General features: G+C 68.3%; 67 protein-coding genes, 1 tRNA gene and 2 pseudogenes (2 of these 70 running past the window's edge). 42 read left to right on the top strand and 28 right to left on the bottom strand.

All coding sequences use genetic code 11. The features are described from left to right. The 11 genes from RYH79_RS10145 to RYH79_RS10195 all read left to right on the top strand — a co-directional run. Nucleotides 1–125, top strand: the 3' portion of a protein-coding gene (locus RYH79_RS10145; RefSeq protein ID WP_370898731.1) for a hypothetical protein. Its footprint begins 13 nt before the window's first position; only the last 125 of its 138 coding nucleotides appear in the window; the start codon falls outside the window, past its left edge; the stop codon is at nt 123–125. A gap of 170 nt (nt 126–295) precedes the next feature. Further along, nucleotides 296–1,606, top strand: a complete 1,311-nt coding sequence (locus tag RYH79_RS10150) for a DUF6895 family protein (RefSeq protein ID WP_370898733.1) — start codon at nt 296–298, stop codon at nt 1,604–1,606. Beyond that, entirely contained in the window at nt 1,603–2,607 is a 1,005-nt protein-coding gene (locus tag RYH79_RS10155; RefSeq protein WP_370898735.1) for an ABC transporter ATP-binding protein, read from the top strand. Before RYH79_RS10150 ends, RYH79_RS10155 begins: the two co-directional genes overlap by 4 nt. Further along, nucleotides 2,604–3,377, top strand: a complete 774-nt coding sequence (locus RYH79_RS10160) for an ABC transporter permease (RefSeq protein WP_370898737.1) — start codon at nt 2,604–2,606, stop codon at nt 3,375–3,377. The genes RYH79_RS10155 and RYH79_RS10160 overlap by 4 nt, the downstream gene beginning before the upstream one ends. A 301-nt stretch (nt 3,378–3,678) precedes the next feature. Beyond that, nucleotides 3,679–4,473 carry a DUF7388 family protein gene (locus RYH79_RS10165; RefSeq protein ID WP_370898738.1) on the top strand — a complete coding sequence of 265 codons (795 nt, stop codon included), beginning with the start codon at nt 3,679–3,681 and terminating at the stop codon, nt 4,471–4,473. A 162-nt stretch (nt 4,474–4,635) separates the two neighbouring features. After that, entirely contained in the window at nt 4,636–4,809 is a 174-nt protein-coding gene (gene rpl18a, locus RYH79_RS10170; RefSeq protein WP_370898740.1) for a 50S ribosomal protein L18Ae, read from the top strand. Then, nucleotides 4,806–5,282 carry a prefoldin subunit alpha gene (gene pfdA, locus RYH79_RS10175; protein WP_370898742.1) on the top strand — a complete coding sequence of 159 codons (477 nt, stop codon included), beginning with the start codon at nt 4,806–4,808 and terminating at the stop codon, nt 5,280–5,282. The genes rpl18a and pfdA overlap by 4 nt, the downstream gene beginning before the upstream one ends. A gap of 3 nt (nt 5,283–5,285) precedes the next feature. After that, nucleotides 5,286–6,368 (top strand): signal recognition particle-docking protein FtsY, encoded by a 1,083-nt coding sequence (ftsY, locus tag RYH79_RS10180; RefSeq protein WP_370898744.1) that lies wholly within the window; start codon nt 5,286–5,288, stop codon nt 6,366–6,368. Nucleotides 6,369–6,519: 151 nt separating this feature from the next. Continuing rightward, on the top strand, nt 6,520–7,473 hold the full coding sequence (locus RYH79_RS10185) for a nucleoside recognition protein (protein ID WP_370900854.1): 954 nt from the start codon (nt 6,520–6,522) through the stop codon (nt 7,471–7,473). Between the two features lie 238 nt (nt 7,474–7,711). Continuing rightward, the gene (locus tag RYH79_RS10190) at nt 7,712–7,975 is read left to right on the top strand and encodes an AbrB/MazE/SpoVT family DNA-binding domain-containing protein (protein WP_370898746.1); all 264 of its coding nucleotides are present in this window, start codon (nt 7,712–7,714) and stop codon (nt 7,973–7,975) included. Then, nucleotides 7,975–8,406: a type II toxin-antitoxin system VapC family toxin gene (locus RYH79_RS10195; RefSeq protein ID WP_370898748.1), complete on the top strand. Its 432-nt coding sequence runs from the start codon at nt 7,975–7,977 to the stop codon at nt 8,404–8,406. Before RYH79_RS10190 ends, RYH79_RS10195 begins: the two co-directional genes overlap by 1 nt. Before the next feature lie 108 nt (nt 8,407–8,514). Here RYH79_RS10195 and RYH79_RS10200 read toward each other — a convergent pair whose 3' ends face one another. Beyond that, nucleotides 8,515–9,603: a DUF7972 family membrane protein gene (locus RYH79_RS10200; RefSeq protein WP_489753351.1), complete on the bottom strand. Its 1,089-nt coding sequence runs from the start codon at nt 9,601–9,603 to the stop codon at nt 8,515–8,517. Between the two features lie 364 nt (nt 9,604–9,967). Here RYH79_RS10200 and RYH79_RS10210 point away from each other — a divergent pair. From RYH79_RS10210 to RYH79_RS10235, 6 genes and pseudogenes are all read left to right on the top strand, one after another. Next, nucleotides 9,968–10,770, top strand: a pseudogene (locus tag RYH79_RS10210) (alpha/beta fold hydrolase). Between the two features lie 59 nt (nt 10,771–10,829). Further along, on the top strand, nt 10,830–12,227 hold the full coding sequence (locus RYH79_RS10215; RefSeq protein WP_370898752.1) for a signal recognition particle protein Srp54: 1,398 nt from the start codon (nt 10,830–10,832) through the stop codon (nt 12,225–12,227). A gap of 48 nt (nt 12,228–12,275) precedes the next feature. Next, nucleotides 12,276–12,662 (top strand): annotated as a pseudogene (locus RYH79_RS10220) (zinc ribbon domain-containing protein); the annotation flags it as partial. Nucleotides 12,663–12,857: 195 nt separating this feature from the next. Further along, entirely contained in the window at nt 12,858–13,958 is a 1,101-nt protein-coding gene (locus RYH79_RS10225) for a hypothetical protein (protein WP_370898754.1), read from the top strand. Nucleotides 13,959–13,968: 10 nt separating this feature from the next. Next, nucleotides 13,969–14,157 (top strand): hypothetical protein, encoded by a 189-nt coding sequence (locus tag RYH79_RS10230; RefSeq protein ID WP_370898756.1) that lies wholly within the window; start codon nt 13,969–13,971, stop codon nt 14,155–14,157. Beyond that, nucleotides 14,154–14,852 (top strand): hypothetical protein, encoded by a 699-nt coding sequence (locus RYH79_RS10235; RefSeq protein ID WP_370898758.1) that lies wholly within the window; start codon nt 14,154–14,156, stop codon nt 14,850–14,852. The genes RYH79_RS10230 and RYH79_RS10235 overlap by 4 nt, the downstream gene beginning before the upstream one ends. A 251-nt stretch (nt 14,853–15,103) precedes the next feature. Here the strand turns inward: RYH79_RS10235 and RYH79_RS10240 are convergent, their stop codons facing one another. The 6 genes from RYH79_RS10240 to RYH79_RS10265 all read right to left on the bottom strand — a co-directional run bounded on the left by RYH79_RS10240 (nt 15,104) and on the right by RYH79_RS10265 (nt 20,394). Next, complete coding sequence (locus tag RYH79_RS10240) at nt 15,104–16,342, bottom strand: mandelate racemase/muconate lactonizing enzyme family protein (RefSeq protein WP_370898760.1); 1,239 nt, start codon at nt 16,340–16,342, stop codon at nt 15,104–15,106. Nucleotides 16,343–16,390: 48 nt separating this feature from the next. Further along, entirely contained in the window at nt 16,391–16,738 is a 348-nt protein-coding gene (locus tag RYH79_RS10245) for a DUF5658 family protein (RefSeq protein WP_370898762.1), read from the bottom strand. A gap of 47 nt (nt 16,739–16,785) precedes the next feature. Further along, nucleotides 16,786–18,069, bottom strand: coding sequence for an HAD hydrolase family protein (locus RYH79_RS10250; RefSeq protein WP_370898764.1), 1,284 nt, complete (start codon nt 18,067–18,069; stop codon nt 16,786–16,788). A gap of 43 nt (nt 18,070–18,112) precedes the next feature. Continuing rightward, nucleotides 18,113–18,466, bottom strand: a complete 354-nt coding sequence (locus RYH79_RS10255) for a hypothetical protein (protein WP_370898766.1) — start codon at nt 18,464–18,466, stop codon at nt 18,113–18,115. A gap of 43 nt (nt 18,467–18,509) precedes the next feature. Further along, nucleotides 18,510–19,232: a helix-turn-helix domain-containing protein gene (locus tag RYH79_RS10260; RefSeq protein WP_370898768.1), complete on the bottom strand. Its 723-nt coding sequence runs from the start codon at nt 19,230–19,232 to the stop codon at nt 18,510–18,512. An 88-nt stretch (nt 19,233–19,320) separates the two neighbouring features. Next, nucleotides 19,321–20,394: a tubulin/FtsZ family protein gene (locus RYH79_RS10265; protein WP_370898770.1), complete on the bottom strand. Its 1,074-nt coding sequence runs from the start codon at nt 20,392–20,394 to the stop codon at nt 19,321–19,323. 93 nt (nt 20,395–20,487) lie between these two features. Here RYH79_RS10265 and RYH79_RS10270 point away from each other — a divergent pair, with 93 nt between their 5' ends. The 4 genes from RYH79_RS10270 to RYH79_RS10285 are packed head-to-tail and all read left to right on the top strand — an operon-like array spanning nt 20,488 to nt 24,786. After that, nucleotides 20,488–20,706, top strand: coding sequence for a DUF7310 family coiled-coil domain-containing protein (locus tag RYH79_RS10270; RefSeq protein ID WP_489753352.1), 219 nt, complete (start codon nt 20,488–20,490; stop codon nt 20,704–20,706). Further along, a complete protein-coding gene (locus tag RYH79_RS10275; protein WP_370898774.1) occupies nt 20,703–21,281 on the top strand; it encodes a DUF7311 family protein in 579 nt (192 codons plus the stop codon). Before RYH79_RS10270 ends, RYH79_RS10275 begins: the two co-directional genes overlap by 4 nt. Continuing rightward, nucleotides 21,179–23,038 carry an ATPase, T2SS/T4P/T4SS family gene (locus RYH79_RS10280; protein WP_370898776.1) on the top strand — a complete coding sequence of 620 codons (1,860 nt, stop codon included), beginning with the start codon at nt 21,179–21,181 and terminating at the stop codon, nt 23,036–23,038. The genes RYH79_RS10275 and RYH79_RS10280 overlap by 103 nt, the downstream gene beginning before the upstream one ends. Continuing rightward, nucleotides 23,035–24,786 carry a type II secretion system protein gene (locus RYH79_RS10285; RefSeq protein ID WP_370898778.1) on the top strand — a complete coding sequence of 584 codons (1,752 nt, stop codon included), beginning with the start codon at nt 23,035–23,037 and terminating at the stop codon, nt 24,784–24,786. Before RYH79_RS10280 ends, RYH79_RS10285 begins: the two co-directional genes overlap by 4 nt. Here the strand turns inward: RYH79_RS10285 and guaB are convergent. Then, a complete protein-coding gene (gene guaB / locus RYH79_RS10290) occupies nt 24,783–26,267 on the bottom strand; it encodes an IMP dehydrogenase (protein ID WP_370898780.1) in 1,485 nt (494 codons plus the stop codon). The two genes, RYH79_RS10285 and guaB, sit on opposite strands and share 4 nt — an antisense overlap. Before the next feature lie 460 nt (nt 26,268–26,727). Between guaB and RYH79_RS10295 the strand changes: the two genes are divergently transcribed. The 4 genes from RYH79_RS10295 to RYH79_RS10310 all read left to right on the top strand — a co-directional run bounded on the left by RYH79_RS10295 (nt 26,728) and on the right by RYH79_RS10310 (nt 29,045). Continuing rightward, nucleotides 26,728–27,915, top strand: a complete 1,188-nt coding sequence (locus tag RYH79_RS10295) for a DUF5794 domain-containing protein (protein WP_370898782.1) — start codon at nt 26,728–26,730, stop codon at nt 27,913–27,915. Between the two features lie 55 nt (nt 27,916–27,970). After that, a complete protein-coding gene (locus RYH79_RS10300; RefSeq protein ID WP_370898784.1) occupies nt 27,971–28,192 on the top strand; it encodes a DUF5795 family protein in 222 nt (73 codons plus the stop codon). A 49-nt stretch (nt 28,193–28,241) separates the two neighbouring features. Then, a tRNA-Trp gene (locus tag RYH79_RS10305) sits at nt 28,242–28,415 on the top strand. 363 nt (nt 28,416–28,778) lie between these two features. Further along, nucleotides 28,779–29,045: a hypothetical protein gene (locus RYH79_RS10310; protein ID WP_370898786.1), complete on the top strand. Its 267-nt coding sequence runs from the start codon at nt 28,779–28,781 to the stop codon at nt 29,043–29,045. 61 nt (nt 29,046–29,106) lie between these two features. Here the strand turns inward: RYH79_RS10310 and RYH79_RS10315 are convergent, their stop codons facing one another. Continuing rightward, complete coding sequence (locus tag RYH79_RS10315) at nt 29,107–29,940, bottom strand: hypothetical protein (RefSeq protein ID WP_370898788.1); 834 nt, start codon at nt 29,938–29,940, stop codon at nt 29,107–29,109. A gap of 96 nt (nt 29,941–30,036) precedes the next feature. Continuing rightward, nucleotides 30,037–31,290 (bottom strand): aryl-sulfate sulfotransferase, encoded by a 1,254-nt coding sequence (locus RYH79_RS10320; protein ID WP_370898790.1) that lies wholly within the window; start codon nt 31,288–31,290, stop codon nt 30,037–30,039. 83 nt (nt 31,291–31,373) lie between these two features. Between RYH79_RS10320 and RYH79_RS10325 the strand changes: the two genes are divergently transcribed. After that, nucleotides 31,374–31,886 (top strand): metal-dependent hydrolase, encoded by a 513-nt coding sequence (locus RYH79_RS10325; protein WP_370898792.1) that lies wholly within the window; start codon nt 31,374–31,376, stop codon nt 31,884–31,886. A 207-nt stretch (nt 31,887–32,093) separates the two neighbouring features. On the opposite strand, the gene RYH79_RS10330 is transcribed toward RYH79_RS10325, so the two are convergent. The 5 genes from RYH79_RS10330 to RYH79_RS10350 form a co-directional block, all read right to left on the bottom strand. After that, entirely contained in the window at nt 32,094–32,906 is an 813-nt protein-coding gene (locus RYH79_RS10330) for a sugar phosphate isomerase/epimerase family protein (protein WP_370898794.1), read from the bottom strand. Between the two features lie 25 nt (nt 32,907–32,931). Then, complete coding sequence (locus tag RYH79_RS10335; protein WP_370898796.1) at nt 32,932–33,588, bottom strand: SHOCT domain-containing protein; 657 nt, start codon at nt 33,586–33,588, stop codon at nt 32,932–32,934. A 136-nt stretch (nt 33,589–33,724) separates the two neighbouring features. Next, nucleotides 33,725–33,898 (bottom strand): 30S ribosomal protein S27e, encoded by a 174-nt coding sequence (locus RYH79_RS10340; RefSeq protein ID WP_370898798.1) that lies wholly within the window; start codon nt 33,896–33,898, stop codon nt 33,725–33,727. Nucleotides 33,899–33,900: 2 nt separating this feature from the next. Beyond that, nucleotides 33,901–34,182, bottom strand: a complete 282-nt coding sequence (locus tag RYH79_RS10345) for a 50S ribosomal protein L44e (RefSeq protein WP_370898800.1) — start codon at nt 34,180–34,182, stop codon at nt 33,901–33,903. Between the two features lie 150 nt (nt 34,183–34,332). Beyond that, nucleotides 34,333–35,328 carry a radical SAM protein gene (locus tag RYH79_RS10350; RefSeq protein ID WP_370898802.1) on the bottom strand — a complete coding sequence of 332 codons (996 nt, stop codon included), beginning with the start codon at nt 35,326–35,328 and terminating at the stop codon, nt 34,333–34,335. Between the two features lie 261 nt (nt 35,329–35,589). Between RYH79_RS10350 and RYH79_RS10355 the strand changes: the two genes are divergently transcribed. The 5 genes from RYH79_RS10355 to RYH79_RS10375 all read left to right on the top strand — a co-directional run bounded on the left by RYH79_RS10355 (nt 35,590) and on the right by RYH79_RS10375 (nt 39,231). Then, nucleotides 35,590–36,228, top strand: coding sequence for a hypothetical protein (locus RYH79_RS10355; protein ID WP_370898804.1), 639 nt, complete (start codon nt 35,590–35,592; stop codon nt 36,226–36,228). A 75-nt stretch (nt 36,229–36,303) separates the two neighbouring features. Next, complete coding sequence (locus RYH79_RS10360) at nt 36,304–36,492, top strand: hypothetical protein (protein WP_370898806.1); 189 nt, start codon at nt 36,304–36,306, stop codon at nt 36,490–36,492. A 191-nt stretch (nt 36,493–36,683) separates the two neighbouring features. Continuing rightward, the gene (locus tag RYH79_RS10365; RefSeq protein WP_370900858.1) at nt 36,684–37,451 is read left to right on the top strand and encodes an SDR family NAD(P)-dependent oxidoreductase; all 768 of its coding nucleotides are present in this window, start codon (nt 36,684–36,686) and stop codon (nt 37,449–37,451) included. 83 nt (nt 37,452–37,534) lie between these two features. Beyond that, the gene (prf1, locus tag RYH79_RS10370) at nt 37,535–38,791 is read left to right on the top strand and encodes a peptide chain release factor aRF-1 (RefSeq protein WP_370898808.1); all 1,257 of its coding nucleotides are present in this window, start codon (nt 37,535–37,537) and stop codon (nt 38,789–38,791) included. Between the two features lie 176 nt (nt 38,792–38,967). Continuing rightward, nucleotides 38,968–39,231 carry a hypothetical protein gene (locus tag RYH79_RS10375; protein WP_370898810.1) on the top strand — a complete coding sequence of 88 codons (264 nt, stop codon included), beginning with the start codon at nt 38,968–38,970 and terminating at the stop codon, nt 39,229–39,231. A gap of 275 nt (nt 39,232–39,506) precedes the next feature. Here RYH79_RS10375 and RYH79_RS10380 read toward each other — a convergent pair whose 3' ends face one another. Both RYH79_RS10380 and RYH79_RS10385 read right to left on the bottom strand, forming a co-directional pair. Continuing rightward, nucleotides 39,507–39,899 (bottom strand): DUF6276 family protein, encoded by a 393-nt coding sequence (locus RYH79_RS10380; protein WP_370898812.1) that lies wholly within the window; start codon nt 39,897–39,899, stop codon nt 39,507–39,509. Nucleotides 39,900–40,081: 182 nt separating this feature from the next. Then, nucleotides 40,082–40,789 (bottom strand): V-type ATP synthase subunit D, encoded by a 708-nt coding sequence (locus tag RYH79_RS10385; protein ID WP_370898814.1) that lies wholly within the window; start codon nt 40,787–40,789, stop codon nt 40,082–40,084. A gap of 103 nt (nt 40,790–40,892) precedes the next feature. Between RYH79_RS10385 and RYH79_RS10390 the strand changes: the two genes are divergently transcribed. Continuing rightward, complete coding sequence (locus RYH79_RS10390; RefSeq protein ID WP_370898816.1) at nt 40,893–41,279, top strand: LIM domain-containing protein; 387 nt, start codon at nt 40,893–40,895, stop codon at nt 41,277–41,279. 80 nt (nt 41,280–41,359) lie between these two features. Then, the gene (locus RYH79_RS10395; protein WP_370898818.1) at nt 41,360–42,178 is read left to right on the top strand and encodes an MBL fold metallo-hydrolase; all 819 of its coding nucleotides are present in this window, start codon (nt 41,360–41,362) and stop codon (nt 42,176–42,178) included. A 12-nt stretch (nt 42,179–42,190) separates the two neighbouring features. Here RYH79_RS10395 and RYH79_RS10400 read toward each other — a convergent pair whose 3' ends face one another. From RYH79_RS10400 to deoC, 6 genes are all read right to left on the bottom strand, one after another. Beyond that, the gene (locus tag RYH79_RS10400) at nt 42,191–42,406 is read right to left on the bottom strand and encodes a hypothetical protein (protein WP_370898820.1); all 216 of its coding nucleotides are present in this window, start codon (nt 42,404–42,406) and stop codon (nt 42,191–42,193) included. Beyond that, nucleotides 42,403–42,654 (bottom strand): hypothetical protein, encoded by a 252-nt coding sequence (locus RYH79_RS10405; RefSeq protein ID WP_370898822.1) that lies wholly within the window; start codon nt 42,652–42,654, stop codon nt 42,403–42,405. Before RYH79_RS10405 ends, RYH79_RS10400 begins: the two co-directional genes overlap by 4 nt. After that, a complete protein-coding gene (locus tag RYH79_RS10410; RefSeq protein ID WP_370898824.1) occupies nt 42,651–42,977 on the bottom strand; it encodes a ribbon-helix-helix domain-containing protein in 327 nt (108 codons plus the stop codon). Before RYH79_RS10410 ends, RYH79_RS10405 begins: the two co-directional genes overlap by 4 nt. Before the next feature lie 76 nt (nt 42,978–43,053). Next, entirely contained in the window at nt 43,054–45,210 is a 2,157-nt protein-coding gene (gene ligA / locus RYH79_RS10415; RefSeq protein WP_370898826.1) for an NAD-dependent DNA ligase LigA, read from the bottom strand. A gap of 87 nt (nt 45,211–45,297) precedes the next feature. Continuing rightward, nucleotides 45,298–45,600 carry a hypothetical protein gene (locus RYH79_RS10420; RefSeq protein ID WP_370898828.1) on the bottom strand — a complete coding sequence of 101 codons (303 nt, stop codon included), beginning with the start codon at nt 45,598–45,600 and terminating at the stop codon, nt 45,298–45,300. A 244-nt stretch (nt 45,601–45,844) separates the two neighbouring features. Further along, entirely contained in the window at nt 45,845–46,504 is a 660-nt protein-coding gene (gene deoC, locus RYH79_RS10425) for a deoxyribose-phosphate aldolase (RefSeq protein WP_370898829.1), read from the bottom strand. A gap of 185 nt (nt 46,505–46,689) precedes the next feature. Here deoC and RYH79_RS10430 point away from each other — a divergent pair, with 185 nt between their 5' ends. Further along, entirely contained in the window at nt 46,690–47,247 is a 558-nt protein-coding gene (locus tag RYH79_RS10430; RefSeq protein ID WP_370900860.1) for a DUF1684 domain-containing protein, read from the top strand. On the opposite strand, the gene RYH79_RS10435 is transcribed toward RYH79_RS10430, so the two are convergent. Beyond that, nucleotides 47,248–47,541 (bottom strand): DNA-directed RNA polymerase subunit L, encoded by a 294-nt coding sequence (locus tag RYH79_RS10435; protein ID WP_370898830.1) that lies wholly within the window; start codon nt 47,539–47,541, stop codon nt 47,248–47,250. Between the two features lie 269 nt (nt 47,542–47,810). Next, nucleotides 47,811–48,626: an HAD-IIA family hydrolase gene (locus RYH79_RS10440; RefSeq protein WP_370898832.1), complete on the bottom strand. Its 816-nt coding sequence runs from the start codon at nt 48,624–48,626 to the stop codon at nt 47,811–47,813. A 95-nt stretch (nt 48,627–48,721) separates the two neighbouring features. Here RYH79_RS10440 and RYH79_RS10445 point away from each other — a divergent pair, with 95 nt between their 5' ends. Then, the gene (locus tag RYH79_RS10445; protein WP_370898834.1) at nt 48,722–49,474 is read left to right on the top strand and encodes a GTP cyclohydrolase III; all 753 of its coding nucleotides are present in this window, start codon (nt 48,722–48,724) and stop codon (nt 49,472–49,474) included. On the opposite strand, the gene RYH79_RS10450 is transcribed toward RYH79_RS10445, so the two are convergent. Continuing rightward, nucleotides 49,471–49,866 carry a hypothetical protein gene (locus tag RYH79_RS10450; protein WP_370898836.1) on the bottom strand — a complete coding sequence of 132 codons (396 nt, stop codon included), beginning with the start codon at nt 49,864–49,866 and terminating at the stop codon, nt 49,471–49,473. The two genes, RYH79_RS10445 and RYH79_RS10450, sit on opposite strands and share 4 nt — an antisense overlap. Nucleotides 49,867–50,143: 277 nt before the next feature. Continuing rightward, nucleotides 50,144–50,497: a response regulator gene (locus RYH79_RS10455; RefSeq protein ID WP_370898838.1), complete on the bottom strand. Its 354-nt coding sequence runs from the start codon at nt 50,495–50,497 to the stop codon at nt 50,144–50,146. An 88-nt stretch (nt 50,498–50,585) separates the two neighbouring features. On the opposite strand from RYH79_RS10455, the gene RYH79_RS10460 reads away from it, so the two are divergent. The 6 genes from RYH79_RS10460 (at nt 50,586) to RYH79_RS10485 (ending at nt 54,443) form a co-directional block, all read left to right on the top strand. Then, nucleotides 50,586–51,434 carry a hypothetical protein gene (locus RYH79_RS10460; RefSeq protein ID WP_370898840.1) on the top strand — a complete coding sequence of 283 codons (849 nt, stop codon included), beginning with the start codon at nt 50,586–50,588 and terminating at the stop codon, nt 51,432–51,434. Nucleotides 51,435–51,439: 5 nt separating this feature from the next. Then, entirely contained in the window at nt 51,440–51,685 is a 246-nt protein-coding gene (locus RYH79_RS10465) for a hypothetical protein (protein ID WP_370898841.1), read from the top strand. Nucleotides 51,686–51,724: 39 nt separating this feature from the next. Next, on the top strand, nt 51,725–52,246 hold the full coding sequence (locus RYH79_RS10470) for an NUDIX domain-containing protein (protein ID WP_370898843.1): 522 nt from the start codon (nt 51,725–51,727) through the stop codon (nt 52,244–52,246). Nucleotides 52,247–52,379: 133 nt separating this feature from the next. Beyond that, nucleotides 52,380–53,213: a hypothetical protein gene (locus RYH79_RS10475; RefSeq protein WP_370898846.1), complete on the top strand. Its 834-nt coding sequence runs from the start codon at nt 52,380–52,382 to the stop codon at nt 53,211–53,213. Nucleotides 53,214–53,476: 263 nt separating this feature from the next. Next, nucleotides 53,477–54,028: a hypothetical protein gene (locus RYH79_RS10480; RefSeq protein ID WP_370898848.1), complete on the top strand. Its 552-nt coding sequence runs from the start codon at nt 53,477–53,479 to the stop codon at nt 54,026–54,028. Nucleotides 54,029–54,095: 67 nt separating this feature from the next. Beyond that, a complete protein-coding gene (locus RYH79_RS10485) occupies nt 54,096–54,443 on the top strand; it encodes a hypothetical protein (RefSeq protein WP_370898850.1) in 348 nt (115 codons plus the stop codon). Nucleotides 54,444–54,456: 13 nt separating this feature from the next. Here the strand turns inward: RYH79_RS10485 and RYH79_RS10490 are convergent, their stop codons facing one another. Then, the gene (locus tag RYH79_RS10490; protein ID WP_370898852.1) at nt 54,457–54,633 is read right to left on the bottom strand and encodes a hypothetical protein; all 177 of its coding nucleotides are present in this window, start codon (nt 54,631–54,633) and stop codon (nt 54,457–54,459) included. 99 nt (nt 54,634–54,732) lie between these two features. Between RYH79_RS10490 and RYH79_RS10495 the strand changes: the two genes are divergently transcribed. Continuing rightward, on the top strand, nt 54,733–55,157 hold the beginning of the coding sequence (locus tag RYH79_RS10495; RefSeq protein WP_370898854.1) for a hypothetical protein. 787 nt of this gene lie beyond the right edge of the window; 425 of the gene's 1,212 nt are visible here — the first part of the coding sequence; it begins with the start codon at nt 54,733–54,735; its stop codon lies beyond the right edge, outside the window.

Raw genomic sequence — 55,157 nt, forward strand, 5'->3', positions numbered from 1 at the left:
CGCTCCACGACATCGAGACCCCGAGCGAAGTCGAGATGGCAGACCTGACCGAGATGGTGGGTCTGGAGATCAACGCCGAGTGGACGGCGGTCACCGAGCACTACGTCTACACCGGCAGCGACTGATCGGTGTCGGTTCCACTCGTCGACCACCGCCGTCACGGGACGGCGGCACCCAATTTTGTTTGCGTCGCCTAACTGTATCAGTTGTGCCATCCAAAGATTTATATCGAGACTTGATAATTGTGTAGTGTGACACGTCAGACAGCCCGGAGGCGGTCGACCGAGGGGTAAGAATGGCCGACAGGAGACACCAACTCACGGAGCAGGCGGCGCGGCTGACGACGGCAAACGACGAGTGGCTCGCGGACCACACCCCGGCGTTCGACCCGTTGGGCTGGACGGACACGGACGCCATCGAGTACCGTCGGAAGGCGTTCTCCGAGCTGGCGCTGTACGTGTACGTCGCCGACTGTCTCTCGCCGGCGGCGCCCGAGCCGTTGACCGCGGTCGTCGACGAGACGCTGCAACGGGAGGCGTACGTCGACCTGTTGCGGCGCGACCCGACGAAGCTGCTCCGGTACGCCCCGGCGCTGACGGTCGGGCTGGCGCGCGACACGGTCGGCGAGTCCGTCCGCGAGGCGGTGACGACGGCGGTGACACACCCGGCGGTGACCGGGACGGAGTGGCTGGCGAACCGGAGACTCGACGTCGCGCGGCTGGCGGCGTTGGCCGGCCGGGAGCCACAGGTCGACCCGGCGGCCGTGCTCGCCCGGTCGGCGGTCGCCGGCGACCCGGTGCCGATCCGTGGGTCCCGGATGGATGCGTACGCGCTCACACACGCGATTCTGTTCGCCACCGACTTCGGGACGGAGCGCCAGCCCCTCGGCAATCTGGCAGCCCACGACTTCCAGACTGCACTGGACGGCTACCTCCTGCGGTTCGTCGCGGACGGCCACACGGATGTGGCCGCGGAACTCGTCTTGTGTGGCGTCGTCACCGGCCAGGTGTCGCCGGCGCTCGTCGAGTGGACGCTGAACTGGCTCCACGAGGAGACGACGGAGTTGGGCCACACCCCCGGCCCCGAGGTCGTGACGGCGCCGCCGACGCTCACCGGCCCGACCCCGGACGACGACGACCCGGAGTCGTTCGACCCGGAGTCCGTCGGGCTCCCGTCGACGTGGCTTGAGGACTACCACACGGCGCTCGTCGGGGGAATGTTGGGGCGTGTCGTCAGCCACCACGGCGACCGACTGGACTGGGAGGGTGCAGCCACGGCCGACCCGGAGGCGTTGTCGGCACTCGGGGCGGCGCTGGAGGCGTTCGCGGACTACGAACTCCAGGACGGCGCCGAGCGGCTCGTCGAACTGTCCGACCACACGCTCCCGACATCGCTGACCCCGGTCGTCGAGCGGGTGGAGGCGTTCCTCCGGGAGCAACGGGACGACGACGGGCAGTTCGGCTACTGGACGGACGAGCGGCACATGTTCGAGCTGGCCGGCCACGACGCGGCGGCGTTCGAGGCCGGGCCGCTCGCGCGGACGACCGCCGCCTGCGAGGACGGTCTCGTGGCGGTCACGGAGATCACGGAGACACACGACACATGAACGAGACGACACCACGACCGGCCGTCGACGCCGACGAGCCGGCGGTCCGGGTGCGAGACGTATCGAAGACGTACGGCGGCGAGGACGGCGTCACGGCGGTCGACGGCGTCTCGCTGACCGTCGAACGAGGGAGCGTCGTCGGGCTCCTCGGCCCGAACGGCGCCGGCAAGACGACGCTGATGAAGTCGATCCTCGGCGTCGTCGTCCCGGACGAGGGGACGGTGGAGCTGTTCGGCCAGGACGGCGCGTCGCTCGGACGGGACCGCTACCGCTACGTCAGCGCGATGCTGGAGGGCGCGCGCAATATCTACTGGCGGATGAGTCTGCGGGAGAACGTCCGCTACTTCACCGGACTCCAGGGGATCGCTCCCGGCTCCGTCCGCGAGGCGAACACGGAGCTGATCTCCCGGCTGGGGATGTCCGAGAAGTTAGACGAGCCGGTCAAGGAGTTCTCTCGCGGCCAGAAACAACGCGCCTCGCTGGCGTGTGTGCTCGCACAGCGCACGCCGATCACGTTCCTAGACGAGCCGACACTCGGGCTGGACGTACAGGCCGGGCGAGCGCTCCAACGGGAACTGCGAGACCTCGCGTCCGACGAGGACCGGACGGTGTTGCTGTCCAGCCACGACATGGACGTGGTCGAAGAGCTGTGTGACCGGGTGATCGTGTTGGACGACGGCTCCGTGATCGCGGCCGACACCGTCGCGGCGCTGACGGACGTGTTCGACAGCCAGACGTACGAACTCGCGTTGTCGGGACTGCCCGAGCGGGACGACCGGCGCGCGCTGGCAGATCGGTTCGAGTCCGTCTCCTGGGACGGCGAGGACGCCAGAGCCACCGTCACCGTCGCCTCCGGCGAGCGGCTGTACGATCTGATGGACGCGCTGCGCGAGGCGGACGTGGTCGTCGAGTCGATGAACACCGCGGAACGCGACTTGGAGGCGGCGTTCGTCCAAGTGACGAGCGACACCGACCAGAAGGAGGTGACGGAGGCAGTATGAACGGCTCAGAGTACGTCGCGTTCCTGCGGGTGACAGCCGAAAAACGGGTCGCACTGCTGCGTCGGTACTTCCTCAACTCCGTGATGCAGGTGGTGACGTTCCTCCTGATGTTCGCGTTGTTGTTCTTCGGCGGACAGCAGTTCGCGCCGACCGTCGTGGAAGACTCGCTCGGCGGGCTGATCGTCGGGTTCTTCGTCTGGACGATGGCGGCACAGGCGTACAACCGGGTGTCGAAGCAGGTGGAGACGGAGGCGAAGTGGGGCACGCTCGAACAGCTGTACATGTCGCCGTTCGGGATCGAACGAGTCGTGTTCGCCAACAGTCTGTTCTTCATCACCGGCAGTCTCGGCTTCGGGATGATCGTCTTGGGGCTGATGGTGGCAATCAGCGACACGGCGCTGTCGATCCCGTTGGGGGTGGTGCCGCTGGGGCTGGCGACCATCTTCCCGGTGATCGGGCTGGGGCTCGCGCTCGGCGGGCTGTCGCTGATCTACAAGAAGATCGGCGCGATCACGGGGCTAATGCAGTTGTTCCTCGTCGGGTTCATCTCGTTGCCGTTGGACGCCAACCCCGTGGTCGCGGCGCTGCCGCTGACCGTCGGCACCCGGATGCTGGAGACGACGATGCGGGCCGGCACGGTGACGGCGGTGTCGCCGACGATGGCGGGGTTGTTGGCCGCCAAGCTCGTCGTCTACGTCGCGCTCGGGTTCGGCGGTCTCCACTATCTCCAGAAGGTCGCGCGCCAGCGGGGCGTGCTCGGGCAGTACTGACCCGAGCCGTCCGGCGAGCCTCGCCACGGGAGACAGGCTTATGTTCGCCACACCCACATGGGGTGGCATGGCCGCACAGGCGATGGATCGCGTTCCGCGACCACGGTAGTTCTCTCGCGGACGCGACACGGCGTGGCGTCGACACCCGCCAGCGACGGCGTTCGGCGGTGAGTGAGACGAGAGGAGTGTTCTGGCCGACGAGACGGGCACAGTGCCAGCGACGGCGACGAACACGGACGTGCAGACAGTTGCGGACACGGACGCGAACACGGACACAGACGCGACGGGGTCAGACGCAGATATGAGTACGACACGTACGCGCGAGGGTGACGGCATCGAGACGACGGGACTGGACGGCGTCGTGTTCAAGCCGACGGAGACGACAGCGGCTGCGATCCGGCGGCTCCCGTTCGAGTTGGTGTGTGTCGACTACGAGGGGCGGTCGGCGCTGCCGTCGGCGGAGACGCTCTCGTCGCTGGCGGCCGACCGGACGCTGCGGGTGACGACCCCGGTGCGGGCCGACGGGTTCGACCCGTTGGGTGACGACGAACTGTCGACGCGGCTGCCGGAGGGGGCCGGTCGGGTGCTCGTCGCCGGTCACGGGGCGTACCTGACGGAAACGGAGCAGTCGCGGGCCGTCGCGCCGCGACTCGGCGCGGCCGTCGAACGGACGAACGACCCGTGGGTCGGCACGGAGAGTGTCGAGCGGGTGGCGCTGGCGGCCGGGGGCGTCCAGTACGAACTGCTGTCCCGCGGGACGGTCGACGCGATCGAGGGGCTGCGGGCCGCCGGCTACGACGGCGACGTGGCGGTGTACGCGCCGACGGTGCCGACGGCAGACGAGGACGCGATCCTGGACGCCGTCGGCGCGTACGCGGCACGGCGGGCACCGGTGCGGCGGGCGCTGCCGGACGACGCCGCCACGGACGCGACCGCGACCGGGCGAGCCAGGGAGGTGTTGGAGGCGGCCGTCAGAGACTACGCGCTCGTCGGCTCGCACGCGACGATCCGCGAACGGGTGGACGAGTTGAAGACGGCCGGCGCGGATCTCGTGGTCGGCTACCCGGCGGCGGGCGTGGAGACGTTCACCCGCTGAACGACGCTCGTGGGGCGGCAGCCTCCGGGAGTCACGCGAGCGACCGCAGGGAGCGAGTGTGACTACGTCACGTCCGTGAGGACGGACGAGCAAAGCGAGTGCGGACGAACGGGTGTGACGGGAGTCGGAAGGTACTTCCCCGTGCCCCGGCCACTCGGAGACATGACCGAGTTCACTGTGAGCGGTCGGTTCGAGACCCGCGAGGGGGCACAGTCGTTCACCCGGAGCGTGGACGCGCCCAACGAGAACGTCGCCCGCGAGCGGACGTTCTCGAAGTTCGGCGCCGAACACCGACTCGACCGCAATCAGGTCGAGATCGAGGAGGTGTCGGCATGAGCCTCGGTGGTGGCGGTGGTGGCGGCGGCCAGCAGCAACTCCAGCAGATCAGCCAGGAGCTGGAGGCCATCGAGGCAGAGATCGACGAGTTGGACGAAGAGATCGGTGACCTCCGTCAGGAACAGTCGGAGATCGACGAGGCGGTGTCGGCCATCGAGACGCTGGAGTCCGGCGCGACGGTCCAGGTCCCGCTGGGCGGCGGCGCCTACCTCCGCGCGGAGGTCCAGGACATCGACGAAGTGATCGTCTCGCTCGGCGGCGGCTACGCGGCCGAGCAGGAGCAGGACGACGCCGTCGACGCGTTAGAGCGAAAGCGCGACACCATCGACGACCAGATCGACGAGCTCCGGTCGGAGAAGGCGGAGTTGGAGTCGGAGTCCGACCAGCTGGAGCAGCGCGCCCAGCAGATGCAACAACAGATGCAGCAACAGCAGATGCAGCAGATGCAGCAGATGGAAGACGACGGCGAGTAACCCATGTTCGACGGGCTCAAGGACAAGCTCTCCTCGTTCCGTGAGGACGCGACCGAGGAGGTCGAGGAGAAGGCCGCCGAGGTGGAGGCGGAGGCGGAAGCCGAAGCCGAGGCGGAAGCCGAGACCACGGAGGAGCCGACGACAGAGGAGTCCGCCGAGCCCGACGACGGCGACGACAGCGACGACGACGGACCGGGGCGACTGAAGCGTGCCGCCGCGTTCGCCACCGGGCGGGTTATTATCGAGGAGGGTGACTTAGAGGACCAGCTGTGGGACCTGGAGATGGCCCTGTTGGACTCCGACGTGGAGATGAGTGTCGCCGAGGAAATGTTGGAGTCGATCAGAGAGAGTCTGATCGGCGAGACCCGCGCACAGGTGGAGACGACCGAGGAGCTCGTGACGGAGGCGCTCCACGACGCCCTGTTGGACGTGATTGCGGTCGGACAGTTCGACTTCGAGCGCCGGGTTCGAGAGGCGGACAAGCCGGTCACCATCGTGTTCACCGGCATCAACGGGGTCGGGAAGACGACGACCATCGCCAAGCTGTCGCGGTACTTCGAGGAACGCGGGCTGTCGACGGTGATGGCCAACGGTGACACCTACCGTGCCGGCGCCAACGAGCAGATCACGGAACACGCGGAGACGCTGGGGACGGAGATCATCACCCACGAGCAGGGCGGTGACCCGGCGGCCGTGATCTACGACGCCGTGGAGTACGCCGAGGCGAACGACGTGGACGTAGTCTTGGGCGACACCGCCGGGCGGCTCCACACCTCCGAGGACCTGATGGAGCAGTTGTCGAAGATCGACCGGGTCGTCGGCCCGGACATGACGTTGTTCGTCGACGAGGCGGTCGCCGGCCAGGACGCCGTCGAGCGTGCTCGAGAGTTCGACGACGCGGCGGCGATCGACGGCGCGGTTCTGACGAAGGCGGACGCCGACTCCTCGGGCGGCGCCGCCATCTCCGTCGCGTACGTCACCGGGAAGCCGATCCTGTTCCTCGGTGTCGGTCAGGGGTACGACGATCTAGAGCGGTTCGAACCGGAGGAGCTCGTCGACGCGCTGCTGGGAGACGGAGAGGACTGACACACACGAGCGCCGAGGCGGAACCGACACCGACACCTTCTCGCGGGCCCGACGGCCGGGCGTGACAGTCGTCGCACAGACGCCGGTCGACGCGCTCGTGGCCGCGGCAATCGCCGCCGTCCGGACCCTCGCGGCCGTCGACTACGCGACCGTGCTGCCGCGGGCTGGCGAACGGGTCGTCCGGATCTCCGTCCTGATCTCCGTCGGGGTGTTCCTGGCCAACCTCGCCGTCTCCTTCGGCGCGGTCGAACGGATCGCCGGCGTGTCGCGGTTCCTCACCGGTCCCGCGAACCTCCCGGACGAGGTAGGGACGGCGATCCTGACCACGGCGGCGTCGACGACGGCCGGCTACGGTATGCTGGCGGACTTCCGGGAGTCCGGCCGGCTGTCCGACCGCGCGACGCTCGTGGCCGTGACGATCAACACGTTCTTCGGGTTCACACAGCACATTTTCACCTTCTACGCACCGGTGATTGTCCCGATCCTCGGTCGGGAGACCGGACTCCTGTACGTCGGCACCCGCGGCGCGATCGCGCTGGGGATCACCCTCACGGGCGTCGTCGCCGGCGCGGTGCTCCTGACCGACCGGGACGTAGACGAGACGGTGACGGTAGAGACGGACGCGACCGAGACCGCGGCAGACGGGGGCAGCGAGGGGGGACCGCGGGCGGCCGTCGCGGAGGCGTGGTCGTCGACGGCCGGGAAGCTCCGCAGCATCGTCCCACGGCTAGCGGCCGTCTACCTCCTCGTGTCCGTGCTCGCGGCCGCGGAGGCGTTCCGGTCGCTGTCGGCCGCCGCCGGGCCGTTGGCGGAGGTCGCCGGACTCCCGGCCGCGGCCGTCCCCGTGATCGTCGTGTTCGCGTTCGACACCACCGCCGGCGCCGCGACGGTCGCCCCGCTGATCGGCGGGACGCTGACGGTCGACCAGGCCGTCGTGACGATGTTGCTCGGCGGGATCGTCACGTTCGCCGTGTCGACGTTCAAGCGGTCGATCCCGTTCCAGTACGGGATCTGGGGGGCGTCGTTCGGCTCGAAGGTGATCGTCGTGAACACCGTGCTGAAGGTGGTGTTCATCTCCGGGGCTGTGGTCTGGTTCTTGATCTGATTCGGCTGTCGGAGTCGTTCCGGTCGTCGTCGGGACGACACGCAGTCCGGAAGCCCGTCCGAACAGCACTGCACCACAGCCACACCTCCCCCAGCCTCCTCGTTCGCTTCGCTCACGAAGGCCTCGCGCGTTTCGCGCATCCCGACAGCCCTGTCGTCTCGCAGGATCGACCCTGACGACTCACTCTGTCGGCACATGTGCCACAACATGTATGGCGTGGTCGGGACAACGGGCGGGTGTGACAACCGACGTATCCGTCGAGGAGACGAAGGTAAACGACAGTGGAATGGTGACGCTTCCCGCCGACGTTCGCCGTCGTCTCGACATCGGAGCCGGGGACAAACTACGGTGGACAGTGGACGACGAGGGAACGTTGGAGGTCGAAGTCGTCCACGAGCGGTACGGTGCGTTCGAGGACGCACAAACTGCGTCACTCGGTGACGACTCACTAGATTCGTACGACCGTGCCGGCTACGAACCCCCCTCTGGGGAGGAGGAGTGATGCCGGCCGCGCTCGTCGACAGTAACGTCCTGATCGACTTCAGGAACGAGGATAGCCGTCGACACGACTCGGCGCGTCGGACCGTCGCTGGGATCGACTCCGGAGACCTCCCAACGGGACGAGTTGTCGACTACGTCGTCTTAGAGACACTGAATCTCCTCCATACGCGACATCGACCCGACCTCGCCGTCAACACGAGGAGACAGCTGTCCGAGTCTGCGGGGTTCGAGATCGTCCACACGACACAGAGCGACTTCACCAGGGCTGTGGACATCCACGAGAAGTACGAACAGCTGTCGTTCGGCGACGCCGCCATCGCGGCTCACGGGCAACGGAGCGGTTCCGAGTACCTGTACTCGTTCGACGACGACTTCGATCAGATCGACTGGGTGACGAGGCTGTCGTCCGCGCGCGACCCGTTCGAAACGTAGTCTCCACCCGGGGACTGTCCCACTCGTCGCTCCGACGCGGTGGTACCGACGACCGGGCCGTCGTGGGGATCAGGGAGTCCGAGACCTCCGACCGCCCGAACTGCGTTTTCACTCACTGTCGTCGTCGCCGGCGTTCGCTCCACTCTTCGCCTCGGGTTCCCCCCAGTCGAGGTCACGAGACTGGTCGGTCTCCCGGAGGACGAACGGCCCGATAGAGAGCGTGCGCTTCGTCACGGTGACGATACGGAGGATGTACGACAGGAGGAACGCGAACGGGAGCAGGGAGACGGCCACACCCGCACTCACCACCACGACGGGCGTACGCACGCCGAACACGGTGCCCGGGAACAGAGTCGGATCGAGGTAGACGATGCCCGCGACCGCCGTGAGGAGCGCCGGGATGGACGCGTACAGCATCGTCCGGGAGAGGTCGATGAGCGTCCACTGGAAGTACAGCGTCTTGAAGTGCTCGCGCGCCGGGCCGAACAGTTCGAGCGCGTGGACGAGCTCGTCGAGCGCGTGGTGTGCCTCCTCGGTGAGCACGTCCTCGTTTTCCGCGCGGATGCGGCGTGCCACGTACAGCTTCCACGAGTAGTTGTAGTTCAGTGCGGAGAACACCACGTCGAACTCGCCGAACTGGGAGCCCTCGAGGCTGCCCTGGACGGCGTCCGCGTTCCGTTTCACGTTCTCCGTGAACGCGGCCACCTGGTCGTTCAACTCGTCGTCGTCGACGTCCGCGATGGCGTCCTGGAGGGCAGTAGAGTGGCGCTCCGTGAGTTTCACGAGCGACCGGAGGAACGCCGACGGCTGTGCGGGACTCACGCTCTCCTCGATGGCGCTCTCGACGTCTCTCCGGAACGCCATCGCCCCTTCCATCCGCTCGCGCTGGTCCCCGACCGGCCCCTGTTCCTGGGAGAGCACGAGCTGACTGAGCGTGAGTACGAGCGTGACAGCCGTGATGATGGACGTGAGCAGCCCCTGGAACAACGTCTCGACGGGGTCCTGCTGGCCGAACAACGGTGGTGTCCCGACCGGGCGGAGCTGTCCGACGACGACGAGCGCGAGGAACACACTGCCCGCGATGCCGGCGGCGACTAGCCACCGGTTCGCGTTCGACAGGAGCCAGAACTTCCGGCTGCTCTCCGGCACGCGCTCCCGCATCGTGTCGCTCGGGCGACTTCCCTCACTGTCGGTCACACAAGCCGTATTCCACTCAAAATTGAAAACAGTTGATGATACTATAGAAGAGCCGTCACGCCGTGGTCGTCTGCTGGAGCCGTCTCGCCCCCCGTCGGAACCACACGGGGGCAGGGGCGAGCCGCGGTGGACGGTGGACGACGAGGGAACGCTGGAGGTGGAGGTCGTCCGCGAGCGGGACGGTGTCCGGGTGCGCCCGGGGCGCCTCACTCGGTGACGATTCAACGATTTCGTCGGAGTCTGTGCCGTGAGACGGACGCTCCCGAAGTCGATCGAGTCGGTCGACGTGACAGACGAAATCGAACGGATCACGGTCTCCGGCCGGTCGTTCCCAGTCGTCGACCACGGGTCGGGGGCGGTGGTGGTGTTGCTCCACGGGTTCCCGGACACCCGCAGACTGTGGCGGTACCAGGTGCCGGCACTCGCGGACGCCGGATTCCGCGTGCTCGCGCCGGACCTGCGCGGGTTCGGTGACGCTCCGAACCCGAAGCCGTCGCGGTGTACGAACTCCAGACGGTCGTCGAGGAGGACGTGGTCGGACTGCTGGACGCGGTCGACGTCGAGACGGCTCACGTCGTCGGTCACGACTGGGGCGCACAGGTCGGGTGGACCGCGGCGGCGACACCGCCGGAGCGTGTCTCGTCGTTGACGGCACTCACGGCCGGGGTGTTGGGCAACTCCGGGTTCGCGTCGGCGACACAGCGCCGGGCGCCGTGGCACCTCGACTACTTCCAGTTCGAGGCCGCAGAACACGAGCTCCGGGCGGACGACTGGGCGTTGTTCCGCGACTGGTGTGCGGGCGGTGACGACGTGGACCGGTACGTCGACCGGCTCTCGGAGCCGGGGGCACTGACGGCCGCACTCGGCTGGTACCGGGCGAACGCGAAGCCCGTGCCGCCGGCAGACGCGCCGCCGGCCCCACCGGACGTGACCTGCCCGGTGATGGGCGTGTTGGCGGAAGACGACGCGTACCTCCTCGAACCGCAGCTCCGCAACTCGACGGAGACGATCGATCTCACGGAGGGGTCGTGGCGCTACGAGACGGTCGCCGACGCGAGCCACTGGCTCACCGTCGACGAGCCACGGGCGACGACACGGCTGTTGGTCGACTTCTTGACCGACCGGCACGACGGCGACTCACCCGGGAGAGCGTCGCCGACTTGGTGAGACGGCAGAGACACACGACGAACAAGGTTTTAGCGCCCCCCACACCTACTCCCGAGCAAATGGTACTCGACAATCTCGGCAGTTCCCTCCGGGACAGCCTCGACGACCTCCGGGGCCAGTCCCGAATCGACGAGGCGGACGTGGAGAACGTCGTCCGGGAGATCCAACGGTCGCTGCTGTCGGCGGACGTGGAGACCGGACTCGTCATGCAGCTGTCGGACGACATCGAACAGCGCGCGTTAGACGAGGAGCCGCCCGGCGGCACGACCGCCCGCGATCACGTCCTCCGGATCGTCTACGAGGAGTTGGTCGACCTGGTCGGCGACTCGACCGAGCTCCCGCTGGAAGAACAGACGATCATGCTCGCCGGGCTCCAGGGCTCCGGGAAGACGACCACCTCGGCGAAGATGGCGTGGTGGTTCTCGAAGAAGGGGCTCCGGCCCGCCGTGATCCAGACGGACACGTTCCGACCGGGCGCGTTCGACCAAGCCCGCGAGATGGCCGAGCGCGCGGAAGTGGAGTTCTACGGCGATCCGGACTGTGACGATCCGGTCCAGATCGCCCGCGAGGGACTGGAGGAGACGGCCGACGCCGACGTCCACATCGTGGACACGGCCGGGCGGCACGCGCTCGAAGACGACCTGATCGCCGAGATCGAGGAGATCGACGACGTCGTCGAGCCGGACCGCTCGTTGCTCGTGTTGGACGCCGCCATCGGTCAGGGGGCGAAGGATCAGGCCCGCGAGTTCGAGCGCGCCATCGGTATCGACGGCGTCGCCATCACGAAGCTGGACGGCACCGCGAAGGGTGGCGGGGCGCTGACGGCCGTCAACGAGACGGACTCGTCGATCGCGTTCCTGGGCTCGGGCGAGACCGTCCAGGACATCGAGCGGTTCGAAGCCAGTGGCTTCATCTCCCGGCTGCTCGGGATGGGTGACCTCCAACAGCTCGCCGAGCGGGTGGAACGCGCGATGGAGGAGACCCAAGAGGAGGAAGACGACTGGGACCCCGAGGACATGATGGAAGGGGAGTTCACCCTCGTCGACATGCGCAACCAGATGAAGGCGATGGACCGGATGGGCCCGCTCGACCAGGTGATGGACATGATCCCCGGTCTCGGCGGCGGGATGATGGATCAACTCCCGGACGACGCGATGGACGTGACTCAGGATCGGATGCGGGAGTTCGAGGTCGTGATGGACTCCATGACCGACGAGGAGATGCTCGACCCGAACGTCATCGGTCAGCGACGGAAGGAACGCATCGCCCACGGCTCCGGCGTCGAGGTCGAACGCATCGAGGAGCTACTCGAACAGTTCCGGATGATGAAGCGCACGATGGAGCAGTTCCAGGGGATGGGCGACGGCGACATGCAACGGATGATGCAGAAGATGCAGCAGGGCGGCGGCGGCGGTGGCGGCGGGGGCATGGGCGGAATGGGGCCGTTCGGGGACTAGTCCCCGATCACGACTCTGTGTGCAGGTGGGGTCGGACGGCTCGTGTGTCGTCAGTTCATCACTCTGCTCGAATACAATGCCGACCTGTACGGCTGTCACGTCGTACAAGTCGAAGCGGCAGGAACGACCAAAGAGTGTACGGCGTGTAGTGTGGAGACGGCGAAACCCATCTGGGTCAGGGAACACTCCTGCCCGGCGTGTGGGTTCGAGTGTGACCGTGATGCGAACGCGACGATGAACGTCCTCAAGCGCGGCTTTTCTGAGTTAGGGCTGGGATGGCCCGAAGACACGCCCGTGGAGACTGTGACCGCTGTGGATACCGTTGAGTTTCAGCGAGTGTCTGCAAGTCACGTCGTGGAAACGGGAAGCCTCGGGGTCGTTCGGAAGACGAAGTCTTCCGTGATGACGAGAGACGAAGTCTCTCGAACCACTTGACCCCGAGGCGATTCACACGCGATTCTCTCCCGAACGTACTGGACGACAACTACGCTACCTATCAGCTGTCTTCGTTCTCGATACTTTCCGATCGATAAGGAAACAACTCGATACGAGTCTCTACAAACGCCTTCAGTTCGAGGTTCCAGAAAACTCTACGAAACACTGTTATAACAGGATTTCGTAGAGTTTTGCGTGTGCTTTGTAACATCAGATCTCCAGGTAATCGCTGGGGTCGAGGCAGGGGCGCGTCAGTACCGAGATCTGATAGATCGAACCGGGCTCGCACGGTCGACGATCTCGAAGAGTGTGAGCCGTCTGTCGGAGCGTGGAATCGTCGAACGGGATCAGAGCGGGCGCACAGTCACCGTCCGGCCGCAGCCGACGAGTGTTGTCGACGAGATGGCTACTGTTCGTGAGTCGGCACCGCAACTAGATCTCCAAGAGTTCCTGACGGTATCGCGGCTCCGGATCATCTGGTTTCTCACAGCACCACGTACACCGTCAGAGATTGCACGGTTCACCGACGTCGACGAGCCGCGCGTGAGGCAGATCCTGACAGCACTACAGAAGCGGCAGGTCGCAACAGAGACGGGCGGGCAGGTACGACTCCGGTCGAAGTACGAACCACTGCAGTCACTCGCCGAGTGTGTGTTCAATCTGTTCTACGCGGCCGAAATCGATTCGATGTACCGGAGTCCGACAGTGATCTGGACAGCACCACACGAAGCGTTGTTCACCGCTCCCTCGGCCGGCGGATGCGAGTCTCTGGATGGGACAGTCACCGAAACCGGACTAGATCAGTTCATCCGGTGGGGACTGGAGTTCCGGAGCTCGTCGTCTCCGGTGTACTACTACTCTGAGCTTCCCGATACGGGCACACTGGCTACGACGGACGTAATCGTCCACACACTCTGTCGGAGGGTCGACAACAGACGGGTGGAGTACAGTGCTCTGTTGGTCGCCGAGGCTGTGGTAGACGGTGATTTCGTTCACGAGCAGTTCCTCGAACTCACAGACCACTACGGAGTGAGAGAGGTCGGAGAGTACCTCGCGGCGCTCGTCGTTGCGAGTGCCGAATCCGCGGGGACCGGCCGGCGGCACAGATCGGTGAGAAGGACAGACGCGGCAACGACACGATCCGAGCGAGATCGCTCCACACCCACTCACGAGTGGCTCCCGTCGCCGGGTCGCGTTCGAGACACCGCGGTGCAGTACGGCGTCGACATCTCCGCAGCCAGTGAGAAGCTGAAAGACGCTGTCGATGGAGAGGTATTAAAACAGGTGAGAGAGTAGAACAGATATAGTGGAGTCGTCAGAAGAGTACAGTACAGAGGCACAGTTACGCGAGACGTTCGAGGAGGTAGGCTCTACACTGGAGTATCCAGCAGACGCCTATCTGATCGGAGGGGGTGCGATGACACTTCGAGGAACCAAGCCGTCGACAAAGGATGTCGACCTCGTTACCGTAGCCGAGACTCGTTTCGACGGGTGAAGGCGGCACTCCTCGACACGGACTACAGTATCGAGCGGAACGTCGCACCGGAGTACGAGTCTCTCGGGGCGACAGCCGTCTTGAAGCGAGAGGACGGAGGCCACGTCGACCTGTTCGACCGGCAGGTTGCACTGAAACTCGACTTCTCCGAGCGAATGCAGTCGCGGGCGACCGAACTTCTCGCCGTCGGGGAACTGACCGTGTCGGTGTGCGCACCCGCCGACATCGCGCTGTTCAAGATGATGACACCACGTCCGGACGACACCCAGGACGTTCGAGACATCATTACAGCGAACTCTCCGACGTTCGACTGGACGACGGTTCGAGAGGAGTTCGAGTCACAGCTCCCACTCAACTCTGGGGTGCGCGAGTACGAGTGGCTGATCGAAGGCAAGCCACACCCGATTATCCAGCTCGAACAGACGATCCGGCGTCTCGACGGGGTCCCGTCGGAGTTAGCGGAGACAGTTCGTCGGACTGCAGACACCGTCGAGGCGGAGAGGTACGTGATCGAACGACTCCTCCGCGTCGGGTCGACGACGACACGGCAGCTTCGAGAGCACGTCACCGAGACGAGCCCGACAGTTCCCGCGCACGTCGAGCGAGCACTCGACGAACTGATCGACAAGGACGTTGTCGCACGTCACGACGACACGGTCGAACTCGACACCGCGTGGGCAGACGACGTGTCGTAGCCGCGATTTCGGTCTCGTCGAGCGACACCGGAGGTGGCTAGCACCTCCACCGCCTCGCAGCACCGAGGACACTGGACTCCATCCAGCGGTTCCGACGGGGCTACGCTCCGTCGAACTGCGTCAATCGGAGATTGACTCACTCGACCTCGGCTTACGCTCCGTCGAACTGCGTCAATCGGAGATTGACTCACTCGACCTCGGCTTACGCCTCGTCGAACTGCGTCGATCTCCGATCGGCGCGCTCGATCCAGCTACGCGGGATCGAACAACGTCTCTCCCTCCACCATGTACTCCTCCACGACGTCCATGTCCAGCGTCACGCCGAGCCCGGGTTCCTCTGGGATCTCAACGGAGCCCTCGACGATCACGTCCTCCTCCACGAGGTCGCCCCACCAGTCGAGTTCGTACGAGTGGAACTCCACGGCCAGGGAGTTGGGGATCGCGGCCCCGACCTGGGCGGACGCCATCGTCGCCACCGGCGAGGAGACGTTGTGCATCGCCACCGGAACGTAGTACTGATTCGCCACGTCGGCGATCTTCCGGGTCTCGCGCATCCCGCCGACCTTCGGCAGGTCCGGCGCGACGATGTCCACCGCCTGGTTCTCGATCAGCCGGCGTTCCTCGGTGACGCGGTAACGGTTCTCCCCGACGGCGATGGGTGTCGTCGTGGACTTCGTCACCTCCTCCTGCACCTCCAGGTTCTCCGGCGGGACGGGGTCTTCCAGCCACCAGACATCGTACTCCTCTAGGGCGTCGGCGAGTCGTTTCGCGCTCCCGCCGGAGAACGACCAGTGGCAGTCGAACGCCACGTCCGCGCGGTCCTTCACGCGCTCGGTCACCTTCTCGACGATCTCCGCCTTGTGACGGATCTCGCCGGGCCGCAGGTGTCGGTTCGCGCGGTCCTTCTCGTGGCCCGAGGGCACGTCCAGGTCGAACTTCAGGGCGTCGTACCCCAGTTCCTCGACGACCCGCTCGGCCTCGTCGGCACACGCCTCTGGGTCCGCCTCCGACTCCGTGTGACAGTCGTTGTACACCCGGACCTCGTCGCGGTACTTCCCACCCAGCAGTTGGTAGGCGGGCACCTCCAGGATCTTCCCCGCGAGGTCGTGGAGCGCGATCTCGACGCCGGCGACGGCAGTGACACTCACACCCTCGACTGTGCCCTCCCCGGACATCTTCTGGATCAGGTGCTCGTACAGTCGGTCGACGTCCAGTGGGTTCTCCCCGCGGAGGAACGGTGTCATCCGTTCGATCAGCTCCGGGACGCCGGCACCCCAGTACGCCTCGCCGGTCCCGACGATTCCGGCGTCCGTGTAGATCCGGACGAGGGTCCACGGGAAGTTGCCGTCGACCATCGTACACTGCACGTCCGTGATCTCCACGTCACGGCCGCCGCCGCGCTTCGCAGTCGCTCCCATCGTCTCCGCGGACAGCTCTCGCATCGTGTACTCCGCGTTCGGGTCGTGGAGCGACTCGTAGTCTCTCGACATGCCTCGGACTTCACTCGGCTGGGGGTAAACCTTGCGTCGCCGGATCGACTACCCGATCAGCAGCCGGAGGTTGAACGCCGTCGTGAACGCGCCCGCGACCGCCAACACCGCCGGCGGGAAGTAGTAGCCGAAGCGGTCGTTCGCGCGGGCGGCCCGCAACGAGATCGCCAGACACAGCCCGAACACGAGCAGCTTCGCGCCGACGAGCCCCGCCTGGCCGAACGCCTCCATCGCCGCGAGCAACAACCCGTTGCCCTCCCGGACCCACGGCGCCCGGAACAGGGCGATGGTCGTCACCACGTCGCCGACGCCGTACGTCAGCGTCGCCAGGAACCACAGCCGTGTGAACTCCTCGGGGTCGAACGCCGTCTCCTCCAACGAGAGCCAGCGAGCCACGACTGGAGGGAGGCACACTCCCTGTAAAACCGTTCGGGAACCGAGACTCAGTCGTCGACCGCGAACGACTCGTCGACGAGGCAGTTCAGCGCCCACACCGTCCCGAGCAGCTCTGCCGCCTCCCCCGGCGGGAACAGGAGTTCGTCCGTCTCGCGGACGTGGTCCAACACGCCCGAGGAGGCGTGTGTCGGGGCGGCCGCCAGCCCGGCGTCGTTGTCCGTCGCCCACTCCATCGCCCGGCGGTCGGACTTGCTGTCGCCCATCACGACGACGAACGGGTCGGACACGCCCAGCACGGACAACGCCGCCTCCACGCCGGCGGCCTTGTCTAGGTCGCTGACGGCCAACTCCGCCGCGTCGGCGTGGTACAGCGCCACCTCCAGTTCGGCCAACAGGTCCGCGGCCGCCGGCGGCACCGTCTCCGCGCGGGCGGCCGACTCGCGGTCCAACGCGTCGGCGATCTCCGGGTCCGCGTCCGCGAAGAACGCCCGCGCGGTCGCCGGGCCGGCGGCGACCCCCGCCGTGTCGTCGCCTGCGGTGGTGTCGTCCGGGAGATCCACCCGGTCGGCGACGGACTCGCCGACCAGATCGAGGAGGTGGACGAGCGCCTCGTCGATCCGTGCCGCGGCGGTGTCGCTGCCGGTCTCGGCGTTCGGCTTCAGCGTCACGTTGAACTCGTTGCCCTGGAGGTGACAGCCCCGCCGCACCCGCTCGGGAGCCTCGCGCAACACCCGCGAGCGCACGTCGTCGACGACACCACGGGTGTCCGGCGAGAGGTCGTCGTACAGGAGTCGCTTCGTCTCCGTGCCGTGGCCGGGGGTGAACACCCCCGCGCCGGCCTCGTACACGACAGACACGTCGCCGGAGTGGACGAGTTCGTTGCCCAGCCCTTGGACGAGGAACCCCTTGACGTTCTCCAGGGTCTGGCCGGTACAGATCACGAGCGGCACACCACGCTCGACGAACTCACGCAGGAGGTGGAGCGTCTCGCGGGGGATCTCGTTGTCCGTGTCGCCCGCGGATCGGAGCGTCTCGTCGACGTCCAACACCAGCGCGTTCACCGCACGGCCGTACTTCCCCCGGAGGTCGAGCGCGGTGAACGCCGCCTCGCGGTCGGCCCGAGCGGCGATGGGCGCCAGCCGCTCGCCGTCCTCGATCCCGCGTTCGATCTCCGCGCGTCGGTCGGCCAACGCCTCGCTGGCCTCCTCCCAACGGTCGAGCGCGACCGTGCTCGACAACGGAGGAAACAGGTCGACGAACACCCGGTAGTCCCGGAGTCGCTCCGTGTCGAACCGGTCGTACAGCTCGTACAGCCGGTCGTAGTCGTCCATGTCCGCGAGAGGTGACGCCGCGTGAAAAGCCTACGGCGGTGACTCACCCGGACAGTCGTCGGTGGCCGGCGTACGCCACGACGACCGGCGGGAACAACAACGCGACGCCGGCGTACAGCCAGCGGGCCCGGCCGACCCCCTCCCCCGCGGCCGTGCGGACACGGTCGTCCTGGAACACGGCTGCAGCGACCGACGGTGCCAGCAACAACGAGTACGCGCTCCGGACGAGTGCCCACGGTGAGCTGCCGGCCGCGAGGAACTGGTGGTCGAGGGCCACGAGCGCGACCCACGACAGCGTCGCCACGGCGGCGACCGTCAGCCACGGCCCCGTCTCGTCGGCGGGGTCCGATCGGTCCTCGGGGTGGAGCGCGGACGGCGGGGGTGAGCGACCCGACACGACCCACACGAGGCGTGGGAGCGACTTCAACGGTCCGTTCGCGTCACGGCGTCGGCTCCTGGGGTTCGTCCAGCTCCTCCAAGGCGTCGACGACCCGTTGGAGCATCTTCCGTTGGCCTCGCCGGAGGTTCTTCGAGACGGCGGGCTTCGACACGTCGAACTCGTCGGCCAGCGACCCCAGAGTCGCCGACCGAGGGCTCTCGAAGTACCCCTCCGAGGCGGCCGTCTCCAGCGTCTGCCGCTCCACCGGCGAGAGGTCACGACAGCCCTCGACGAGCGTCATCGCGGCGCCGGCGTTCTGGACGAACTCCTGGAGCTCCGGCAGCTCCGGCTCCTCGCGGTCGACGACGTCGAACTCGTTGCGACGGTCGAGCCGCGCCAGCGTCGCGTCTTCCGCCTCCCGGTCGTCGAAGCCGACGTGCCACAGCTCGCTGCCGTCGGCGATGTAGAACGGTCCCGTGATGTACCCCCCGTTGTCGCGGACGGTGGACATCGCCGCCGTCTCGTCGATCACCGTCCGGATCTGTGCCACCCCTCCCGTCTTCCGCAGGAGCTCGTACTCCGCCATCTGGTCGTGGTCCCGCAGGGCCACGAGACCGTCCGCGAGCGCGTGCCGGTCTCCCCCCTCCACGACCATCCGGGTCTCCAGCGACTCCGTCGCCGTGTCGAACTCCCACTGGACGGCGGCGAACGACACGTCGTGATCCGCCGTCGTGTCGATGAACGGGCAGTCGTACTGCTCCATGTCCAGTGTAGTGTCGATCATGCCCGTACCCGCTCGCACGGACGCGACTCGGAAGGATAAACGCTGCGTCCACCGGTGACACACCGCAGCCGGCGCGGCGACGAACGGGTCAGATCAGGTCGTCCAGCTCCTCCGCCTGGAACATCTCGGCGGGGTCCTCGCGCTCCTCCTGTTCTTTGGCCTCCTTCGCCCGGTCCATGAACGCCTCGACGCGGCTGGACCGCTCGACACCGCCCAGGAGGACGAGCGCGGCGATCCGGTCGGAGTCCAACGGGAAGTCGCCGCCGCGCACCCGCATGCTGCCGGTCTCGTCTTCGATCCACGAGCGGGCGCGCTCGACCCCCTTGCGGGAGATGTTCTCCGCGCGACCCGCGAGCACGACGAGTCCGGTCTCGGCGGCGGTGGCGTCCGGCAGACTCGCGCCCGTCAACAGAGCGTTGCGGGTGACGCTCGTCACGACGTTGACGTTGTCGTCGGTGTCGTCGGCCGCCTGGGCGCTGCCGTACCCCAGCGAGGCGATCCCGCCGGCCCGGAGTGTGTTGATGATCTCGCTGGTGTCGACGACGGACTCGCCGACCCCCTCCACCGCCTCGCCGGAGGCCATCAACAACCCGACGCGCTGGGCGATTGCCTCGTTGATCGCCTGGAACCCCTCTTCCATGCTCTCGCCGGAGCTGCGCCAGGCGTCGTTGTCGATCAACAACACCGCGTCCGCCTCCCGCGCCAGGGTCTTCAGTGACCGACCGGCGTTGACCTGGTACATCGCTCCCTCGTCGGCGCCGGGTAGGATTCCCAGCGCGTACACGGGGATCTCGTACACCCGGTTGAGCTCTCTCGCCAGCACCGGTGCGCCGCCGGAGCCGGTGCCGCCACCGAGTCCGGCGACGACGAAGATCGCTTCCGCCTCGGCAGTGATACGACCGTCCAGCGCCGACATCACCTCGCCGGCGTCCGCCTCCATCACTTCTGCGCCGAGTTCGTTGTCACCGCCGACCCCGTGACCGTTCACTCTGTCCTGTCCGATTAGAACAGTGTCCGTGGAGAGGGGCTTGAGGTCCGCCTTCGCAGTGTTCACGGCGAGAGCACCGCGGATAGCGTCGAACCCCATGTCGCGGTCGAACTCTCGGAGGGCGGCGGTGACTTTCCCGCCAGCCTGTCCGACCCCAATGAGGACCGTCTTCATACCAACCCGTGCGGTCTCACAACGCTTGTATTTTCCCACTCTGTCACTCGCGTCGCAGTTGGTCTCGCCCGCTCGTGTCTAAGTCACCCAAGGTTGAAACGCGGTGCCGGGACCAACGCCCCCGTGACGGACGACGACGACCGGATCGAGACACTGGAACGGCGAGTGAGCGAACTGGAGGCGGCCACGCGGGCGCTGCGAGGGTACGTCGGCGACCGACGGGCGGTCGCGGCCAGCGTCGAGCGACGGGCCGACGCCGCCTTGGCGGCCGTCGACCGGATCGAGACGGACGACGACTGCGGGGGGTCGTGATCCGAGCGGTGACGGCGGCGCTGGTCGCGCTCGCGTTGTTCGCCGTGGCGGCGCCGGCGGTCCGAGACGTCCGAGCGGCCCGCGGCGACGCCGTCGTCGACCGGCTCGACCGCCGGCTGACCCGGGCGGTCACCGGACTCGTCCGGACGGAGGCTCCCGTTCCGCCGCCGGTGCCGGGGCCGCGACGGCTGCTGTCCGTCGACGTGCCGCCGCCGTCGCCGACGCGGGCCGCGGTCGACCGGCTGCGGCTCCGGTGTCGCGGCCCGCGGCGGCTCGCCGTGACCGCGTCCGTCGGCGGCAGACGCCGGACGGCCGTCGTCGAGAGCCCGGTGCGGCTGGCGGTCGCCGGCGGCGAGCCGCGCGGCCGGCTGGCACACGACACGACCCTCCGCGTGAGCTTCCGACTGTTCGCGGACGGGCCGGCGGTCGTCGTCGGCGAGGCCTCAAGTACGGTGACGCGACCACCCGTCCCGTGCTGGAACGACTCGGACGACTCCGGTCGGACGGATCCGACGGAGCCTGCGAGTGTCGCGTCGAGTTCGACCGAGCGGCGGGCGTGGACCACCCCCGGCTGACCGTCGCCGCCGACAGCTGCCCCGGCGAGGGCGCACTCGCCGCCGCACCGGCCTGTCGGGGTCGGGTGGTCGACGCCCTCACCGACCGCGACGCCGCGACGGTCGTCGTCACCCACGCCGGGCTCGTCCGGACGTACGCCGGCCGCGGAGCGGCGACACTGCGGGCCGCCGGTCGGTTTCGCGCCCGAGTCCGGGGTCACGACGAGCGGCTGGCCGACCGGGCCCGGACGGACCCGTTGGGCGCCGCCCGCGCCGCGACGGGGCGTGCCGGCGGGGTCGGTCGGATCGCCGCCGCGACCGGGCTGTCGGCGTGTGCCGCCGGCCTCGACGGAGGCGGGGCCACCGGCTATCGTGACCTGTTCGAGCCCGGAGTCGCCCCGGTGGGTGCCGTCGGCCGTACGCGTCCGGCGGCGCCGGACGACGAGCCGACCGCCGAGTGGGAGCTGGAGACGGGCAGCGTCGCCCGTCGGTACGCCCGCGCGGACGGCTGGGACCGCCTCCACCTCCGGCCGGCGTCGGCGGCGCTCGACGCCACGGCACGCCGAACGCTCGCAGCCGCCCGCGACCGGCTGGCGGCGGGTGTCGGCGAGCGGGCGCCGGAGCGAGCCGTCGCGGCCGCGGTGGCGAGCGTGGCCGACGACGACAGCCCGACCGACCGGCTGACGGCCGTCCTCGAGCGTCACACCCGCGGATTGGGGCTGTTGACCGATCTCCTCGCAGTCCCCGGGGTGACGGACCTGTGGCTGACCGCGCCGGTCCGGGAGACGCCCGTCCGGGTCGCAACGGACGGCTGGCGAGCGGAGACGAACGTCCGGCTGTCGGCGGCCGACGCTCGGACGCTCGCCTCGCGGGTGCGGGCAGACAGCGGCGGCGGGCTCTCGCGGGCCGACCCGACCGCGGACGCCGCCGTCGACGGCGTCCGGGTGGCGGCCGTCGGAGAGCCGGTCAGCGACGGCCCGGCGTTCGCGCTCCGACGCGACGGCGACGCGGACCCGTGGACGCTCCCACGACTCGTCGCCACGGGGACGCTCCCGGCACGAGCGGCGGCACTGTTGTCGCTGGCCGTCGCCCGCGGGGCCGCCGGGCTCGTCGCGGGGCCACGCGGGGCCGGGAAGACGACCGTCCTCGGTGCGTTGCTGTGGGCGCTCCCCCAGACCGTCCGGACGGTGATCGTGGAGGACACGCCGGAGCTGCCGGTCGCCGAGCTCCGCGAGCGCGACCGGGACGTGCAGCGACTCGCGGTCGACACCGGCTCGAACGCGACGTTCACCCCGACGGACGCGGTCCGGACGGCGCTGCGGCTCGGCGACGGAGCACTCGTCGTCGGTGAGGTGCGTGGCGAGGAGGCGCAGGCCCTGTACGAGGCGATGCGGGTCGGCGCCGCCGCAGACGCCGTCCTCGGGACGATCCACGGCACGGACGCCGCCGCGGTCCGCGAACGGGTCGTCTCCGACCTGGGCGTCCCCCGGTCGGCGTTCGCCGCCACGGAGTTCGTCCTCTCGCTGTCGCCGGACCACCGGCTGTCGGCGATAGAGGAGGTGCGACAGACTGACGACGGCGTCACGTTCCAACCCGTGTTCGACACGGAGGGGGCGACGGGGCTGCTCCGGCGAGGCGACAGCGAACTGCTCGCCGGGCTCACCGCGACGGAGGAGTCGTACGCCGACGGCCTGACGGCGCTGTCCGCCCGCGCCGAGCGGATCGAGCGGCTGGCGGCGACCGGACGGACGGACCCGTCCGTCTCGTTGGAGCCGTGATCGGACGTGACGGCGACGCCGAGGACGACGGTCGCGGGGTCGTCGCCGTGCTAGCCGAACTCTGGCCGGGAGCGCCGACGGCCGGCGAGCGGCTCCGCCGTGCCGTTCGGTTCCGCCGGTCGGCGCCACCGGCCGTCGCCGAGCGGACGGCAGACCGGATCGTCGCCGCCGGCTACACGGTCGGCGTCGCTGCGACACTCCTGGCCGCGGTCGTGGCGTATGCCGCCGGGGCGCCGGGCGCCGTCTCCGTCGCCGCGCCGCCGGCCGTCGGACTGTGCGTGACCCACGCCGTCCACCGGACGCCGGTGTGGCGCGCGGAGTTCCGGCGGAGCCGGGCCGTCGGGGCGACGGCGACGGTCGTCGGGTTGATCGCGGTCAGGCTCCGGCTGGACGCGCCGCCGGAACGGGCGGCCGCGTTCGCCGCCGACACGGCGAGCGGGCCGCTGGCGGCCTCGCTGGCGCGACACGTCGCGGCGGCCCGCGCCACGCCGACGACCGGGCTGGACGACTGGGCGGCCGACTGGCGGACGTGGTTCCCGGCGCTGGACCGCTCGGTCGCGTTACTCGTCGCGGCCGCCGACGCTCCCCAGCCGGCCCGCGACCGGACGCTGGACCGGGCCGTCTCGGCCGTCGGCGACGCCGTCGAGCGACGGGCTGGGACGTTCGCCACGGAGATCCGTGGCCCCGTGACCGCGCTGTACGCCGGCGGGGTGTTGCTCCCGTTGGCGCTCGTCGGTGCGGTTCCCGCCGCCACCGTCACCGGGCTGCCGGTCGGCGCGACCGTGTTCGTCGCCGTCTACGACCTCCTCCTGCCGGCGGCCGTCTGTCTGGCCGGCGCCCGAGTGTTGCTCGCGCGACCGGTCGCGTTCCCGCCGCCGCGACTCCCCCGGGACCACCCCGCGCTGCCGGACGACTCGCGCCGAACGGTCGCAGCCGTGGCCGCGGGTGTGACCGGCGGCTGGATCGCCGCGAGCGTCGCCGTCGCCGACTGGGCCGCGCCACTGTCGGCCGTCGGCTTCGGTCTCGGCCCGGGACTGCTCGTCCGGTTCCGCCCGGCCAGACGGCTCCGCCGTCGCGTGACGGCCTTGGAGAGGGGACTTCCGGACGCGCTGGCGCTCGTCGGTCGCCGCGTCGCCGACGGCGTCGCCGTAGAGACCGCCGTCCGAACCGCCGGCGACCGACTCCCGCCGCCGGTGGGAGAGGCGTTCACAGTCGCCGCTCGCAGGCGTCGAACGTTGGGCGTCGGGGTGCGCCGGGCGTTCTGTGGGGACGACGGTCCGTTCGCCGAGACGCCGACCGTCGGCGGCCGGGCCGCGGCGACGCTGTTGTCGGTCGCGGCCGAGGCGGGGCCGCCGGCGGGGGAGCTGCTCGTCACGGAAGCCGAACGACTGGAGACGCTGCGGGATCACGAACGGCGCGCACGCCGGTCCGTCGCCGCGGTGACGGACACGCTGGAGAACACGGCCGCGGTGTTCGGCCCGTTGGTCGGTGGGACGACGGTCGCACTCGCCGGTGGACTGGACGGACTGTCGGCCGCGACCGACGGCGGGGCCGCGTTGGAGACCACGGTCGTCGGGGGTGCCGTCGGCGGCTACGTGCTCGCCTTGGCCGTCCTGTTGCCGACGCTCGCTGTCGGACTCCGGGAAGGGGTCGACCGCGCGCTCGTCGGTTACCGCGTCGGGCGGAGTCTCACCGCCGCGACGGCCACGTTCCTCCTGGCCGTTCGGGCGACGGGACTGCTCGTCTAGCTCCCGTCCGGGGAGTAGTTGGGCGCCTCGTCCGTGATCGTCACGTCGTGGGGGTGCCCCTCCGTCTGGCCGGCCTGCGACACGCGGACGAACGCGGCGTCCGTGCGGACCTCCGACAGTGTCTCTGCGCCGACGTACCCCATCCCGGAGCGCATCCCGCCGACGAGCTGGTGGAGCTCGGACGCCAGCGGCCCCTTGTACGGGGTCGCCGCCTCGACGCCCTCGGGGACGAACTCCTCGCCGTCCTCCTCGTCTTTGAGGTACCGGTCGCCGCTGCCCTCGTTCATCGCGCCGACGGAGCCCATGCCGCGGTACTGCTTGTACCGTTTGCCGTTCATCGTGATGACACGACCCGGCGCCTCCTCCGTCCCGGCGAAGTACGACCCGAGCATCACCGCGTGGGCCCCGGCGGCGATGGCCTTGATCGCGTCACCGGAGTATCGGATCCCCCCGTCGGCGATCACCGGCACGTCGTGGTCAGCGGCCACGTCTGCGACTTCGGCGACGGCAGTGATCTGTGGCATCCCGGCGCCGGAGACGACCCGGGTGGTACAGATCGACCCCGGGCCGATCCCCACCTTCAGCCCGTCGGCGAAGCCGACACAGGCTTCCGCCGCCTCGCGGGTACCGACGTTGCCGACGACCACGTCTGCGTCCACCTCCGCCGTGATCGCCTCGGCGGCGTCCAGTACGTTCAGATTGTGGGCGTGGGCACAGTCGATGAACAACACGTCCGCGCCCGCCTCGTCGGCGGCGACGCCCCGTTCCTCCTCGAACGGGCCGACGGCGACGCCGACACGGAGAGTGCCGTCGTCGTCGCGGGCGGCGTCCGTGTGCTCGCGGCGCTGGAGCACGCCCTGCATCGTCACCAGCCCGACGAGACGGTTCTCACCGTCGACGACCGGGACGCGCTCGATCTTGTGGTCGTACATCAGTTCCAGCGCCTCGCGGGCGGTGACGGACTCCGGTGCGGTGATGACCTCGTCGGTCATCGCCTCCCGGACGGCGTCGGACTCCCCGACCTCCAGGTACGGACGGATGTCGGTTCCGGAGATGATCCCGAGGACACGGTCCTCCTCGTCGACGACCGGTGCGCCCGACACCTCCTCGGACTCCATCATCGCGTCCACCTCGCGGACGGTCTGGTCCGGCGCGGCGGTGACGACGTTCTCGCGGCGGATCACGAGTTCGTCCGCTCGCTTCACCCGTTCGACCTCCGCGACCATCTCCGAGACGGTCATGTTGCGGTGGAGGACACCCAGCCCGCCACGACGAGCCATCTCGATGGCGAGGTCGCTCTCTGTGACGGTGTCCATCGCCGCCGACAGGACGGGAACGTTCAGCTCGACGTTCCGCGAGACGCGGGTGGACACGTCCGCCTCGTCGGGCTCGACTCTGCTCTCGGCCGGGCGCAACAACACGTCGTCGAACGTCAGCGCCTCCGGAACGCGCAACTTCTCCGAGAAGTGTTCGTTCTCCATGTTGCCGGTCCGCCCGGGGACGGCAAAAACGTTGTGAGGGACGGACACGTCGAGAGACGGTGACGTGTGACGAACCAACTCGCTTCCGACGCGTGCGAGACGATTCGTCGGTTCGATCCCGAGACGGGCGACGATCCGACGGCACAGTGGCGTGTCGACCGACGATACGTAGGCGCTTTTTAAGTAGCACACCGTAGTTCGGTCGGCGTGTGTGGCCACGTCTCACGCAACGCTTATGATTCCAGTGAAGTATCGTTATGGTATGCAGTCCGAGAACGCTGTGCGCCAGAGCACCGACGTCGAGGAGTCCGCCGGCTCGGAGGCCACGACACTCTCGATTGGTGTGGAAGCGCGAACACTCGGACCACGGTGGAAACCCCGGTTTGGTGGCCAGGGGTTCGCCGTGTCGTCACGTTGTTACCGTTCGGCCACCGGTGAGGCCTATCCGTATCCGTAGTCGATGAGCACCTCACGTCACCCGGTCGCGTACCGACTCGAACAGTTAGTCGACGGTCCGACGAAGCTCCTCGCGACGGTGATGGGGCTCCCGCTCGTCGACGGAATCTTCCCCGCGCTCGTGTTGGCGGGGGCGCTGTCGCAGCCGCTCCAGATTGTCGAGACGGGGCTGCTGATCTTCGGCGGCTCCGCCACGATGGCGGTGATCCTGGCCGAGATGGACGGCACCCCCCGCGAACACGTCGCGGCGATTCTCGTGCTCGCGGCCGTGTTGCTCCCGCTGGCGGCGTTGGAGGCCGCCCTCGCGGAGACGATCAAGAGCCTCCTCGACCTGGCGGTGTTCAAGCGGTTCGCCGCCCTGGTGATCCTCGCGGTCGCCGCGAAGACCGCCAGCGCCGAGGTCGGCGAACTGCTCCCCCGTCCCGGAGCGATCATCGGACTGGGGCTGCTCGCCTCGCTGTCCCCGGCGGGCGTGACGTTAGTCGTCGACGCCGACCCGGTGATGATGGTGAAGGCCGCCGCCGCGGCCGGGGTCGGCGTCGCGTTCGCGCTCGGCGTCGCCGTCGCCGGTCCGCGTCTACGCGGTCGTGTCGACCTGGACCGCTTCCGCTTCGGCTCTGCCGTCGCCTTGGGTGTGCTGGGGCTGTCCGTCCTGGAACTCGGGATCGTCGGCACGGAACACCCCGTCGCGCTGGGTGTCCTGCTCGTGACCGCCGTGTTCTCGTACGACCCCAGCGGGAAGTCGTCCGGAGACGCCGACCCGACCGACGACGACTCGGACGATCCGAGCGACCCGAGCGCCGACGACGGCAGTTCGACGGACGAAGAGCCCGCTCCGGCGCCGGACGACGACCTGGACGACGTCGGTGACACGCCCGGCGAGCCCGTGGCCGACGTGATCGGCGACGTCGCGGGCGAGCCGTCGGCTGTCGTCGACGGGGAGTCCCCGGCTGTCTCCGCCCGGGAGAGCTGGGGGACGATGCCGGCCCGTACGGCCGCCGACGGGGCGGAGCCGACCGCACCGGACGACGCCACGGTCGCTCCGGCCGACGGAGACCTGGCCGACGACGTTGCCGTCTCGGGCGACGACGCCGAGTCTGGAGGCGACTCGGCGGCGGACACCGACGACGCCGAGTCTGGAGGCGACTCGGCGGACGCCGACGACGGCGGCGCTCGCGCCCCGTGGCTGTGACCGCTCGGTGACTCGCCACCGCGAGATTTAGGACGCCGTCGGTCTTTGAGAGGGTATGAGCAACCGCGTCGTCCAAGGACGGATGGTGACGCCCGAACGACTCGCAGAACTGGTCGAAGGAGAGTCCGTGATGGACGCCGAACCGATCGAGGACGCCGACCGCGACTGTCCGGACTGTGACGGCGACGTGATCTCCGTCGGCTACATGCCGGACATCACGGCGTTCGTCACCGGGTACAAGTGCCAGGACTGCGACTGGCGCGAGCGCGAGGAGTGACAGGGGAATCGTAATCCCTTTACGCGATTCTACAGTACGGAGTGACAGTGGGGTCGTGGCCCAGTCCGGTAGGGCGACTGACTCCAGAGGCACGCGCCCGGTGACGAACTCCAGACTGGTATACCGAGCGGCCGGCTGATCACCGCCCGTTGTGACGACCCTCTGGAGAACCGAGGCGACCGGAGATATCAGTCGATCGGGGGTTCAAATCCCTCCGACCCCACTTGCTGCCGCGAGCCAACTGGCGAGTGGCAGCAATGTTGGAGGAGGGATTTGAACAGGGAGCGAGTGAGCGGAGCGAACGAGCGACCGTGGTTCGAATCCCTCCGACCCCGCTCGTTGCCGCGAGCTACTTACAGAACACTGGCAGTGTAGGGTGGAGCGAAGCGGGCGAAGCTCACACACCCCTCCGGCCACCCTGTCGCGACTCGGCCAGCGAGAGCCGAGTCATAGTTGCTCTCCTCGTTCGGTCGTCGTGGCCAGTTAGTGTCGGTCGGCATAAGTACGCTTTGAAAATTGATAAGTTATTACTCTGGTGTCGAATAGCTCCTTTACTTTTATGATATACTGGTTCTCGATGTGGTCTATGGAACTGTCTGTAGGAAGTTCCGCACGGACACTCGTCGTTGCACAGATCATCGCACTGTGGGTTGCAGTGTTCACACTCGGGTTGACACACGAGATGGGAGTGAACTACGTGTTGCTCGGGGGGACGGCACCGACGAACCCGTTGGTGCACGCGACGAACGACACGGTCGTCAGTCTCGTTCCGTACCTGCTCACCATCGGTGTCGCCGAGTTGGTCGCACGGCAGTTGGGCGGTGGCAACACCGGTCGGAGTACGGCTGCGTAACCGACCCACTCGGGTGGGCGGTCGACGGCCTCGAGCCCACTCGGCCGACTACTCGCGTCGATTACGGCGGTGTGACGAGCTCGCCGTCGGCTTCGAGCATGGACTCCGCAGCGAGTGCTGCGTTGAACGCGACGGTCGCGGCGTACTCGTCCGTGTCGTCGTACGGCCACCCGAGTGAGTCTCGTCGACGCAACTGGTCGGCGACAGTCTCGGACGTCTCGGTGGCCAGCTCCCGGCCACCGACGGCGACCGCTTCTACCGTCGCTCGCTGGCGGACGTACGTCGTGTGTTCGTCGGGAGCGTCGGCCGCGCGTTCGACTGGCGGAGTGTCGAGCGACTCCTCGCCACGCGCCGCTGCCGACTCGATTACGTGAGCCGGTGGACCGGGGTAGTGGAGGAGAGTCCGCTCCCTGTCGGTGAGGTGGTCCGCGAACACTGATTCGCGGTCGTCGTCGGGTGACAGCCCCGTCTCGTCGAACCCGGCAACTGACCGAAGCCGTTCGCGCTCCGCTTCGTCGAGTGACTCGCGGCGGTCCTCACTCGACAGGACGGTGACGGCATCGAACCGCTCAAGCGGGTCGAGAAGCGGGTGTCGTCGTCGTTCGACACGGTCGGCGTATCGTTCGTCGCCGTCGTCTCTGGCAGTGGCAGCGACGAACCGTGCCTTCGTCAGCTCGGGGACGAGTCCGGGGTCGGGGTGTGGGAACGAACCGGTCTCGGCCACGTGGTCGAGCGCCCGAACGAACGTCTCGTCACCGACGAGCGTGGCGGGGAACGGCCGTTCACCGAGTGGATCGCCGTCGGCCCGACCAGCGCCGAGGCAACCGAACAGGGTGGCAGACCACCCGACGACGGCACCGGTCAGGATCGCTTGGTCGAGCGGGGACAGAAACACATCTGCAACAGTGCCGTCGAGGGGCGTAACTCCTTCGCCGTCGCGTTCTGAACCGGTACCGCGACCCGCTGTGGGTGGAGTTGAGGCCCCGTCGGGTTACCGCCGTGGAACCAGCCCACGCGCGAACAGTTCGTAGCCGACGAGTCCGAGCGCCGACACCAGACTCACCAGGACGGTCACGAACTCGGGGAGTCGCATCCACGCGGGCGTGAGCCAGATGATGCTGTTCACCACGCGCGGGCCCAGGACAGACTCCACGGCGACCTGTGCCCGTTCGAGTGGGGTCTCCGGCTCGACAGTCCGGGAGTCGAGCCCCAGCTCGGCGGCCGCGGTGCCGCCGGCGCTCTCGTCGCCCGTCGACAGCCGTTCGGCCTCGTAGGCGTCGAGGTTCGTCTCGATCGACCAGACGACACGGCCGCGTCGGTCGACCTGGAGGACACGGTTGCCGTTCGTGTCGGTGACGAGCGTGTGGCCGTTGGGGAGTCGGTCGGCGTCGCGGGGCCACTTGAGCCGGTCGTCCTGCCACACCCACGACTCGACCCACTCCCCGTCCTCGCGGCGGAACTCGACGACACGGTCGTTGTTCGAGTCGGCGACGATCATCGCCGGGCCGCCCCGCTCCTCGGGGATGTAGTCGGCGTTGTGTTGCTCGTCTAAGATCGAGTGGTCGTCGTCCGTGCCCAACGACAACGACTCGTTCACCCGACCGGAGGTGCGGTTGACGAACACCACCCGGTCGTGGTTGCGGAGACTCGCGGTGACGTACTGGCCGTCGCGGACGATCTCCACGTCGTTCAGGTGGGTCCAGTCCCCGTCGAACTGGCCGCCGGCGCCCGGCGACAGCGCGGTGTAGGCGCTCCACTCCCAGACGGTGGTGTCCGTCGTGGTGTCGACCGTCTCCACTTCGTGTTGTGCGATGTCGGCGATCACGTACCGTGTCTCGTTGACTCTGTCGACGTCGTGCCACTCGACGTTACGTTCTCCCGGCGTCACCTCGCTGTACAACACCTCCCGGTCACCCGTCGTCGGGTCGATACGTTCGATCCGTTGCACCACACAGTTCGAACAGCCGAGTCGGTCCGGGCTGCGTGTCACCGTCGAGACGACGACTGCGTCGCTGTCGGGGATCGGATCGACGTCCCAGTACCCGTCGCGCACTGTCTCCCGATACTCGACGGTGCCGTCGCCGTCGACGACGACGAACGCCGTGCCGGTGACGACCGTCTGACCGGAGACGGAGCCGTCGGGCGAGTACCCCGGACCGTCGGCGACGAACACCGGGTTCGTGGCGACGGTCACTACCAACGGGACGACCACCAGACAGCCCAGTACGAGTCGGAGCAGCCTCATGCGTCTGGGTCGGGTCCGGCACGTTTCCCGCCTTCGTTGTCCGTCGGGGGAAGACACAGTACCGTCGAACTCGTACCGAGGGTGTGCTCTTCGCGACACACCTCGTGCTCGCGGCCGGGCTCGCGAGGGGTCGGTACCCGACAGTCTGGGTCGTCGCCGGCGCCGCGTTGCCGGATCTCGTCGACAAGCCGTTGGGAGTGGCCGGACTGATCCCCACCTACCACTCGATCGCTCACTCGGCGTTGTTCGGTGTCGTGTTTCTCTGTCCGGTGTTGCTCGGCCGGGTGATCGACTGGACGCCCGACACCGGGCGACTCGCGGCAGTGGCGTTCGGGTGGGGGAGCCACCTCGCCGCCGACGCCCTCCACATCACTCTCAACGGGCGTCCGGCGAACACCGTCTTCCTGTTGTGGCCAATCGTCGACAGTTGGGACTCGCTGGACGCCGGACCGGGGGCGTTCGTCGTCCAGTACGTCGGCACCACCTCCTTCTACCTCGAACTCCTGATCTGGCTGTCTGTCGGGCTCCTCGTGGCACGCGAGGGACGATCGGCAGTCGGGCTGCCGACGGGCGGGTCGGACGAGTCGAGTGAGTGAGACGGTCGGGAACCGCCAGTGGCGTCGGACCCTCCTCTTGTGTAGAGTAGCCGGTGAACTGGTCGCTCTGCCTCCCAGACTCAGTGGAGCTGCCGGAAGCCACGGCTATCGGGGGTTCGCGGCTCCCTGTGACTCCACTCGCTGCCGCGAGCCACCTGGCGAGCGGCGGCAGTGGAGAGAGCGACGGGACGGGTCCGCCGAAGGCCCTCACGCCCCCTCGACTACTCCCTCCAAGTTCTCCTTCCCCAACGCGATCGTCGCGTAGTCTTCCGTCCCGATCTCCAGCGTCGCAGTCCCCTCCCAGCCGCACTCCACGAGCGGCTCGAGGACCCGCTCGAAGTCGATCACGCCCATCCCGACCGGGAGGTGTTCGTCACTGTCGCCACGCGTGTCGACGAGGTGGAGGTGGGCGACGCGATTCGAGTGCTCGCGGAGGAAGTCGGCCATCTCCGCCTCGGACTGGCCGGCCAGCAGCGCGTGACTCGTGTCGAACGTCATCTGCGCGTCGGGGTAGCGCGACAGCAGTTCGTCGAACGTGGTGGCGTCGTAGTAGCTGGAGACGATATTCTCCAGACACGGCTCCAGCCCGCGGTCGTTGGCGGCGGGGAGGAGTTCGTCGAGACTGTCGTGGACGAACGCCCGGGTCGCCGTCGTGTCCCAGCCTTTCGACCAGGCGTCCGAGGAGGGGTGGAAGACGACACGGTCGGCACCGAGGTCGCCCGCGAGGTCCATGCCGAGAGTGAGCTCCTCTACGGCGCCGGCGCGGACCGGCTCGAACGGGGAGCCAGGGTCGACGGCGAACGGGAGGTGGACGACGACGCCGCAGTCGTACGTCGACAGCGTCTCGCGGAGTTCGGCGGCGCGGTCCTCGATCCGTTCGCGGGCGTAGCGAGCGTCGAGGAGCAGTTCCACGAAGTCGAACCCCTCGCGGGCGGCGAAGGCGACCGACTCCGCGAACGGGAGATCCAAGCCGAGCGTGAACCCCACGTCGAGGTCGAGTCCGTCGGTAGCGGTGGACACGACCGCCACGGGGGCCGTTCGAGAGTTAGTCGTTTCGCTCGGGCTCGCGGGTGGTCGGGGTCGGGCCGGTCGTACTCCCGTCCGTCGCCCCCGCCGCGTCGGGGGTCGTCGCGTTCGAGCCCGTGGCCGCGTCCGGCGCGTCCGAGTCCGTCTCCGCCGTGTCGTCCGCAGTCTCCTGGAGGGTTTCGAGCCGGTCGCGGTACGTCGCCTCGTCGATCTCGCCGCGGGCGTAGCGGGCTCGCAGCAGCGCGACCGCGTCCGCGGGGTCCGGCTCCGCCGTGGCGGCGCCGTCGGCGTCGACGGGCTGGGCCAGCCGCTCGTCCAGCCGGTGCTGGAACGTCTCGTAGTCGATCTCGCCGGCGACGTACCGACTCCGGAGAGAGTCGTCCGGCTCCTGCTCGTCCGTCTCGTCGTCGCCGTGGTCCGGGAACACGGCCTCCATCCGGTTGTTCACGATCAGGAAGACGAAGAAGGCGCCGATCAACAGTCCCCAGCCGACCCCGCGGAGCACGACCCCGAGCGCGAGACCGTAGTCCAACACGTTCAGGATCGGCCCCACGGCGACCCCCGCCGCGAGCGCCAGGCCGGTCCGACGCTGGAGCTCCGGCTCTCGGTTGACGAGCGTGGCCGCACGCCGCAGCCACTGGCGTGCGTCGGCGAGGCCGTCTGCGGGGTCTGCCATCGGACGGTGTGACGGCAGGCGTGTTGAAAAATCACGGGGGCCGATTCCGAGTACCGACGAGTGAGACACACCGGGGCGGCTGGCCCGCGGCTGCGGGGCGACGGTCGAGAGGCAGAGAACCGCTCGAACGGCGTGTCTACCGTCGTTCGACGGTCTCGACGACCTCGCCGGTGAACTCGGCGTCGCCGCCGGTCGGCTGAGCCAGCGTCGTACCACAGACCGCGCAGTTGACGACGGAGGCGGCCTTGCCGAACACCGTCTGTTCGTTCTCACAGTCCGCACACCGGACGGTGAAGAAGTTGCCAGCCATCGTTACTCCTGGAAGGTGAGTCGGCCGGCGCGCCACCCCTCGCGCATGTGGGCCTTGCCGCAGTCGCTGCACCGGTACTTCAGGTGGGTCTTCTTCGTCGGCTTGTCGCCGCCGGGCACCTTCGAGAACTTCCCGGAGTTGCCGATGGTGGACGTGCCGCGCTTCTGTTGGCGGTCGGTCCACTTCATCCCCGTCTCGCGGCCGCGGCGGACCTTCTCCACCTCGTGTTCGTGGTGGGCGTTACAGTGTGGACAGTACGTGTTCATTCGACGTGGCATCTCCATAGCGAAATCGCCTCTTGTCACCCACTTCCGCGCGGGTGGTTAAAACAGGTACGGTTCGCTGCCTACGGTCGGACGCGACCACGACCCGACTCGGCGGTCGGTGTCGGCCGCTTCGGCTCGGGCACTCAGTTCGACGCCACGGCGGCGGGGCTACGCCAGCGGCGTCCGTTCGACGACGGTGCCGTCGACGGTGGGGTACTGTTCGACGATCTGGCCGTCGTCTACGTCGCCCTCGTCGACCATCTCCTCCAGCAGCCACCACGCCACCTCGACGTGCTCGGACTTCACGCTGTAGAACTCCTCGGGGACGCCCAACGACTTCAGTCGGTCGGGGTTGGTGTACGTCTTCCCGTAGACGAGCGTGCCGTCGTCCGTCACCTCGTCGAACGGCCGGCGGACGTTCTGTGCCATCCGTTTCAGCCGGTTGCGGTGTTGGGCGGCGTCTTTGAACACGGACGTACAGAAGTACACCTTCTCGTGGTCGCCCATCACGTCTAGGATCTCCTCGCGAGAGCCGTCGACGGCGGACATGTGGTCCTCCTGGAGCTCGAACCCACGCTCCTGCATCCGGCGGTAGTTGCCGTCGGACATCTCGAACTCGTTGATGTTACAGAACTCCGCGGCACCCTCGTCCAGGAACTCCAGGAACTCCGGCTCCGGCCGGATGCCGGGGATCTCGAAGGCGGGGGTGAGCCCCTCGTCGCGGGCGACATGGAGAATGTCCTCCCACTCCGTCCCGTGGAGGTCGCCCCACAGCTCGTACGGCGGGTGGAACCGAATCTCGTCTAACCCCGCCTCCGAGAGCCGGCGCATGTTCTCGCGCCCACCGGTGATCCCAGTGTACAGGTGGGTGTGGTGGTCCTCGCCGAACTCGTCTTTCAACAACGAGAGGTAGTGACACGTCCGGTCGAGCCGTTCTTGTGGCTCACCGCCGGTGATGGAGGTGCCGAGCGCGTCCATCCGGTGGGCCTCCGTCAGCACGTCCTCGTCACACGTCACCTCGCGCTCGTTGGCGTACACCGTGTTCACGTTCTTCCGGTTCTCACCGAGCGGACAGTAGAAACAGTCCCGCTGGTCACAGTAGCCGTAGACGAACAACACCATCTTCCCGCCCTTCGCGCACTGTTCACACCCCTTCGAGATCATTCGTCGTCGATGGTTGCCGACGGACGGACTAAAGACGTGTGGGTTTCGTCTGTCGGAACCCCCTCTGTACGCACCACCGATAGAACGGTTCGTTTATGAGCGAACGGAGAGCAAACAGGATCAACAGTGTCGCGGAGTTCTCCACGAGCTGTACTGAAACGAGGTCTGAGGAGGGCACGTACTCGTGTTGCCGACACGGATCTAGTCTCGCGCAAGTCCGTTGTGACCCTCTGCCTACTCGCTCTCATGGGACTCTGCTTGGTGAGCCTCTCTAGACCGTACAACGTCGCTGGCTTCAGCGCCGGAGTGACGGTTCTCAGCACAGACTACAAGCTCCTTCGCCGGATTGGGCTAGAACCCGTGTACCGAGCTATTGTGACACCGAATCTTGCCGGCCGTGCGAGAGACCTGTACAAGAGAAAGCAGTTTATCGAACAGGGCTCGGACAGAATCGAGCTGACGTTCGAGGGCGAGGGTAACTTCCGGGCGCAAGTGCTCCAGGGGACTGAGTACGTTTACACTGGACTGAGATTCCGGCTGTACATCGAAGCACCGATTAGAGGGAACGCCATAGGTAAGGATGTCGACACATACCACTTGAGGCTGGGAACTGTGGAAGTGACGGACGTGTCGGAGACAACCGGTGATAGGGAGGGAGTCGTCGTCTTTCTATCTGTTCGTAACTGGTACATAGATTCACAGGACAAGAGAAGAGACAATTTGGCTCAGAAGGCTCGTGAACACTTCAGTGGTGAGAACACCGGGACAACAGAGTCAGCGAAAGAGACCGAGCTCGAGAGTCCGTTCGAAAAAGTGGAAGATCGGGGACAGATCAACGAGTTCAGTGTCGATCAGTGGCGTGCTATTTCGCGGTGGGTCGGTGAGGAGTTCGAGAATTAGAATGTGTATCCAAGACAATCTGCGTCGGTTCACCCACGCAACTTATATTCTGTCACCCAGTACACCGGGATAGAGATGAGCGTCGCACCACGCCTGACCGAGTCGAAAGTCAGGATCAACGAGTACACCGTTGTCGTCTCTGCAGGTGCCGAAGACGGAGTTACAGAAGGTGACGAGGTCATGGTGCCGGTCGACGGGGAGAAAATCGTCGGGACGACGACACAGGTCGGCCGTCACGAGTCTGTTGTAGAACTGCGAATCTAAGTCGGACAGCGTCGTACTTCGGCTGTGCGCTCTGGTCGGGTCCGGGCGTAGACAGACTCAAGTCGCCACACACCCACCCGGCGACCGTGACAGACACAGACAGCCACGCGGACGGCGACGCGGACGACGTAGCGACGGACGACCCGGAGGCAGACGACCCCGACGTGTCGACCGTCGACACGCCGACGGCGATCCAGGAACGGTTCTCGGTGGCAGGACAGACGGCAGTGGTCACGGGCGCCTCCAGCGGGATCGGGCGCGCCGTCGCCGAGACGTTCGCGGCCGACGGCGCGGACGTGGTGATCTGCTCGCGCGAGCAGGCGAACGTCGATCCGGTCGCGGAGGCGATCGGGGCCGGGCCGGGCGGCGACTGTCTCGGCGTGGAGTGTGACGTGACGGAGCCGCCGGCGGTCGAGGCGCTCGTCGAGGCGACCGTCGACGAGTTCGGCAGCGTGGACACGCTCGTCAACAACGCCGGTGCCTCGTTCGTGGCGTCGTTCGACGACATCTCCGAGAACGGGTTCCGGACGATTCTGGAGATCAACCTCGCGGGCGCGGCGACGTGTGCCCGCGAGGCGGCCGGCCACCTCGCGGACGGCGGCGGCACCGTCATCAACGTCTCGTCGGTGGCGGGCCAACGAGGCGCGCCGTACATGAGCCACTACGCGGCGGCGAAAGCCGGCCTCGAGAATCTGACGCGTTCACTCGCCGTCGAGTGGGCCGGCCGCGACGTTCGGGTGAACTGCCTCGCGCCGGGCTACGTCGCAACCCCGGGCGTGGAGCGACAGATGGGCGTCTCTGCCGACGAGATCGACCGCGAGACTGTCGACCGCCAGATCGGGGAGAGCCGGGAGATCGCCGACCTCGCGCGGTTCCTCGCCAGCGACGCCGCCAGCTACGTCACCGGTGAGACGCTCGTCGCACAGGGGGTCCCGCCGGCCGAAGAGCTCCCGTCGTGAGGGCTCGGACGGGTCGTTTCGGCGTGTGAACCGACCACAGTATTCGACACCTACTTACAGCCACGCCGGCCAGTGTGAGCGTAATGAGTAGCGATGTCGAGACGGGCGGCCCCAGCGACGACCGCCGGGAGTACGAGTTCCGGAAGGTGTTGGAGGAACTCGACGACTTCGAGGGGTCCGGCACCCAGCTCGTCACGATCTACGTCCCCGACGACCACCAGATCTCGGACGTCGTCGCCCACGTCACCCAGGAACACAGCGAGGCGTCCAACATCAAGTCCAAACAGACCCGGACGAACGTCCAGGACGCCCTCAAGTCGATCAAGGATCGACTGAAGTACTACGACACCAAGGCTCCCGAGAACGGGATGGTGTTGTTCTCCGGTGCGGTCGACTCCGGCGGCGGTCGGACGGAGATGGTGACGAAGGTGTTGGAGTCGCCGCCGGAGCCGATCCAGTCGTTCCGGTACCACTGTGACTCCGACTTCCTCACGGAGCCGTTAGAGGAGATGATGGGCGACAAGGGTCTGTTCGGCCTGGTCGTCCTGGACCGCCGCGAGGCGAACGTCGGCTGGCTGAAGGGGAAACGCGTCGAGGCGGTGAAGTCCGCCTCCTCGCTCGTCCCCGGCAAGCAACGGAAAGGGGGTCAGTCCGCCCAGCGGTTCGCCCGACTCCGGCTGGAGGCGATCGACAACTTCTACCAGGAGGTCGCCGGGATGGCCAACGACCTGTTCGTCCCCGAACGTCACGAACTGGACGGTGTCCTCGTCGGTGGGCCCTCACCGACGAAAGACGAGTTCTTGGACGGCGACTACCTCCACCACGAGCTCCAGGACCTCGTCCTCGGGAAGTTCGACGTGGCGTACACGGACGAGTCCGGGCTCCACGACCTCGTCGACGCCGGCCAGGAGGCGCTGGCCGACCAGGAAATCGTCGAGGACAAGAACCTCATGGAGGAGTTCTTCGAGAACCTCCACAGCGGCGGCGAGGCCACCTACGGGTTCGACCAGACCCGTCAGAATCTCGTGATGGGCGCCGTCGACCAGCTCCTCCTCTCGGAGGACGTCCACGACGACGTCGTCGCCTACGAGTGTCCGGAGGGTCACGAGGAGTTCGACCTCGTCGACCGCCGGCGCGACACGCCCGACCACGAGTGTTCCGTCTGTGGCGAGGCCGCCGAGCCACAGGAGCGCGAGGACGTGGTCGAACACCTGATCGACATCGCCGAGCAACGCGGCACGGAGACGAAGTTCATCTCCACCGACTTCGAGAAGGGCGAGCAACTGCTGGACGCTTTCGGTGGGGTTGCGGGGCTGTTGCGGTACGAGACGGGTGTCTAAGCGTCCGGCTTCGCCTCGGGGAACTCTGACTCGATGTCGGATTCTATCTCGCCGTTGTTCACCTTCGTGGCGTACTCCGCGAAGTCCATCGGCTCGTCGTACTCGATCTCGCGGTAGAGCCACGACTCCTCACTCCACTCTGCCAGTTCTTCGTTCGCCTTCGACTTCGTCGCCTCGTGGAGCCGGACGACGATGTCTGCGGCAGGCTCCGGGAGATTGAGGGAGTCAGCTTCGTCGGTGAATCGGTACGCATCCGTTCGTTTTCCGTGGTGAAAGTCCGGGCGTACGACGACATCGTCGCGGCGATCGATTGCGTCGAGTGTTTCGGCGACTCGTTCGGAGTAGCTCCCGTACGTGTAGGGTTTGAACTTGGCTCCGACGAGCGTCTGGCCGTCGTTCTCTTCTGCGTGGTGTCGTCAGCGAGCGTGTTGACACCCTGACCGACCACCAACCTCACGAGGAGTACACCGACGACCCCGACGGCGAGACTCGCCAACGTCGGAAGCCCGCGTTCCCCACCACCACCTGAGAAGATTTCAGCCGGAAGCAACGACAGGAGTCCGAACGCGAGGAGACTCCCCGGCACCGACTTCCCGAAGAGGTCGTACGGGTCGAACACCTCCAACGGGCCGTTCGCCGTCCAGTACTAGATATCTGATTCTAGACAGAGGAACTGTTTCGGACGACTACCTGATCGTCAGAGAAGAGAACCGAACTACACCAACTGCTCCATCTGGACGATCTTCCGTTCGAGCGCGAACGCCGGCTCCACGTCCGGCGCGGCGACGAGTCGGTCCAGCGTCAGTGGCACGTCCACCCCGGCACGCTCGGCGTGGTCGCGCAGTGTCCGAATCGCGGGCTTCTCGACGGCCAACGACGGGAGCTTTCCCAACAGCAACGCGACCGCGATACCGCCGTAGTCGTCCGGAAACGTCTCGTCGACGCGGTCGAACGCCGGGTGGTCGGCTGGCTCCGCTACCGCGGCGTCGGCAGCCCCGACGGCGAGACACCGAGGGCAGATGGCCGCCGTCTCCCCGGGGGCGACCTCGTAGAGGACGGGCGGGACACGGAACGCGACGGGTGCGGGGTCGCAGGCGCAGTCTGACACGGTCGGGACTGTGTGGGCCAGGGAGAAAACGCTGTGTGACGTGAGTAGGGGGGCGGTCGAGCGTCGCAGTCACTCCTCCGCTCACCCGACGGTGTGGCCGATCCGTCGACGCCAGGTGCAACGGCGCTGGACACCGTCGGGAACGACAGAGAACGAAGAACCGGTGTCGACGCCAGAAGCCGTCAGTCGTCGGCAGACAGCCGCTCGACCGACTCCTCTTCGGTCTCGGCTTCGGCCGCCTCCGCTTCGCGTTCCTCTTTCTCCTCTTCTTCCTTCTTCGCCTTGATCTTCTTCAGCCGGAAGATCTCCTCGCGTTCCTGCTCCATCAGCTTCTGCTCGATGTACTCCTGGTTGTCGCGGAGCTCCGGCAGCAGCTTGAACTCCAGGGCGTTCACGCGGCGCTTGGTGGTCTCGATCTCGTCTAACATCTTCTTCATCGCCGTCTCCACCTCGGCCGCGAGGATGATCGACTCGATCAGCTCCTCGTAGGCGTCTGCGGCCTCGTCGATCCGGGCGGACGACCCCAGCAGACCGTACCCCCGCTCGTCGATGTTCTTCTTCACCTTCGAGGAGTCGATCTGCGGGACGACGACCCCCATGATGTTGTTGGACTGGGTCGTGATCTCCGGGTACTCCTCTAGGGCGGCTGCGGCGCCGCGGACGGCCACGTCACCCTCCAGCGCACGGGCGACGTTGATCCGGTCTTGGGCGCGCTCGTAGTCGGCCTCCAGCTCCGAACGCACGTCCTGGGCCTGGTCGAGAATGTCCATGAACTCCATGATGAGCCCGTCACGCTTCTGTTCGAGCGTGTCGTGGCCCCGCTCGGAGAGTTCGATCCGGTCTTCGATCTCCATCAGGTTCTTCCGGGTCGGTTTGACGTCCTCGGCCATCTGTTGGCGGCGATTGTAGCCGCGGGTGGTTAATCCTTTCCAGTCTACCGACACCGCCCCTCGACAGCGAGGGTTCAAGCCCGTGGCTCCCGTCTGTCGGGGCGTGACGGAGGAGACAGCGTATCTGGCGCGTGCGGTGACGGGACTGTCCGTCGCCGGGAGTGGGCTACCGACCGCCTACCGACGGGACCAGGTCCGGTGTGCTCGGTGTGCGACCGCACTCCGGGCCGGCGACCGTGTGACCGTCCTGTTGCGCCGGGGGTCCGAAGGGTGGCGCCCGGCGTCGTTCCGGTGTGCCGACGACGCACCCACGGAGCTGGTGTCGCTGACGAGCGTCCACGGCGACGATCAGGCGCTCGTCGCAGCCACGCTGGAGCCGACTGGCGACTTCGACCCGGAGGAGGGGTTCGACCCCGACGCGCTCACGCTCGGTGGAGTGGAGGTGCGAGAGTACAGCGGCGTCGACTCGGTGGGCGACGGTCGAGAGTGACGTTCGGTGCCGGGCCGAACAGATCGTCTGCACCTTCGTCGTCGCTTTCCGGCCCGCCCGTCCGAGCGTCGGACGTGAACGTGACCTGTCTCGGGACCGGCGACGCCCTCGGCGTCCCGGCCCCACTGTGCGACTGCGAGTACTGTACCGAGAGCGACCGTCGGCGTCGCCCCGGGCTCCTCGTCGAGTCCGGCGACACGACCGTCCTCCTCGACGTGCCACCGGACGTGACCGAGGGCCTCCACGCGACCGGAACGACGAGTCTCGACGGCGTCTTCGCCACGCACGCCCACTACGACCACTTCCACGGCGTCCACGAGCTCAACCACACGCAGTACGAGCAACACGTCTGGAACGAGGACGACTACGACCACCCCCACCCGCTCGCGGACGACCTGACCGTCTACGGCAACGACAGCGTGCTCAAACACGTCCACTCCCAGACCCCACACCTCACGGAGCGGCTGGACTTCGAGGCGCTGAACCTCGGCGAAGAAGAGCAGGTCGGCCCGCTCACGGTCGAGCCGTTCCGCGTCGACCACGGCGGGCCGTTGTTCCACACGCAGGGGTACGTCGTCACCGGGCCGAGCGGGGACGACGGCGGCTCTGGTCCGAGTGCGGAGACGGCGGCCGTCGCGTACGCACCGGACGCGAACAGCCTGGACCCGAACCCGCTGCCGTCCGTCGACCTCCTGTTCGTCGAGGGGTCGCTGCTGGGTCCCGAGCTCCACGCCGACGCCGAGGAACTCCGCGAGCAGGTCGCCCGTGTCGACGCCGACCGCGTCGTCCCGACGAACGTGTCGGAACACCAGGCCGAACTGCACACCGCCGCGCTGGAGGCGCACGCGAGCGACCTCGGGTACGAGGTGTGGGAAGACTTCCAGACGGCGGTCGTTTGACCACTGGTCGATTCAGCTGACGTGTTCGATCTCGATTTCTGGCACGCCCTGCCGTGTGAGATCCAGCCGTGCGAACGACTCGTCGTTCGTGAGAATCGTCGGCTCCCGGTCGGCGTGTCTGTACGCCAGCACGAGGATCGGCACGTCCTTCGCCTCGACACCGAGGACGGCAGACAGGAGTTGAGTGTGTGTGGCCGCTCGCGTCTCTTCGAGCAGTCGATCAGTCACGTCGCGCCGTGACGGTGCCTCGACGAGCCCATCCGTGAGAGGCGACGACAGAACGCCGTCACGAGTCGGTCGCGCTCCGCCCCCGACAGCCCCGGCACCCGGTCAAAGGCGCTCAGAACCTCTTCGAGCATATACGCCGACGGCGCAGACGTCGTGCTGCCAGCCTCGATCTCGTCGAGGAGGTGCTCGGCGCGGTCGTTCGCTTCGAGCGTCCCGAACACCCACAGGTTCGAGTCGAGAACGATCACTCGTCGAGCAGTCGCTCTGCGGTCTCCTCGCGGGCCGCCGTGACGGCTGACTGGAGTTCGTCGTCGTCGACCGCGGCCGCCAACTCCGACAGCCGACTGTCGACCGCCTCGTGGTCCGCGGTGCCGGCGTCAGCGCGTTCGAGGAGCCGTTCGAGACGCAGCGCCGCGACGCCCGGCTCCCGCTGAAGCTCCGTGAGTCGTCGTCGACACGCCTCCTTGACGAACTCCGATTTGTTCGTGTACAGCCCCGTTTCCGCCACCAACTGCTCGATCTCCGTGTCGAGATCCCGGGGGAACCGCACACTGACGTTGGCGTACTCCATCGTGTGCTACGACCGTACTACGACAATTTCAGCGTTGGCGTGGATCGACGCCGTATGGGGGGTCGGACGGGGTCGCTCACTCCGCCGGCGGCCAGTCGACTCCCCGCTCGGCGAGCACGTCCGCGAACCCGTCCTCGTCGACCACGGGCACGTCCTCGCTGTCGGCGTCGTCGCGCTTGCTCTGGCCGGGGTTCTCGCCCGCGACGAGGTAGTCCGTGTTGCCGGAGACGGAGCCGGTGGCGGAGCCGCCGTGTCGCTCCACGAGGTCCGACGCGACCCGCCGCGGCTCGGACAACGACCCGGTGAACACGAACGTCAGCCCGGCGAGCGCGTCGCCGTCGTCGTCCGTCTCGACGGACTCCGGGTCGACGAACCCCAGCAGTTCGTCGATCACGGCCGCGTTGTCCGGGTTGTCGAGGAACTCTCGGATCGTCCGGGCGACCGTCTCGCCCACGTCGTCGACGGCGACGAGTTCGTCGACCGTCGCCGACCGGAACGTCTCGAAGTCGCCGAACTCCCGAGCGAGGTTCCGGGCAGTCGCCTCACCGACCTCGTGGATCCCGAGCCCGGCCAGGAACTCCGGCAACGGCGGCTCCCGGCTGGCCCGAACCTCGGCGATCAGGTTGTCGGCGCTCGTCTCCCCCCAGCCGCCGAGGCCCGCGAGCGCTCCGCGCCGCTCCGGCAGGCGGTACAGATCCGGGAGATTGTCGAGCAGTCCCGCCTCGCGCAGCTGTTCGACCCGTTCCTCGCCGAGCCCCTCGATGTCCAGCCCGCCCCGAGAGGCGTAGTGTTGGATCGTCCGCGCCACCTGGGCGTCACACGACAGCCCGCCGGTACAGAACGCGACCGGGCCGTCGCGCTCTGCCGGACTGTCACAGACGGGACAGGTGTCGGGGAACTCGAAGTGACCGTCGTCCCCGTCGTCGACAACCTCCGTCACCTGCGGGATCACGTCGCCGGCGCGTTTCACCCGAACCCGGTCGCCGACGCCGACGCCCAACTCGGCGATCTGTTCCGGGTTGTGGAGGCTGGCGCGGGCGACCGTCACGCCGCCCACGTCCACCGGGTCCAACAACGCGACGGGAGTGAGTCGGCCGGTCCGGCCCACCTGGACGACCACGTCCGTGACGCGGGTCACCTCGCGGCGCGCGGGGAACTTGTAGGCGAACGCCCACCGGATCGCCCGGCTGGTCGCTCCCAGCTCCTCGCGGGCGGCACGGTCGTCCACCTTGATCACGACGCCGTCGATCTCGTAGTCCAGTTCCTCGCGGTCGTCGAGCAGTCGGTCGCGGTAGTCGAGCGCTCCGTCGATCTCCCCGACGTGTTCCGACCGGTCGACCGTCCGGAGCCCGAACCGATCGAGGGCCGCCGTCTCCGCTCGTTGGGTGTCCGGGCGGCTGTCGTCGTCTTCGACCTCCGAGAACGGTTCGGCCGTCGCCGGCGCCGTCGCCCGCCAGCCCAGCACGTCGTAGAAGTAACAGTCGAGCGGGCGGTCGGCGACTGCGGACACGTCCAGCTGCCGGAGTGTGCCGGCAGCGAGGTTCCGGGGGTTGGCGAACGGCTCTTCGCCCCGCTCGACCCGCTCGCGGTTGTGCTCGCGGAACGCCGGCCGCGGGACGTACACCTCGCCGCGGACGGCCAGGAACCCCGGCGGGTCGCCCGCGAGCCGTTCGGGAATCGACCGGATCGTCCGAACCTGTTCGGTCACGTCTTCCCCCTCGTCGCCGTCGCCACGGGTCGCCGCCCGGGTGTAGACGCCGTCGACGTACACCACCTCGACGGAGAGCCCGTCGAACTTCGGCTCGCAGACGTACGACACGTCGCCCACCTCGCGGTGGACCCGGTCGTCGAACTCCCGCACCTCGTCGGCGTCGACGGACTGCTGGATCGACAGCATCCGGGTGACGTGCGCGACGGTGTCCAGTTCGTCCAGCGTCTCGCCGCCGACACGACGCGTCGGCGACCCCTCTCTGTCGAGGTCGAACGTCTCCTCCAGCGTCTGGAGTCGTTCGAACAGCGTGTCGTAGACGGCGTCGGACACCAACGGGTCAGCGTCCGTGTAGTACCGGGCGTCGTGCTCCCGGACGGCGTCTCGGAGGACGGCCGCCTGCTCGCGGGCCGTCTCCGGGTCGAGTTCGTCTACCGGGTGGAACGAGGTGCCCGGGTCGCGGAGGTACGGATTGTCCGGCTCCGCGAACCGGAGATCGGCCACGAGACTGTCGGTGTCGGTCACAGACAGCGTTGTCGCGGGGTCGGCCTAAGCGTTACTGTCCGCGGGAGCCACGGCGGAAAATTCTCCGTTCGGCTGTCCGCGCCGGGGTCACTCCGCGTCACCGTCGCCGCCCGGCAACACGTCCGCGAGCGCCGGCGTCGGGTCGTCCGGGTCGGCACGGAGTTCGACGACCACGCCCGCGACGCCGGCGACGACCGTCCCCAGCCCCCAGACGCGGGTCGCACGGACGAGCCACGGGCGCGCCCGGAGCCCCTCGACCCCCTCGAAGCCGAGGCGGTAGCCAACGGTCGACAGCCGGATCGACCGTCGCGGCGCGACGACGGCGAGCAGTCCCTGGAGCAGTGCGAGCGCGTAGCCCGCCAGCGCGGGCGAGACCTCTGGTCTGTCCACACCCGTCCGTAGCCCGTTGGCCGGCTTGACTCTGGGGATCGAGCGGTGTCTCCGAACGAGACGGGAGCCACACGGCTATCGCTTCGGCGTCGACGGGAGACGGTCCGGCTCGTCGCTCACTCCGCTCGGGAGGACTCCACCCTCCCGTAGCCGGGCTCCGGGGCGCCACCGGACGTACCCGTTGGAGTCGCAGCCCCACGACCGCTACCCCGGCTACCGACTTCGGGGACACCGATCGGACGGGTCACTCCTCGAAGTCGGGGTGTCCACGGACGATCTCGGCGCCCGACGAGGCCCCGATCCGCTCGGCACCGGCCGCCAGCATCTCCACGGCGGCCTCGTAGCTGCCGACGCCGCCGCTGGCCTTCACGGGGAGGTACTCCGCCAGCAGTTCCACGTCGGGAACGGTCGCACCGGCGTCGGCGAAGCCCGTCGAGGTCTTGAGGTAGTCGGCGTCGGCGGCGACGGCGGCCTCGGCGGCAGTCCGTTTCTGGTCGTCCGACAGCAGCGCGGTCTCGACGATCACCTTCACCGGGAGCGGTGTGGCGTCGACGACGGCCGCGAGGTCCGCCTGGACGGCCGCCTGCTCGCCGGCCTGGAGGCGGCCGACGTTGACCACGACGTCGAGTTCGTCGGCACCGTCGGCGTGGGCGCGCTCGGCCTCGGCCGCCTTCGCCGCAGTCGCGTGCTGGCCGTGGGGGAAGCCGATCACGGTCGCCAGCGTCGTCTCGGGGGCGTACTCCGCGGCCTCGGCGACGTAACACGGCGGGAGACAGGCGTTGGTGCCGTGCGCCGCCGCCTCGTCCAAGAGGACGTGGACGTCCGCGAGCGTCGTCTCCGGCCCCAACACGGTGTGGTCGATGGTCGCCGCGAACTCGGCGAGCGACCGGTGGTCGTCCGTCACGGTCGCCGACACGCCGGCCCCCGAGGAAAAGCCTTCGAGACCACGGACGGCCGCGAGATCGACCGTTGTCTCGTGTGTCCGTCGACCGCGGGCGTTCGTGAGTCACACGGTCCTCTCGTGCGTCCGCGAGTCACGAGCGACCCGGCTTGAAGCCGCTGGGGCGCCCACGTCCGAGAGTGAGCGACATCGATACAGACACGGACACCGGCGACTACGCGGCACAGGTCCGCCAGGAGCGGGAGGAGAAAGACGAGTTCTTCGGCGAGCACCCGCGGTCGCCGATTCCGGGAGAACGCCGCGAGGGGTTCGACGGCCTGTCGTACTACGACGTCGACCCGGCGCTCCGGTTCGAGGTCGAGCTGGAGCCGTTCGACGACCCCGAGGAGATCACGGTCGAGACGACCCAGGACGGCCAGCAGACGTACCTGGAGGCCGGCACGTTCGAGCTGTCGGTCGGCGGCGAGACGGTCACGCTCACCGCCTTCCGTCCGCCCGGGGGTGAGGGTCGGCTGTGGCTGCCGTTCCGGGACGCCACCAGCGGCGAGGAGACGTACCCCGCCGGTCGCTACCTGGACTTGGAGGAGCCGGACGACCGGACGGAGACGGGCGCCTGGGTGGTGGACTTCAACAGAGCGTACAACCCGTTCTGTGCGTACGCCGACGCGTACGAGTGTCCGCTCGTCCCGACGGACAACTGGCTCGACGTGCCGGTCCGGGCGGGGGAGCGAGCGCCGTCGACCTAGCTACGCCTCGGCGAACGCGGTCTCGATGTCGTCGGCCAGCGTCGCCATCTGGGCGGAGACGCCGTCGGCAGCCTCCTCTAGGGCGTCCAACGGGTCCACGCCGTCTTCCGTGTTGATCGAGAGAATCGGTTCCGTCTGGCCCCCGGACTGCTCCGGGTTCACGTCGTACGTCGCCGCGGCGACCCCCTCCGTCCGGAGCAACGACCCCTTCAGGACGTTCATGAACGTGTGGTTCTCGCCCGCGATTTCGATGCGGAGTTCCGCGTCCGTCTTGTCTACGACCCGCAGTTCCATACGCCCGGGTTCGCTCGGTCCGCGCTTGTACCTTGCGTTCCGGCGACTCCCCCCGGCTCCGTTCCGTCCCGGGACCCCCGGTTCGTCGTCGACCGCCCGTCGCCGACCACGACCACGTCCGCCGTCTCCCGCGACTCCTCACTGGCTCGGCCGACCCGTCTGTAGACGTACGGTGAGGCTGTCTCCGCCACGAATGCCGACTCCGTTCACGGGTACAACTGTTCGGTGGCGGCGCACACGCGTGCAGACGACGGGTTACGCTACGGGGGTCACGTCTGCTCCCGGTCCAACACCCGGTCCACGACCGTCGCCAGCGACGCGCAGACGTGATCCGGCTCCGGGTCGCCGTCCGCGGCGGGGGTGACGCCCCCTCCGTCGCCGTCGATGTCGGTGACGCCGGTCCCGACGAGTGCCGTCTCGGCGCCGAGCCGCTCTCCAAGCGCGACGTCCGTCGACAGCCGGTCGCCGACGACGAGCAGGTCCTCGCCCTGGACACCGAGTCGTTCGCGGACGAGCCGGGCGGCCGTGGCCGACGGCTTCCCGGGGACGGCGTCCGGCTCGCGGCCGATCACACCCGCGAGCGCGTTGACGACGGCGCCGGAGCCGGGCACTCGCCCCTCGCTCGCGGGGATCACCGGGTCCGGGTCCGTCCCGACGAACGCCGTGTCGTCGTCGACAGTCTGGATCGCCAGCCGCATGTCGTCGTAGCCGAAGTCGTAGTCGATCGTGGCGACGACGACGGACGCCGGCCCCGGCTCCGACAGGAGTCGCAGCTCCGTCGTCTCCCGGAGCCGGTCCTCGACGCTGTCCTCGCCGAACACGTACGCCGAAGCTCCGGCGTGGTTGGCGCGGAGGTACGCCGCCGTCGCAGTCGCGGCCGTCACCACCGCCTCGCCGTCTACCTCGATCCCGGCGCCGCCGAGCCGGTCGACGTACGCCGCCGGCCCGGCTGTCGGGTTGTTCGAGCAGAACACCACCGGGAGTCCGGCCGCGCGCAGGCGGTCGACCGCCGCCGGTGCCCCCGGGATCGGCTCACCGCCCCGTACGACCGTACCGTCCACGTCTAACACGACGCCTCCGATCACGCCGTCGTTTCGCCGCCGCCGGCTATCCCTCTTTCCCCGTCACACATTCGTGAACGGTAACACCCTTGTGTCATCGTCCCCAGGTACGATCAACAGTGACGCTCACGCAGGCGACGCAGTTCCAGATCGACAACTACGGCCCGTGGACGGTGACGCCGGAGCCACGGCGAGAGATGGACCTCCAGACCCTCCAGTCGCGGCTGTACGCCGACGTCGCGCAGTTCGTCGGCGGGCGCGACGGCTACGCGTTCTACGCCCGCGGCGACAACGTCGTCGCCGTGACGAACGGGATCGACCGCGCGGCCCACCGCACGCTCCAGGAGTCGATTGCCAACCGCTACCCGGTGACGGTGAGTGTCGGTGTCGGCGTGGCAGAACAGCCGGCCGACGCGCTCGCGGCCGCCTCCGAGCGCATCCAAGCGGCCGGGAGCGCCCAGTCGCCCGACCGCACGGAGGTTTTGGACGGCGAGTTCCACACGGAGCCGGGTCCGGACGACGTGCAGGTGGCTCACTTCGACGTGGACGACGCGACCGAGAAGTACACCGACCGGATCTCCGAGTTCGACACGTTCGTCGAGGTGGAGACCGGCTACGCCAGTCTGATGCGACACCTCCGGACGGAACACGGGGCGCTCGCGTTCTTCGTCGGCGGCGACAACGTGATCGCGGCGTGTCCGGACCTCTCGGCGGACGACTACCGAGCGGCCGTCGACACCGTCGGCGAGGAGGCGGGCGTCGAACTGAAGGTCGGCGTCGGCACCGGTCGGACCGCCCACGACGCCGGGATGGACGCCAAACACGCGCTGGAGGACTGCCGACACGACGGGACGACTGTCGAGATCGTCTAGAAGAAGGAGTCGCTCTCCCGGTAGCTCCCCGTGTCACCCCGGGCGATCACCGCCGCGTCACCGTCCGACCGCTCTGCGACGACCACCACCTGTTGGTCCGGCGACGCCGGCAGCGTCACCTCGTCACCCACCGCCGTGATCGTCCGCACCTCCGTGCCGACGGCCACCCGGAGCCTGCCGGCGGTCCCCTCCTGTGTCCACTGGACGGTGATCTCACCCCCCTCGTACACGATCTCCGTCTGGGCGTCGACTGTCCCGACACCCCCCGGTGTCGTCGTCAGCATCCAGGTCCCGAGAACGGCCGCAAGCGTGACGGAGACAGCCACCAGCGCCGCCACGGCGATTCCGGGCGTGATCCCCCGGTCCGTTCCTCGGAGTGTGTGTCCGTGCATCGGTCGGTCCCAGGTGCCGCTCGTCGTGAACGTCGTCTGTCACCGATATAAACGTTCCCGGTTCGTTATCGGGTTCGATAACGGACGGTCGTCGCGTACCCCGTGTCGTCGCCGTGTGCTGTCCGACGATCCGGTTGTTCTCCAGCCGGTCGCGCCCGTCTCGCCTAGCCCTGCTCCGGCTGGTCGCAGTCGTCTCACTCGGTCCTACTCCGGCTGGTCGCAGTCGTCCCACTCGGTCCTACTCCGGCTGGTCGCAGTCGTCGCCCGTCTCCGGCCGTCACACCACGCCCGCGAGCTCTTCTAACACCTCGTCGCCGTCGAACGGCTTCGTGACGTAGGCGTCGGCACCGGCGGCGACTGCCTTCTTCATCATCTCCCGTTGCTCGACGCTCGTGATCATCACGATCGTGGTGTCCGGACTCCGGGACTTGATCTCCTCCGTCGCCTCGACCCCGTTCGTGGCCGGCATCATGATGTCCATCGTCACCACGTCGGGCGAGAGCTGTTCGAACTTGTCGACGGCCTCTGCGCCGTTCTCCGCCTCGCCGACGACCTCGTACTCCTCGCTGACTGCGTCACGGACGAGCGTCCGTTGGAACCCGGAGTCGTCTACGATCAGGACACGCTGCATCTCTCCGGGCGGTTCGTACCCGGTGGTCTTGAACTACGGGGTTCCGACGCCCGACGTTTTTTACTCCGCCTCGGTCTGTAGCCGGACGATGTCAGACCGACCCACTCGTCGACGCCTCTTGGAGACCGCCGGAGTCGCTCTCGCCGGTCCGTCCGGCTGTCTCCAACTCAGCGACGAGCCGACACCGGAGCCGGCCGCCGCCACACGGCCGTCGCCGACGGCCACGCGGACGCCGACCGCGTCGGCCACGGAGCGCGACACGGACGGCCAGTCGACACCGGACCCGACCGACAGCCCGACGGCGACGGACACCCCGACCGACACTCCGACCCAGACCGCTCGCCCGACGTTCACCGACGGGTTCGAGCGCGGCACGGTCAACTGGGTGTTGGAGCCGCTCGCCAGCGACGGCGCGACGGTGACGGTCGCCGACAACGGCGGCTACGACGACACCCGCGCGCTCCGGTGGGGGTTCGACGCCGCCGAGACGACCGCCTACGCCGTCACCCGGGACCCGGTCGTCGCCCCCGGCCAGACGCTGACCGTCCGCGCACGGCTCCCCCAGTTGGCCGAGCGCTCACCGTCCGTCAGCCTCGCCGGCGCCGGCGTGTTCGGCACGGACGGCCCCGGCGGTCTCCTCCAGTTCGCCTACTCCGGGTGGAACGACCGCCTGTCCGTCGAGGCGAACAACACGAACACGCTCGGTCGGCGCGACGCCGGCGGCGTCCTCACGAGCGGCGGCTGGCTGGAGTTCCGGGTCGACTGGCGCTCGACGGACCGGCTCCGGTTCTCCGTCCGTGACCTCCAGACCGACACCCGGACGCCGGAGCTGTCCGTCCGGCAGTCCGTCCTCGACAGCCCCGCCGAGATCGGACTGTCCGTCTACAACACCACCGCCGGCGACCCGGCGTTCTTCGACCGCGTCCTCGTCGAGTGACCGCCGTGACACCGATCACCGACCTCCTCCGGGCCGTCGTTACGATGGTCGTCGCCGTCCCGACGTTCCTAGCCTGTCTCGGCGTCTTCAGACGACTCGACGTCCAGCCGACGAAACAGCTGTCGAGCGTCCACCAGGCCAGCCACGAGGTCGACCGCGACCTGACCGACCGCGTCGCGCCACTCCTCTTCTATCTCGCGTTGTTCGCCTCGATGGCGGTCGGGTTCGTCGTCGCCGAACTCGTCGTGTAGCCGAGGTGTTATCCGCCCCCCGACACGACGCACGGCCGAATGTCGGCCCCCAGCTACTGTGTCGACTGCGGGACCGAACTCGACGGCCGCCGAATCGAGGGCCGCGAGCGGGCGTACTGTCCGGCGTGCGAGCGGCCACGCTACCGCAACTCGAAGCCGTGTGCCGGGGTGTTCGTCGTCGACGGCTCTGCGCTCCTGCTCGTCGAGCGGACCGCACCTCCCGGTGTCGGCGCTTGGAGTCTGCCCGCCGGCTTCCTCGAACACGACGAGCCGGCCCCGGAGGGTGCGGTCAGGGAACTGCGCGAGGAGACCGGGGTCCGCGTCGACCCCGCAGACCTGTCGCTCCAGACGACACGTCACGTCACTCACCCGGAGCGGTCGCCCGCGTTGGTCGTCGTGTACGCGGCCCCGGCGGCGGCGACGACGACCGGCGACCCGGTCGCCGGCAGCGACGCCGCCGCCGCCCGGTTCTGGCGGCTCGACGAACTGGACGCCGCCGGCGAGCGGATGGAGCCGGGGTACCGCGAACTCGCCGAACGGCTCGTCGCCGACACACCCTGATCGACTCCCGTCGGCACTCCCGGCACGGCCGCGTCGAGCAGCCGAGACTCCGGGCAGTTCGTCGCTCGGTCGCGTGTCCCACGGGCTGAGCCGTTGCGGTGGACGTTTCCCCGACCGGCCACAGCGAACGGAGGTGAACGCACACACCGGCGGCTCCCGCGGCCGTCCGAGACTCGCTACGCTGTGTGTCGTCGCACTCCTGCTCGTCGCCGGCTGTGGCGCGGCGACCGGTCCCGACGACGCGGGCGCGACGACGAACACGACGAGAGAGGCCACGGCCGCGACCGTGGCCGCAGACGCGCTGCCGCCCGGCGTGAGCCGCGACGGCGTCACGAACGCGACACGGCTGTTGGAGACCCACCGGCAGGCGTCGCTCGGGACGCCGGGGCGGACGCTGACGGCGACGAACGCCACGCTGGGCGGACGGACACTCCAGACGGAGACCACGACGACGGCGACCGCGAACCTCTCGCGGGTGCGGTACGACAGTCGCGCGACCGGCGACCTCGGCGACGACCAGCGCAGCCGTCGAACCGTCCTGTACGCCAACGCGACGAACGTCACCCAGCGAGTGACGGTCGACGGCGAGGTACGGCTGTCGAACGTCCGGGCCCGCTCGGAGGCGTTCGAACTGGCGCTCACCGGGTTCGCAACCGCCAGCAACCCGCTCCGCGGGTTGTTGTCGCGGGGCGACTACCGGCTCACGAACGTCACTCGCACCGGTGGCGGTCGGGTGTACACGCTGCGGGCCGACAGCTACGGCGGCGGACAGCTCGTTGCCGCGGAGAACGTCACGAGCTACGCCGCGACCGTCCGGGTGACGGACGCGGGAGTGGTCGTCTCGGCCCGCGAACGAATCGAGGGACGGGAGACGGCGGCGTTCGGCAGCTACCAGTTCCGGTACCGGTTCCAGCCGGGCGCGGTCACGCCGGAACCGGTCGACGACGACGCCCGGACACGGGGCTGATCTGCTGTCCCTGGCCACGACTCTGTACCGGTAGCTCCGACTCCGCCGCTCGTGGCTACGACTCTCCTGTCTGCGGCTACAGTTCGGCCGTCCGACCGTCGTCGAGTCGGCGGAGTCGGTCGCCACACGCCCCGGGGAGCGACTCGACGGCCACGGCTCCAGTCCCCGGCCGTGGTCGGCACGACGGGAGTGTGGCGGTCGCTGGCGGCGAGAGCGCCGACGGGAGGGGGACGGCTCAAGGCGCTCCAGCACCAACGACGACCGTGACCGACACGCTGAAACTGCCCGACGGGAGTGTCGTCTCCCCCGACGACGTGTTCCTCTACAACGGCTACCCCTACCGGTACGTCCCTGTCGACGAGGAGCGGTCGGCGGACGGAGCCGGCGACGGAACGAGGTCGGCGGACGGAGCCGGCGACGGAACGAGGTCGGCGGACGGAGCCGGCGACGGAACGAGGTCGGCGGACGGAGTCGGCGACGGAACGGGGTCGGCGGACGGAGCCGGCGACGGAGTGGAGCGGACAGGCGAGTCCACACGGCAGTCTCCGGGCCCCGAGCCTCCCGACTTCTACCTCTCACCGCTGTACTGGGGCGGCGGGGAGATGGACGTGCCATTCGACGACCGGGCGGCGCTGGCGGACCAGTGGGAGGCGAGCGAGAGCGGCGTTCTGGGACCGGACGAGTGGGCGTCGTGGCTCGCGGACGCCCGCGGCGACGACCGGTTCGACGACGCGGAGCTGGACGCCGTCGCGCGCGAACTGCCCGGCGGCGACACGCCGGGGCTGTTGGACCGTCTCCGGCGGTTCGTCGGGTAGCCGACCGCCGACGCTCCGTCGCGTGGTCGACCGTCGACGGTTTCACGCTCGGACCCGTCGTCTACCCGTGACCAACCACGTCCCGGACGAGGCGCTGGCGGCGCTGGACGCCTTCGGCCGCGGTCACCTGGAGGGGTCGCCGCCGCCGGTGCGCGAACGGCTCCGAGGGGACCTCCGGCTGGCCGTCGACCCGCCGGCAGAGGGGGGGTCCGGCGCTACCGCAGACTGTCGGTTCCACGTGACCCACGCCCGACAGCCGGCGACGCTCCGCGAACGAGGGTCGTACGTCCGGACGATCGTCGACGGCGTCGACGACAGGCTCCGGGCGTGGGGGGTTCGACCGCCGGCCGCCTACGAGTACGCCGGGACGGACGACGGGGTCCACGAGTACGCCGGGCGGCTCCGACTGCCGTGACCCGGGTCGCCGCTCACTCTCCGGCGAAGAAGCTCGTGAAGAAGCCGGAGAGGAACGCGGAGAGTGCGACGGCGACCGCGACCTCCGAGAGGTCCCAGGGACCGTCGTCGTTGTCGGCCAGCTTGATCGTCACGCCGACACTGATCGCGAGCGACACGACACCGTTGACGAGGTGCTTGAACAAGCCCATACTCGACCCTACGCCGGCGCGGAGATAGGGCTTTTCGTTTCACAACGGTCGGACGCCGCCGCCCGACGATACAAGTGTGTCCGGTGCGACGGGGCGGACGTGAATCGACGGAGGGCACTCGCAGTGTTGGGGACGGGGCTGTCCGGCGGCTGTCTCCAACTCGCCGGCGGGGGAGGCACCGAGACGGCGTCACCGGCGCGGACACGGGCACGAACCGCGACGGAGAGTCCGACGGAGACGGCGTCGCCGACGGACTCGCCGACACCGACCGACTCACCGACGCCGACGGAGTCACCGACAGCGACGCCGGCGCCGGGGGAGTTCCAGTACCCGCCGGGCACGAGCTCGGACGGGCTGACGGGGGCACTCGGGCGAGCACACGAGTCCCGGCTCGCGTTCGAGTCGTTCGAGGTGGAACGCCAGAACTCTTACCGGGGGCTCACCGCCAGAGTGACCCCCGACCGGATGGCGCTCAGGATCGACGAGTACGGCGGCGACGGGTTCGTCGCCGACGGACAGTTCTA

Origin of the sequence: Halobaculum sp. MBLA0143 (assembly GCF_041361465.1) — an archaeon.
Taxonomy (GTDB): domain Archaea; phylum Halobacteriota; class Halobacteria; order Halobacteriales; family Haloferacaceae; genus JAHENP01.

Excerpts from the sequence above, each read along its gene's own strand:
- RYH79_RS10150 (WP_370898733.1), top strand. The coding sequence starts at position 296 with ATGGCCGACAGGAGACACCAACTCACGGAGCAGGCGGCGCGGCTGACG.
- RYH79_RS10155 (WP_370898735.1), top strand. The coding sequence starts at position 1,603 with ATGAACGAGACGACACCACGACCGGCCGTCGACGCCGACGAGCCGGCG.
- RYH79_RS10160 (WP_370898737.1), top strand. The coding sequence starts at position 2,604 with ATGAACGGCTCAGAGTACGTCGCGTTCCTGCGGGTGACAGCCGAAAAA.
- RYH79_RS10165 (WP_370898738.1), top strand. The coding sequence starts at position 3,679 with ATGAGTACGACACGTACGCGCGAGGGTGACGGCATCGAGACGACGGGA.
- rpl18a (WP_370898740.1), top strand. The coding sequence starts at position 4,636 with ATGACCGAGTTCACTGTGAGCGGTCGGTTCGAGACCCGCGAGGGGGCA.
- pfdA (WP_370898742.1), top strand. The coding sequence starts at position 4,806 with ATGAGCCTCGGTGGTGGCGGTGGTGGCGGCGGCCAGCAGCAACTCCAG.
- ftsY (WP_370898744.1), top strand. The coding sequence starts at position 5,286 with ATGTTCGACGGGCTCAAGGACAAGCTCTCCTCGTTCCGTGAGGACGCG.
- RYH79_RS10195 (WP_370898748.1), top strand. The coding sequence starts at position 7,975 with ATGCCGGCCGCGCTCGTCGACAGTAACGTCCTGATCGACTTCAGGAAC.
- RYH79_RS10215 (WP_370898752.1), top strand. The coding sequence starts at position 10,830 with ATGGTACTCGACAATCTCGGCAGTTCCCTCCGGGACAGCCTCGACGAC.
- RYH79_RS10240 (WP_370898760.1), bottom strand. The coding sequence starts at position 16,342 with ATGTCGAGAGACTACGAGTCGCTCCACGACCCGAACGCGGAGTACACG.
- RYH79_RS10250 (WP_370898764.1), bottom strand. The coding sequence starts at position 18,069 with ATGGACGACTACGACCGGCTGTACGAGCTGTACGACCGGTTCGACACG.
- RYH79_RS10260 (WP_370898768.1), bottom strand. The coding sequence starts at position 19,232 with ATGATCGACACTACACTGGACATGGAGCAGTACGACTGCCCGTTCATC.
- RYH79_RS10265 (WP_370898770.1), bottom strand. The coding sequence starts at position 20,394 with ATGAAGACGGTCCTCATTGGGGTCGGACAGGCTGGCGGGAAAGTCACC.
- guaB (WP_370898780.1), bottom strand. The coding sequence starts at position 26,267 with ATGGAGAACGAACACTTCTCGGAGAAGTTGCGCGTTCCGGAGGCGCTG.
- RYH79_RS10295 (WP_370898782.1), top strand. The coding sequence starts at position 26,728 with ATGAGCACCTCACGTCACCCGGTCGCGTACCGACTCGAACAGTTAGTC.
- RYH79_RS10300 (WP_370898784.1), top strand. The coding sequence starts at position 27,971 with ATGAGCAACCGCGTCGTCCAAGGACGGATGGTGACGCCCGAACGACTC.
- RYH79_RS10310 (WP_370898786.1), top strand. The coding sequence starts at position 28,779 with ATGGAACTGTCTGTAGGAAGTTCCGCACGGACACTCGTCGTTGCACAG.
- RYH79_RS10320 (WP_370898790.1), bottom strand. The coding sequence starts at position 31,290 with ATGAGGCTGCTCCGACTCGTACTGGGCTGTCTGGTGGTCGTCCCGTTG.
- RYH79_RS10335 (WP_370898796.1), bottom strand. The coding sequence starts at position 33,588 with ATGGCAGACCCCGCAGACGGCCTCGCCGACGCACGCCAGTGGCTGCGG.
- RYH79_RS10340 (WP_370898798.1), bottom strand. The coding sequence starts at position 33,898 with ATGGCTGGCAACTTCTTCACCGTCCGGTGTGCGGACTGTGAGAACGAA.
- RYH79_RS10345 (WP_370898800.1), bottom strand. The coding sequence starts at position 34,182 with ATGGAGATGCCACGTCGAATGAACACGTACTGTCCACACTGTAACGCC.
- RYH79_RS10350 (WP_370898802.1), bottom strand. The coding sequence starts at position 35,328 with ATGATCTCGAAGGGGTGTGAACAGTGCGCGAAGGGCGGGAAGATGGTG.
- RYH79_RS10360 (WP_370898806.1), top strand. The coding sequence starts at position 36,304 with ATGAGCGTCGCACCACGCCTGACCGAGTCGAAAGTCAGGATCAACGAG.
- prf1 (WP_370898808.1), top strand. The coding sequence starts at position 37,535 with ATGAGTAGCGATGTCGAGACGGGCGGCCCCAGCGACGACCGCCGGGAG.
- RYH79_RS10385 (WP_370898814.1), bottom strand. The coding sequence starts at position 40,789 with ATGGCCGAGGACGTCAAACCGACCCGGAAGAACCTGATGGAGATCGAA.
- RYH79_RS10410 (WP_370898824.1), bottom strand. The coding sequence starts at position 42,977 with ATGGAGTACGCCAACGTCAGTGTGCGGTTCCCCCGGGATCTCGACACG.
- RYH79_RS10435 (WP_370898830.1), bottom strand. The coding sequence starts at position 47,541 with ATGGAACTGCGGGTCGTAGACAAGACGGACGCGGAACTCCGCATCGAA.
- RYH79_RS10450 (WP_370898836.1), bottom strand. The coding sequence starts at position 49,866 with ATGCACGGACACACACTCCGAGGAACGGACCGGGGGATCACGCCCGGA.
- RYH79_RS10455 (WP_370898838.1), bottom strand. The coding sequence starts at position 50,497 with ATGCAGCGTGTCCTGATCGTAGACGACTCCGGGTTCCAACGGACGCTC.
- RYH79_RS10460 (WP_370898840.1), top strand. The coding sequence starts at position 50,586 with ATGTCAGACCGACCCACTCGTCGACGCCTCTTGGAGACCGCCGGAGTC.
- RYH79_RS10470 (WP_370898843.1), top strand. The coding sequence starts at position 51,725 with ATGTCGGCCCCCAGCTACTGTGTCGACTGCGGGACCGAACTCGACGGC.
- RYH79_RS10490 (WP_370898852.1), bottom strand. The coding sequence starts at position 54,633 with ATGGGCTTGTTCAAGCACCTCGTCAACGGTGTCGTGTCGCTCGCGATC.